The sequence below is a fragment of the Flavobacterium endophyticum genome (assembly GCF_003634455.1).
Taxonomy (GTDB): Bacteria; Bacteroidota; Bacteroidia; order Flavobacteriales; family Flavobacteriaceae; genus Flavobacterium; species Flavobacterium endophyticum.
The window spans coordinates 173,015-230,685 of record NZ_RBLC01000004.1; the positions used below are offsets into that span (position 1 = coordinate 173,015).

The 57,671-nt window shown below is 38.2% G+C and carries 51 protein-coding genes (2 of these 51 running past the window's edge); 27 read left to right on the top strand and 24 right to left on the bottom strand.

Going from position 1 to position 57,671, the window contains the following annotated elements:
- On the bottom strand, positions 1-3,351 hold the 5' portion of the coding sequence (locus tag CLV94_RS13860) for a T9SS type A sorting domain-containing protein (protein WP_121377094.1). 996 nt of this gene lie to the left of the window's left edge; only the first 3,351 of its 4,347 coding nucleotides appear in the window; its start codon is at positions 3,349-3,351; its stop codon lies off the left edge, out of view.
- 438 nt (positions 3,352-3,789) lie between these two features.
- Between CLV94_RS13860 and CLV94_RS13865 the strand changes: the two genes are divergently transcribed.
- On the top strand, positions 3,790-4,350 hold the full coding sequence (locus CLV94_RS13865) for a DUF6642 family protein (RefSeq protein ID WP_121377095.1): 561 nt from the start codon (positions 3,790-3,792) through the stop codon (positions 4,348-4,350).
- Positions 4,351-4,406: 56 nt separating this feature from the next.
- Here the strand turns inward: CLV94_RS13865 and CLV94_RS13870 are convergent, their stop codons facing one another.
- Together CLV94_RS13870 and CLV94_RS13875 are read right to left on the bottom strand one after the other, a co-directional pair.
- Positions 4,407-5,849 carry a glycosyltransferase gene (locus CLV94_RS13870; RefSeq protein ID WP_121377096.1) on the bottom strand — a complete coding sequence of 481 codons (1,443 nt, stop codon included), beginning with the start codon at positions 5,847-5,849 and terminating at the stop codon, positions 4,407-4,409.
- A gap of 426 nt (positions 5,850-6,275) precedes the next feature.
- Complete coding sequence (locus CLV94_RS13875; protein WP_121377097.1) at positions 6,276-6,590, bottom strand: hypothetical protein; 315 nt, start codon at positions 6,588-6,590, stop codon at positions 6,276-6,278.
- 229 nt (positions 6,591-6,819) lie between these two features.
- On the opposite strand from CLV94_RS13875, the gene CLV94_RS13880 reads away from it, so the two are divergent.
- A complete protein-coding gene (locus CLV94_RS13880; protein ID WP_121377098.1) occupies positions 6,820-7,239 on the top strand; it encodes a hypothetical protein in 420 nt (139 codons plus the stop codon).
- A 161-nt stretch (positions 7,240-7,400) separates the two neighbouring features.
- Here CLV94_RS13880 and CLV94_RS13885 read toward each other — a convergent pair whose 3' ends face one another.
- Positions 7,401-9,377 (bottom strand): alpha-ketoacid dehydrogenase subunit alpha/beta, encoded by a 1,977-nt coding sequence (locus tag CLV94_RS13885; RefSeq protein WP_121377099.1) that lies wholly within the window; start codon positions 9,375-9,377, stop codon positions 7,401-7,403.
- Between the two features lie 192 nt (positions 9,378-9,569).
- Between CLV94_RS13885 and CLV94_RS13890 the strand changes: the two genes are divergently transcribed.
- The 9 genes from CLV94_RS13890 (at position 9,570) to CLV94_RS13930 (ending at position 15,895) form a co-directional block, all read left to right on the top strand.
- Entirely contained in the window at positions 9,570-10,520 is a 951-nt protein-coding gene (locus CLV94_RS13890) for an isopenicillin N synthase family dioxygenase (RefSeq protein WP_121377100.1), read from the top strand.
- Positions 10,521-10,651: 131 nt separating this feature from the next.
- Positions 10,652-11,041: a GxxExxY protein gene (locus CLV94_RS13895; protein ID WP_121377101.1), complete on the top strand. Its 390-nt coding sequence runs from the start codon at positions 10,652-10,654 to the stop codon at positions 11,039-11,041.
- Between the two features lie 52 nt (positions 11,042-11,093).
- Positions 11,094-11,426 (top strand): translation initiation factor, encoded by a 333-nt coding sequence (locus CLV94_RS13900; protein WP_121377102.1) that lies wholly within the window; start codon positions 11,094-11,096, stop codon positions 11,424-11,426.
- 67 nt (positions 11,427-11,493) lie between these two features.
- Positions 11,494-12,366 carry a nucleoside phosphorylase gene (locus CLV94_RS13905; protein ID WP_121377103.1) on the top strand — a complete coding sequence of 291 codons (873 nt, stop codon included), beginning with the start codon at positions 11,494-11,496 and terminating at the stop codon, positions 12,364-12,366.
- Positions 12,366-12,812: a DinB family protein gene (locus tag CLV94_RS13910; RefSeq protein ID WP_245982579.1), complete on the top strand. Its 447-nt coding sequence runs from the start codon at positions 12,366-12,368 to the stop codon at positions 12,810-12,812. The genes CLV94_RS13905 and CLV94_RS13910 overlap by 1 nt, the downstream gene beginning before the upstream one ends.
- Before the next feature lie 9 nt (positions 12,813-12,821).
- Positions 12,822-13,670 (top strand): substrate-binding domain-containing protein, encoded by an 849-nt coding sequence (locus tag CLV94_RS13915; protein WP_121377104.1) that lies wholly within the window; start codon positions 12,822-12,824, stop codon positions 13,668-13,670.
- A gap of 24 nt (positions 13,671-13,694) precedes the next feature.
- The gene (locus CLV94_RS13920) at positions 13,695-14,630 is read left to right on the top strand and encodes a transglutaminase domain-containing protein (protein WP_121377105.1); all 936 of its coding nucleotides are present in this window, start codon (positions 13,695-13,697) and stop codon (positions 14,628-14,630) included.
- Positions 14,631-14,738: 108 nt separating this feature from the next.
- The gene (locus CLV94_RS13925; protein ID WP_121377106.1) at positions 14,739-15,311 is read left to right on the top strand and encodes a DUF3575 domain-containing protein; all 573 of its coding nucleotides are present in this window, start codon (positions 14,739-14,741) and stop codon (positions 15,309-15,311) included.
- A gap of 11 nt (positions 15,312-15,322) precedes the next feature.
- Positions 15,323-15,895, top strand: coding sequence for a hypothetical protein (locus CLV94_RS13930; RefSeq protein WP_121377107.1), 573 nt, complete (start codon positions 15,323-15,325; stop codon positions 15,893-15,895).
- A 3-nt stretch (positions 15,896-15,898) separates the two neighbouring features.
- On the opposite strand, the gene CLV94_RS13935 is transcribed toward CLV94_RS13930, so the two are convergent.
- Positions 15,899-16,564 (bottom strand): uracil-DNA glycosylase, encoded by a 666-nt coding sequence (locus CLV94_RS13935; RefSeq protein WP_121377108.1) that lies wholly within the window; start codon positions 16,562-16,564, stop codon positions 15,899-15,901.
- A 147-nt stretch (positions 16,565-16,711) separates the two neighbouring features.
- Here CLV94_RS13935 and CLV94_RS13940 point away from each other — a divergent pair, with 147 nt between their 5' ends.
- A complete protein-coding gene (locus CLV94_RS13940; protein WP_121377109.1) occupies positions 16,712-18,883 on the top strand; it encodes an endonuclease MutS2 in 2,172 nt (723 codons plus the stop codon).
- Positions 18,884-18,888: 5 nt separating this feature from the next.
- Positions 18,889-19,302, top strand: coding sequence for a thiol-disulfide oxidoreductase DCC family protein (locus tag CLV94_RS13945; protein WP_121377110.1), 414 nt, complete (start codon positions 18,889-18,891; stop codon positions 19,300-19,302).
- A gap of 53 nt (positions 19,303-19,355) precedes the next feature.
- Here CLV94_RS13945 and CLV94_RS13950 read toward each other — a convergent pair whose 3' ends face one another.
- Positions 19,356-20,438: a T9SS type A sorting domain-containing protein gene (locus CLV94_RS13950; RefSeq protein WP_121377111.1), complete on the bottom strand. Its 1,083-nt coding sequence runs from the start codon at positions 20,436-20,438 to the stop codon at positions 19,356-19,358.
- A 109-nt stretch (positions 20,439-20,547) separates the two neighbouring features.
- Positions 20,548-21,603, bottom strand: coding sequence for a chorismate synthase (gene aroC / locus CLV94_RS13955; protein WP_121377112.1), 1,056 nt, complete (start codon positions 21,601-21,603; stop codon positions 20,548-20,550).
- Between the two features lie 138 nt (positions 21,604-21,741).
- Here aroC and CLV94_RS13960 point away from each other — a divergent pair, with 138 nt between their 5' ends.
- A complete protein-coding gene (locus tag CLV94_RS13960) occupies positions 21,742-22,566 on the top strand; it encodes a UDP-2,3-diacylglucosamine diphosphatase (RefSeq protein WP_121377113.1) in 825 nt (274 codons plus the stop codon).
- A gap of 141 nt (positions 22,567-22,707) precedes the next feature.
- The gene (locus CLV94_RS13965) at positions 22,708-23,196 is read left to right on the top strand and encodes a hypothetical protein (protein WP_121377114.1); all 489 of its coding nucleotides are present in this window, start codon (positions 22,708-22,710) and stop codon (positions 23,194-23,196) included.
- A gap of 51 nt (positions 23,197-23,247) precedes the next feature.
- On the opposite strand, the gene CLV94_RS13970 is transcribed toward CLV94_RS13965, so the two are convergent.
- From CLV94_RS13970 to CLV94_RS14020, 11 genes are all read right to left on the bottom strand, one after another.
- Positions 23,248-23,703, bottom strand: a complete 456-nt coding sequence (locus tag CLV94_RS13970) for a protease complex subunit PrcB family protein (protein ID WP_121377115.1) — start codon at positions 23,701-23,703, stop codon at positions 23,248-23,250.
- Position 23,704: 1 nt separating this feature from the next.
- Positions 23,705-24,835 (bottom strand): N-acetyl-alpha-D-glucosaminyl L-malate synthase BshA, encoded by a 1,131-nt coding sequence (bshA, locus tag CLV94_RS13975; protein ID WP_121377116.1) that lies wholly within the window; start codon positions 24,833-24,835, stop codon positions 23,705-23,707.
- A gap of 312 nt (positions 24,836-25,147) precedes the next feature.
- Complete coding sequence (locus CLV94_RS13980) at positions 25,148-25,603, bottom strand: DUF1801 domain-containing protein (RefSeq protein ID WP_121377117.1); 456 nt, start codon at positions 25,601-25,603, stop codon at positions 25,148-25,150.
- Between the two features lie 18 nt (positions 25,604-25,621).
- Entirely contained in the window at positions 25,622-28,531 is a 2,910-nt protein-coding gene (locus CLV94_RS13985; RefSeq protein WP_121377118.1) for a glycoside hydrolase family 3 N-terminal domain-containing protein, read from the bottom strand.
- A 17-nt stretch (positions 28,532-28,548) separates the two neighbouring features.
- Positions 28,549-29,031 (bottom strand): ABC transporter ATPase, encoded by a 483-nt coding sequence (locus CLV94_RS13990; protein ID WP_121377119.1) that lies wholly within the window; start codon positions 29,029-29,031, stop codon positions 28,549-28,551.
- A 2-nt stretch (positions 29,032-29,033) separates the two neighbouring features.
- Positions 29,034-29,645: a hypothetical protein gene (locus CLV94_RS13995; RefSeq protein ID WP_147406635.1), complete on the bottom strand. Its 612-nt coding sequence runs from the start codon at positions 29,643-29,645 to the stop codon at positions 29,034-29,036.
- Positions 29,646-29,665: 20 nt separating this feature from the next.
- Positions 29,666-30,457: a (Fe-S)-binding protein gene (locus CLV94_RS14000; protein ID WP_121377121.1), complete on the bottom strand. Its 792-nt coding sequence runs from the start codon at positions 30,455-30,457 to the stop codon at positions 29,666-29,668.
- A gap of 65 nt (positions 30,458-30,522) precedes the next feature.
- Entirely contained in the window at positions 30,523-30,969 is a 447-nt protein-coding gene (locus tag CLV94_RS14005; protein WP_121377122.1) for an LNS2 domain-containing protein, read from the bottom strand.
- 94 nt (positions 30,970-31,063) lie between these two features.
- Positions 31,064-32,392 carry a (Fe-S)-binding protein gene (locus CLV94_RS14010; RefSeq protein ID WP_121377123.1) on the bottom strand — a complete coding sequence of 443 codons (1,329 nt, stop codon included), beginning with the start codon at positions 32,390-32,392 and terminating at the stop codon, positions 31,064-31,066.
- 8 nt (positions 32,393-32,400) lie between these two features.
- The gene (locus CLV94_RS14015) at positions 32,401-33,360 is read right to left on the bottom strand and encodes an MlaD family protein (RefSeq protein WP_121377237.1); all 960 of its coding nucleotides are present in this window, start codon (positions 33,358-33,360) and stop codon (positions 32,401-32,403) included.
- Between the two features lie 56 nt (positions 33,361-33,416).
- Positions 33,417-34,616 (bottom strand): N-acetylmuramoyl-L-alanine amidase family protein, encoded by a 1,200-nt coding sequence (locus tag CLV94_RS14020; RefSeq protein ID WP_121377124.1) that lies wholly within the window; start codon positions 34,614-34,616, stop codon positions 33,417-33,419.
- 83 nt (positions 34,617-34,699) lie between these two features.
- Between CLV94_RS14020 and CLV94_RS14025 the strand changes: the two genes are divergently transcribed.
- Complete coding sequence (locus CLV94_RS14025; protein WP_121377125.1) at positions 34,700-37,444, top strand: putative LPS assembly protein LptD; 2,745 nt, start codon at positions 34,700-34,702, stop codon at positions 37,442-37,444.
- 11 nt (positions 37,445-37,455) lie between these two features.
- Entirely contained in the window at positions 37,456-37,836 is a 381-nt protein-coding gene (locus CLV94_RS14030; RefSeq protein WP_121377126.1) for a RidA family protein, read from the top strand.
- Positions 37,837-37,910: 74 nt separating this feature from the next.
- On the opposite strand, the gene CLV94_RS14035 is transcribed toward CLV94_RS14030, so the two are convergent.
- The 4 genes from CLV94_RS14035 to CLV94_RS14050 form a co-directional block, all read right to left on the bottom strand.
- Positions 37,911-38,759, bottom strand: a complete 849-nt coding sequence (locus CLV94_RS14035; protein WP_121377127.1) for an N-acetylglucosamine kinase — start codon at positions 38,757-38,759, stop codon at positions 37,911-37,913.
- Positions 38,760-38,973: 214 nt separating this feature from the next.
- Complete coding sequence (gene gap / locus CLV94_RS14040; protein ID WP_121377128.1) at positions 38,974-39,975, bottom strand: type I glyceraldehyde-3-phosphate dehydrogenase; 1,002 nt, start codon at positions 39,973-39,975, stop codon at positions 38,974-38,976.
- A 112-nt stretch (positions 39,976-40,087) separates the two neighbouring features.
- On the bottom strand, positions 40,088-41,074 hold the full coding sequence (pfkA, locus tag CLV94_RS14045) for a 6-phosphofructokinase (RefSeq protein WP_121377129.1): 987 nt from the start codon (positions 41,072-41,074) through the stop codon (positions 40,088-40,090).
- A gap of 169 nt (positions 41,075-41,243) precedes the next feature.
- Positions 41,244-45,674 (bottom strand): translocation/assembly module TamB domain-containing protein, encoded by a 4,431-nt coding sequence (locus tag CLV94_RS14050; RefSeq protein WP_121377130.1) that lies wholly within the window; start codon positions 45,672-45,674, stop codon positions 41,244-41,246.
- Positions 45,675-45,780: 106 nt separating this feature from the next.
- On the opposite strand from CLV94_RS14050, the gene tsaD reads away from it, so the two are divergent.
- From tsaD to CLV94_RS14080, 6 genes are all read left to right on the top strand, one after another.
- Positions 45,781-46,803 carry a tRNA (adenosine(37)-N6)-threonylcarbamoyltransferase complex transferase subunit TsaD gene (gene tsaD / locus CLV94_RS14055; RefSeq protein WP_121377131.1) on the top strand — a complete coding sequence of 341 codons (1,023 nt, stop codon included), beginning with the start codon at positions 45,781-45,783 and terminating at the stop codon, positions 46,801-46,803.
- Between the two features lie 2 nt (positions 46,804-46,805).
- Positions 46,806-47,513 carry a 16S rRNA (uracil(1498)-N(3))-methyltransferase gene (locus CLV94_RS14060; RefSeq protein WP_121377132.1) on the top strand — a complete coding sequence of 236 codons (708 nt, stop codon included), beginning with the start codon at positions 46,806-46,808 and terminating at the stop codon, positions 47,511-47,513.
- Between the two features lie 20 nt (positions 47,514-47,533).
- Complete coding sequence (locus CLV94_RS14065) at positions 47,534-48,175, top strand: DUF4159 domain-containing protein (protein WP_121377133.1); 642 nt, start codon at positions 47,534-47,536, stop codon at positions 48,173-48,175.
- Between the two features lie 89 nt (positions 48,176-48,264).
- Positions 48,265-49,356 (top strand): AI-2E family transporter, encoded by a 1,092-nt coding sequence (locus CLV94_RS14070; RefSeq protein WP_121377134.1) that lies wholly within the window; start codon positions 48,265-48,267, stop codon positions 49,354-49,356.
- 1 nt (position 49,357) lies between these two features.
- On the top strand, positions 49,358-50,542 hold the full coding sequence (locus tag CLV94_RS14075) for a class I SAM-dependent methyltransferase (protein ID WP_121377135.1): 1,185 nt from the start codon (positions 49,358-49,360) through the stop codon (positions 50,540-50,542).
- On the top strand, positions 50,542-51,111 hold the full coding sequence (locus CLV94_RS14080; protein WP_121377136.1) for a hypothetical protein: 570 nt from the start codon (positions 50,542-50,544) through the stop codon (positions 51,109-51,111). The genes CLV94_RS14075 and CLV94_RS14080 overlap by 1 nt, the downstream gene beginning before the upstream one ends.
- Here the strand turns inward: CLV94_RS14080 and ddpX are convergent.
- A complete protein-coding gene (ddpX, locus tag CLV94_RS14085; protein ID WP_121377238.1) occupies positions 51,108-51,809 on the bottom strand; it encodes a D-alanyl-D-alanine dipeptidase in 702 nt (233 codons plus the stop codon). The genes CLV94_RS14080 and ddpX overlap by 4 nt on opposite strands.
- Before the next feature lie 87 nt (positions 51,810-51,896).
- Between ddpX and CLV94_RS14090 the strand changes: the two genes are divergently transcribed.
- Positions 51,897-52,343, top strand: coding sequence for a hypothetical protein (locus CLV94_RS14090; protein ID WP_121377137.1), 447 nt, complete (start codon positions 51,897-51,899; stop codon positions 52,341-52,343).
- A gap of 66 nt (positions 52,344-52,409) precedes the next feature.
- On the opposite strand, the gene CLV94_RS14095 is transcribed toward CLV94_RS14090, so the two are convergent.
- Complete coding sequence (locus CLV94_RS14095) at positions 52,410-53,345, bottom strand: polysaccharide deacetylase family protein (protein ID WP_121377138.1); 936 nt, start codon at positions 53,343-53,345, stop codon at positions 52,410-52,412.
- Positions 53,346-53,497: 152 nt separating this feature from the next.
- Between CLV94_RS14095 and gcvT the strand changes: the two genes are divergently transcribed.
- The 3 genes in view from gcvT to CLV94_RS14110 are tightly spaced (at most 7 nt apart) and all read left to right on the top strand, a layout consistent with a single transcriptional unit that may run on beyond the window.
- Positions 53,498-54,580: a glycine cleavage system aminomethyltransferase GcvT gene (gene gcvT / locus CLV94_RS14100; RefSeq protein WP_121377139.1), complete on the top strand. Its 1,083-nt coding sequence runs from the start codon at positions 53,498-53,500 to the stop codon at positions 54,578-54,580.
- A 7-nt stretch (positions 54,581-54,587) separates the two neighbouring features.
- Positions 54,588-56,636: a S41 family peptidase gene (locus tag CLV94_RS14105; RefSeq protein WP_170148807.1), complete on the top strand. Its 2,049-nt coding sequence runs from the start codon at positions 54,588-54,590 to the stop codon at positions 56,634-56,636.
- A 7-nt stretch (positions 56,637-56,643) separates the two neighbouring features.
- Positions 56,644-57,671, top strand: partial view of an LIC11966 family surface protein gene (locus CLV94_RS14110; protein ID WP_121377141.1) — the 5' portion only. The gene runs 7 nt beyond the window's last position; the window shows 1,028 of its 1,035 coding nt (coding positions 1-1,028); its start codon is at positions 56,644-56,646; its stop codon lies beyond the right edge, outside the window.

Below are 57,671 nucleotides of genomic sequence, written 5' to 3' on the forward strand. Positions count from 1 at the left end.
AGCATCTACTGTACCGTTAGACAGAAGCCTAGCAATTCCTAGTTTTTGTACGCCATTATAATAGTAGAAGTCACCTCCTACCAAAATTTTTCCGTCTGTCTGAATAGCCGCTGCATGACCGATATTGTTAGAAAGACTTGGATGTCTTGCCGTGCCTACACCACCTACGTTAAAGCTGGTATCTACACCTCCATCAGGTAATAGTCTTGCTACACATGAAGTGCCTCCAAATATAGGATTGGCTGCGACAACAATAACTTTATTGTCAGATTGTATCGCCATTCCTCTTGCTTCTTGGTTTCCTGTATAGGTAAAAGCAGGGTCTAAAGTAAGATCGGTATTCAATCGGGCCATATTAATTTTCGACACGTTATTGTAGGTCGTAAAGTATCCTGAAATGATAATCTTGCCTGTAGACTGCAATCCGATATTATTAACCGAATTGTTAGCTCTTATGCCTGGCAACGTACTCGTACCATTCACCACGATAACAACTGTTGCCGTATCTGTTGCATTACAGTTTCCTGTGCCACTTAATGAATATGTCAAAGTATATGTACCTGATGGAGTATTAGCAGGAACATTAATCACTCCAGTACCGTCAATACTAGCTCCAGTAATAGAGATCGGATTCACCAAAGCAAAAGAAACATTTGATAAAGATGCCGGAATAGACAATACGCCATTATAGTTATCATTTGAATAGACGCTAGGAGTAAGTCCACCTGTGATGCCATTTACTGGTATGCTTGAGAAGTTGTCATTTACAGCGTCTACAGGAATCGTGTTCGTAGATGTTGTAGTTACGTTGATTGTGTCATACAATGTCGTAGGACAGCCGCTCGAATTGGTATACGTATACGCAATAGTGAAAGTGCCTACGCCTGTTACCGAAGGATTGAAAGAATAAATACCACCCGCTACTGATACGCCAGGACCAGAGAAAACTCCGTCTGTATCTACGTCAGACAGATAGATGCTCAAGTCATTCAGCCTTTGTGTGCTACAAACGGCAGTTGGAAGTTCAAATGTTGCACCGTTAGTAGGAATCAACACTACATTGTCTAGATAGTATCCTCTAAAGTGTTGCTGATAATCATCAGGACCTTGGTTATTGTTATTATAAGTACAACTTGTGTTATTTACTGCAGCAGTATTGGTTACAAGTCCTGCATTGTTTAGCAATCCTAAATATAAGTATTGTTCGCCTCCTGTAGTTGTAGTGAAGGTAAAGGTAATCGTATCCCAACCACCACTATTTCTTATTATAGAAGGGGAAGTCAGCAGATTAGCCGGATTCGGAATGCTTACATCCATATTAGAATTTATAGGCAACACAGCAGTATTGGACAAATAAGCCTGCAAATAGCCTGCATAGCCGCTCATTCCATCACATAGAGACACATCAAAGCTTAGCTGATAAGTAGTGTTGGCCGACAAAGGTGCTTTTAACATTGTATACAAATGCTCCTTGCCTCCGTGACGGCTAGTTCGTATTTGAGCATAACCGTTACCGATATTATTGTTTGCTGCTTGAAATCCAAATATGTTACAAGGAACACCAACCCAAGACGCAAAAGTAGTCGAGCCTGGCAATACAAGCCCATTAAAGTAAGATGGAGAATATTGCGCATTGGCATTTGGATAGCTCCACCCACAAGCTCTTATTATTTGGCTAATTTGAGTAGGCAATGTAGAATATTGCTCAAAATCACCATTCATTACCATATTGCAGGCAGTAGGTGTCGGACTGCATCCACCAGGATTTGGCGGCGGTATGATATAAACATATAAATAGGTAATATTACCTCGCTGTGTGCCATTTATCGGAACATAACGCAACAAATGCAAACCAGGAACTGCCGTCGTAAAGTTGACTGTCGTACCCGAAGTACCGGCTGTAGCAGAAAGCGTCGCTGCTCCAGTAATGTCTTGAAGACATTCAAATCCTGTAGCATTTACGTCATTAGACAAAAGTATGTTTCCTGATATAGCCACATTTGTACTAGTACCACCAGTTGTAGTGATTGCGCCTGAAAAAGTATAGGAGCCGTTTGCACTTACACCATCATTCAAACCTGCTACGATAATACCCCCGCAAACTGTTCCTCCATAATTGAAGAAACCGCCGCTTGTAGTACTCGAACCGTAAGTAGTCTTTACGCTATAGCCCATATCACACAAAGTCCTTCTCTCTTCTGCTTTCAGGTATCTTTTTGTAACACCTTTCGCGATGCTATTGCTTACTACGAAATATGTATCATTGCCATTAGGACTGGCACATGAAGGATATAACATGTCTTCAAAATGGCTCAAGCTACTTCCTAATTCAAAGCAAGTCGGCGTATAAACTGGCACGGTAGACGATCCTACGTATCTTATAGCATTGTTGCAAACCGTAGTGTTAAGCGAGCCTGTACCCAAATTGTCTGGCAATGTACAACCCGGACGCAATACTGTTGGCGATACGGCAGAGTTGAAATTTACGTTATACATAGAGCAACCTCCAATTGTCAACAAAGGCACATTGGCATTCGTTCTTAAAAAAGTATCGTATCTGCTGTAATAGCCCGCTCCTGTTATAGAAGCTCCATTCTGATTGATAAAGCTACCAAAACCTAAAGCATGTGTTACTTCGTGAAGTACTACAGTGTACAAATCATACAAGTTGCTAGGCGCATTGGTTGTTAAGTCAGTATGCCATTGAATATTGGCATCCGCAAAATTAAAAGCAATCTCCCCATGATACAGATTGACTGAACTGCCTAAATTGGTATAAGAATCTTGGCCAAGATGTATGGTCTTCCATATCTCGCCATCCAAGATACCTCCAGTGGTGATACTATTATTGCTAGGCGCGATGTAGTAAGAAGATGCAGAGCCTAAAACTCCTGCCGGAGCAGAGCCAGAAGCAATATCTTTCACCCAGATGTTTACTTTTTTTCCGCTAGCCGTCAGCGGGGAATTGATAAAATTGGAAAGGTCTTCAAAAACTTTGCAGACCACTGCCCTACGGGCGTTGTGAACTGGATCCGCTGTGTTTTCCATTCCACAGCCGTCTTCAAAGTATAAATTAAAGTAGGAAGTCGAAGAGCAGGTAATCTGTTGCGCTCTTTGCAACATCCTTCTTCCTGGAGTAATGATCATAATGTCCGAAAGAGAATACTCTTTACCATATCGGTCGTATACTTTTTCAAGTACGCCCTCTGGTGACAGTTTTGGATCAAATAATACAGGTTTCGGCTCGAACTCAATAGGAATGGTTCCCCGTTGAGAATAACCTGTAAAAAAGCTCATCAGCATCAAAAATGCTAATAAAAGCTGTTTTGTCATGTGTTTGTTTTTTTTCATACGATTGGATTTAGGGTAGCTAAGTTAACGAAAATTAACATTTATTAATATTTTTTTAATAAGAAAAAGAATACTTTTAAAAACCCTTTATTTACGTGGCTTCGCACATTGTTTTCTTATAATTTTGACTTTCAATTTGCGATAATTTAATTTTTTTAGCGTCAAAAAAATCTCAATACAAAGTACAAATAGATTTTATTTTTTAGATAAATAGCTTACTGTGTTACCCTTATACTAGTTTTATATACAATCGGTATTGATTAGTTTTTTGGAGAGTTTTAGTGTCGCAATTCGCGAATCCTATTTTAGTTTTCCTATATAAATAGGCTGCTGGCAGGTACGGAAAGTCAGTCGGAACATACTTGTAAAAACACGACATTAGTTTCTGATTCAAATAAAATCCTACCTTTGCCCTACTCCTTCAAAAACATAATTTCTATGGATTATGACAAATTTATCTTCTGCCTTGAAGCTGTTCCCGATATCGAGACAGAAACTACGACCGAGGTTTTTAAAAGCCTAGAAAAACTTGCATTACAGACAGGTATTGACAGCATCTATAAGACCTGCGATACGATTGAAGGACTGGAAGAAAGCTTAAACGTTTTGCTTTATGAAGACCATAATTTCAAGAATTATGAAATCATCTACCTGATCATGCCTGGTGAAGGAAATACGATCTGTCTGAACAATTATTATTACAGCCTCGAAGAGATAGCCGAAATCTTTGAAGGAAGAATGAAGGGCAAGATTCTGCATTTTGCTAATGCAAAGCCTTTGGATTTAAGTGAAGAAGAAGCGCAATATTTCTTAGATATTACGGGAGCTAAAGCCGTTTCGGGCTATGGAATCACATCCCGCAAGGCCACGAGCAGCCAGCTCGATAATGTTTTCTTCAGTCTGTGCCAAGATGAAGATGATGTAGTCGAAATTGTAGAAGCACTACATGAAAAATATTATGCAGCCTGCAAGGTGTTGGATTTTAGGCTGTATTATTAAACAGCAACAGCCGCTTTTACAAGCAGCTGTTTTGAACTTTTATTTGTTTTTTGAAATTAACGCGTCAGCCAACCTCTCCTGCCCGCCGTAGCTATCGCATAAGGCATAATCCAGAATAATCCGAAAGTATATAACAGACTGTAAGAATAGGCCCATAATGATTCCGAAAAATTATGACGTTTTGCATAGAAAAACACAGGGAAACTCGATAAGATCAGGATGCCCAAAAGCGTTGAGCTAAAAAACAGTACGGGGTGTATCAGTATAAAATACAACATGAATAACAGGAACGGATAGGCCATAGCAATAGTCAAGAACTGGTTGAGAAATAACAGCCTCGCTCCTACTTTAGAGCCTTTTCTAAAATTCGTGAAGACAAATTTCGACATCATCAGGTTTTCTCGTACGTTGCTTCTGCCCCATCGGATAAACATTTTTGACAAGCCACGGTATTTTTCTGGCACGTTTGTAAGCACGTAAGCATTTCTCTGGAACAGCACATGATGGCCTTGCTTTAAGATCATATTGGTCATGGCACGGTCTTCACCTATGTCTGAAGCTTGTCCCATAAACGTCTGGTTGATCCATTCTTCAAGGCAGGCAAATACGGCCGTGCTGCGGTAAGCCGCCAATGCGCCTGGCGTGCAAAGCACAGAGCCGACTCTGCTTTCTGCCGAACGTATAAATTCAAAGCTCATCACAAAGCTCACGTTGAGCATTTTCGGCAACATGGCTTTCTCATTGTTCAATACCTGAACATTTCCGGCCACCGCACCGCAGTTTTCATCCACTACAAACGGGCTGACCAAATTTCTAAGAGTATCGGTCTTTACGATAGAATCGCTATCAATCGTTACAAAAATTTCTCCTGTACCCATATTAAACCCGCGGTAAAGCGCATGTCGCTTTCCTTTGTTTTCGGGCTGCTGATAAATTGACAATCGGTCGCCCAATCTTTTTTTGGCTTCCTGCATCCAATACCAAGTATCATCCTTGCTTCCATCATCGATTGCTAACAACTGTAGTTTTTCTTGTGGATAATCGCTTTCAGCTATGCTCAGTAGCGTATCCCATACCAACTTGCCTTCATTATAAGCCGGAACGATTACAGTGCACGTCGGCAGTTCTTCATCGGTTACAGACTTGATTGGCTTGTAGCGAAAATAAAGGTAAATATTATAGAGCATAAAGCCCGCCTTGAACAATAGCAATACGCTGGCAAGAACCAAGAAAGGAAAGCCTATGACCGAATTTAGACGTTCGATATTGAATTCGTAAAATTCGGGCTGCAATTCATACGCCAGATAGGCACCTACCATCAGTAACACGAAAGTACCTGCTAGTACCATCATGTTTGCCTTTCTGGGATATCTCAAAAAAAGCATTTTTTCTAGGATCAGGCTGTTGATTTTAAAAATAAAGCTGGTCAATCCTTGTTCGTCGGCATGGATATCATTTTGGGGGTAAAATTTTGTAGAAGTAATTGTTTCACTTTTCATGCTATACTACTTAAATTAATAATGGGTTTGGTGGTGTGTCGTACGAAGGCTTTTTTTCTTCCTAATTTTCTGTTGAGGAAAACCGTAATGAAATGTAAGTAAGCACGTACAGCAACACGATTAGCAAGCCTCGTGCCATTTGGCTTATCCTTATAATTAGGGGCTTTAGAGCACTTGTCGTTTCCACAAAATGTAGATTTTTTTAATAGAGAACAACACAATTCCCCAATGCAATTGTGGATTTTTGGTATGATTTAGATTGAAGAAGTAACTGCTCAAACCTTCAATAACTATACTTTTTATGGACATTATTGTTTAGCAGACATAGCTTTTTCGAGTATAAAAAAAGCCACTCAAAAGAGTGGCCAGGGAAAATAGTCAGGAAATTTTTGAATAGGCTACTTGTAAAAAAGTGGTAGTGTTCGGTTAATTTTTACAGGGATATTGCAGTTTTATGTCTTGGATAATCAGTTCGGCGTTAGGTTTGTTTCCGGCAGGAATAAAAAAATAAGAATAGATGATGCCGTCTCCAAGATCGGTTTTCATAAACTCCATCATGTCTCTATGATAGGCAATATACACCAGGCTGTAGCGCTTGGGTAAAAACAGGGAGCAGGCGATGCATACCAAGTCGGTTACGGGTAATATTTCTAATCTGCTCGGCCTGAATTCCCAAGCTTTATACGTTTTGCTCAGCCCTTCTACTTTGCTTTTGGGATGCAGGAACTTACAAAAGTTCATGTTTTTTCAATATATGAGAAACGACCATCTTTTACTTTTTCAACAGCTAAATGTATTGTTTTTATTAAAATTCATGATGTCCCGGTGAGTAGAATTATTACTACATCTTTAAACAAACAGATTCGATTCAATTTTTCTTCTTTTCATTACAAAATACTTACCGCTTCTTTCACTTTCAACTGTAGTATTGTAACGGCTTCTAAATTTACGGGCTTTTAAAAACTTAATCATGAAAAAAATTACGCTTTCCTTCTTCCTCCTTATCCTTTTTGTTACCCAAATCGCAATGGCGCAAATGATCGAAACAGTCCATCCAATTCCTAAAGAATCTAAAGTGACATTTGGCTTTTTTGAAGGAACTGTTATCGCAGGCTATGTAGATAAAGGCGGTTTCTTGAATTTTACGGGACCAAACGTCAGCTTGACTTCCGGAAAATCAAAACTATTGCTAGGCATGCTTCCTTCGCTGCGCTTCAAGGAAGACAAATCACAAGTAAAAAATTCTTTTGTCATGCCTACGCTCGGAATGGGACTTACGTACAGCTATAAAAAACTAGCCCTACAGATACCTCTGTATTATAATGCCAAGACAAGTACGGCAGATGGAAAATGGAATGTGGGTATTGGCGTCGGAATAAAATTGAAATAAGTAAAAAAAGAAAGACATGAACAATTAGTTTGCATGGTTCGACGTCATGGAGCGCCAAGCCTTCTATAGAGCAGATTCAGTTGATTCAAAACCTTTTACCTAAAAAATAGACAACAAAAAGGTGTAGATTTCGCTACACCTTGTTTATTTATATCTAAAATCTAGTACGCCATCAGCTCTTTCAAAACATCTTCAAATCGGCTCTTTGCCAAGAATTGATCTTCGAGCGCTTTTGTAAACGGAATCGGCGAATCAAGGCTCGCTACACGTTTTACAGGACCGTCAAGATATTCGAAACAATGCTCCATAATCATGGCAGAAATGTCGCTGGCAACGCCGCCAAACATTGTATCTTCTTGCAATATGATTGCTTTTCCTGTCTTTTTTACAGAAGCAAAAATAGCTTCGGTATCGAGAGGCTGCAATGTTCTCAAATCTAATAAGTCTGCAGAGATTTCCGTATTTTTTGCCAAAGTCTCCAAAGCCCAATGCACGGCAGCTCCAAAGGCAATAATAGTTACGTCTTTTCCTTCTTTCAGCAATGATGCTTTTCCTAGCGGTAATGTATAATAATCTTTAGGAACGTCTTGGTATACGCTTCTGTACAATTGCTTGTGCTCAAAAAACAATACCGGATTCGGATCGTTGATCGACGTATTTAAAAGTCCTTTAGCATCATACGGGAAGGCTGGATAAACTACTTTCAAGCCAGGCGTTTTAGTGAACCAAGCTTCATTGGTCTGCGAGTGGAAAGGCCCGGCTTGAGTTCCGCCACCGCAAGGCATTCGTACTACGACATCAGCATTTTCGAGCCAGCGGTAGTGTGATTTTGCCAAAAGATTTACTATTGGATTGAAGCCTGTCGATACGAAATCGGCAAATTGCATCTCTACAATGGCCTTATGCCCGTTGATTGAAAGTCCCATTCCTGCAGAAACTACAGCACTTTCACAGATTGGCGTATTGATGACCCTTTCTTTTCCGAACTGCGCCACAAAGCCGTCGGTAATTTTAAAAGCACCGCCATATTCCGCAATATCCTGTCCCATGATCACTAGGTTTTCATGGCGTTCCATCGACTGCTTCAAACTGGTTGAAATAGCGTCGATCAGACGGATATTTACTTTTTTATCCGAAGGAGTAACTTCTTCAAAATCATAAGGTTTATACACATCATTTAACTCTCCTTCATAAGTAGCTTCAATTTCTGGCTCGGCCTGAACCATTGCCCAATTCTCATCAATTTCTTTCTTGATTTCGGCACGAATTTCTTCGTCAAGTTCAGAAGTAAGCACATCTGTTTCCGAAAGGTATTTTCTGTAATTGTCTACCGGATCTTTGATCGCCCATAAATCCATTAATTCCTGAGGTACATATTTAGTACCGCTGGCTTCTTCATGGCCGCGCATTCGGAACGTCTTGAACTCTAATAGCACAGGTCTTGGCTTTTCGATCATTGAAGCTTTAAGCTCTGAAAGCTTAGTAAAAACTTCCAGAATATTATTTCCATCGATAATATGCGACTCCATGCCGTAGCCGATTCCTTTATCAGCCAGGTTTTCACAACGGTACTGCTCGTTCGTAGGTGTCGATAGTCCGTAACCGTTGTTTTCGATTACAAACATTACTGGCAATTCCCAAACCGACGCAATATTCAGTGCTTCATGAAAATCGCCTTCACTGGTAGCGCCTTCGCCTGTGAAAACTGCTGTTACCTTTCCGTTTTTCTTTAATTTATTTGCCAAGGCGATTCCGTCGGCAACTCCCAATTGAGGGCCCAAATGCGAAATCATTCCTATAATCTTATATTCTTGTGTCCCGAAGTGGAACGAACGGTCGCGTCCTTTTGTAAAACCATTAGCTTTTCCTTGCCATTGCGAAAACAAGCGATACAATGGGATATCTCTTCCTGTAAAAACGCCAAGATTTCTGTGCATCGGAAGAATGTATTCGTCTTTATCTAAAACGGCAGTAACGCCGCAAGCGATTGCCTCCTGCCCGATTCCGGAAAACCACTTGGAAACTTTTCCTTGGCGGATCAAGATGAGCATCTTTTCCTCAATCAGTCGGGGCTTTAAAATTCTTTTATATAAGTCTAACAGTTGGTCGTTGGTCAGGTTTTTTCTGTCGAAATTCATAATAGTTACGAAAAGGTTTGCGTGTTTTTTTAAGTTGTCCAAAAGTATAAAAAAATAACAGCATAAACTCGTAATGTTACAGAATTTTCAATTGTTGATAACTTTTAAAATTAAATTCTCAAAATAATCTATACATTTGTGATAACAAGGCTTGACGCCTAGCAAAGTTATTAACATATATTTTTAAAGAGTATGCAAAATATTCCTAGTGTTGACTTGCGTGATTTCCTTTCGGATGACCCGAAACGTAAACAAAAATTTGTAAATGAAATCGGAAAAGCTTTTGAAGACATTGGCTTCGTGGCTTTAAAAGGTCATTTTTTAGATGACCAATTGGTAGATGAATTGTATGGCGAAATCAGAAATTTCTTCGCCCTGCCATTAGAAACCAAATATAGTTATGAAATTCCAGGAATTGGAGGACAGCGTGGTTATGTTTCCTTTGGAAAAGAACATGCAAAGGGAAGAAAAGAAGGTGACTTGAAAGAATTCTGGCACTTCGGACAGTATGTAGACAAAGATTCCAAATGGGCTAACGAATATCCAGACAATGTTGAAGTAAAAGAACTTCCTCGTTTTAATGTTGTGGGAAAAGAAGCTTACCAAATGCTTGAAAAAACAGGTATTTATGTACTAAGAGCTTTAGCCCTACATTTAGGATTGGATGAGTTCTATTTTGATAAATATGCAGAAGAAGGCAACTCCATCTTAAGACCTATCCATTACCCGCCAATTACACAAGAGCCTGAAAACGCGATTCGTGCTGCAGCTCATGGTGATATCAACCTGATTACCCTTCTTATGGGCGCTCAAGGACGTGGCCTTCAAGTTCAGAACCACAATGGCGAATGGATTGATGCTATTGCAGAACCAGACGAATTGGTGATTAACGTAGGCGATATGCTTTCAAGACATACGAATAATAAGCTGAAATCTACAATCCACCAAGTGGTCAACCCACCAAGAGAATTATGGGGAACTTCGAGATATTCTATTCCGTTTTTCATGCACCCAGTAAGCGACATGCGATTGGACTGTTTGGAAAACTGTATTGATGACCAAAATCCAAAACTATACGAAGACATTTCGGCTGGAGAATTCCTTCACGAACGTCTGGTTGATTTGGGATTAATCAAAAAATAAGTTTTACATTTATACTTTAATTAGAAAGACATTGAGTTTTGCTTGATGTCTTTTTGATTTTTTCAGAACGCAGATCTGGGCAAATCACGCCGATATCCGCTGATTATTAGCCACGTAAATTTAGAATAATTATGGAAACAGATGAATTGCTCCACAAAGAATTGACTGGAGCCATACTAAAATTATATTATGAAGTTTATAATGAACTGGGATATGGTTTTCTTGAAAGAGTTTATCAAAACGCTATGTTTTATGAGCTAAAAGCCAATGGTTATAAAGTCGAAGCACAAAAAAGAATTCCTGTCTACTATAAAGAAATCATGGTCGGAGATTATTTTGCCGACCTTATTGTAAACGACTGTGTGATTCTAGAATTAAAAGCCGTAGAGAGCTTGGCAAAAGAACATCATTATCAAATCATAAACTATCTAAGAGGAACAGATTGTGAAGTTGGATTAGTCTTGAATTTTGGAAAAAAAGCAGAATTTATGAGACGAGTCTACGAAAATTACCAAAAATAAAATCTGCGAATATCAGTGCGATCAGCACGTATCCGCGTCCAATTAAATGCATATGGACTTACAAGACCAACTAAAAAAACTATTCCCAGACCACGAACCGTCTGAAGAAATTGAAGAAACTGCCGCAGAACCCAAAGAACTCTGGGTACAGAACGAGCCGATGATTTGCAAATTTGAAAAGCGAAAAGGAAAACCTACTACCATAATCGAAGGTTATACCGGCGCGGACGAAGATTTCAAGATATTAGCCAAAGAGCTAAAAACCCGATTAAGTGTAGGCGGCACTTTTAAAGACGATTCCATTATTATTCAAGGCGATTACCGCGATAAGATTATGGCTATCCTTAAAGAAAAAGGCTTTAAGGTAAAACGTGTTGGCGGATAAGAACGACCTCAATTTACAAACAAAAAACTTAGTAACTCAGCAACTTTGCCTTAGCAACTTATAAAAAATGATACAATCCTCAGAATTAATATTAAACCCTGACGGCAGCGTCTACCACCTGAATCTAAAACCAGAACATATTGCCAACGATATCATCTTTGTAGGCGACCAAAACCGCGTCGAGAAAATAACGCAGTTTTTCGACAAGATCGAATTTTCTACACAAAAAAGAGAGTTTAAGACGCAGACCGGTATCTTCAAAGGAAAAAGAATCACCGTAATGTCAACAGGAATTGGTCCTGACAATATCGATATCGTAGTAAACGAGCTCGATGCTTTGGTCAATATCGACTTAGAAACCCGTCAGCCGAAAGAAGAACTGACATCGCTGAACATCATACGCATCGGAACTTCAGGATCATTACATAAGGATATTCCTGTAGACAGCTTTGTCATGTCTAAATTCGGACTCGGCCTAGACAATATGCTTCGCTCCTACCTAATCGACAGAATTTCGGAAGATGCTATAGAAGAGGCCTTTATTCACCATACAAATTGGGACATCCGAAAAGGAAAACCTTATGTGATACGATGCAGCGAAACACTGGAAAAACTGATTGAAAGCGATAAAATCTTTAAAGGAATTACCGCAACTGCCGGAGGATTTTACGGTCCCCAAGGACGCGTACTGCGCTTGGAAATCCAAGACCCTCAGCTAAACGGCAAGATGGATAATTTCAATTTCAACGATAACAGGATTACCAATCTTGAAATGGAAACAGCCGCTATCTACGGATTATCTGCCCTGCTCGGCCATAATGCTTTGTCATTAAACGCTATCATCGCCAACCGTGCAAGCGGTACTTTTAGCGAAGATCCTTATAAAGCTGTAGACGAACTGATTGCTTATACTTTAGACAAAATAGCACAAGGCTCCTGATGATGCAAGATGTAATTCGTAAATTCGAGAAATTGCTGGACCAAAATCTTGACTATATCAAGAAGGCAGACAAAGCAATTTTAGAATTCCAACCAGAAAATAAATGGTCTAAAAAAGAAATTTTGGGACATTTAGTTGATTCTGCTATCCATAATCTCATACGATTTACGGAAATACATTATGTTGCAAAGCCTTATGTTTACAGAACTTACAACCAGAACGACTTGGTTAAAATCAATCGTTATCAAGAAATCGATATTGAGGAATTAGCACAGTTATGGCTTTCGATCAACAAGCAGATTTTAAGAGTTTTTAAGTCTGCAAGTGAGGAAACACTGCAGTATGAAATCGAGCTCAACGACAAGTCAATCGTCAACTTAAGATTCTTGATGACCGATTATGTTGACCACCTAGAACACCATATCAACCAAATAAAAAGCAACTAGTTAAAAAAGATGAAAACACTAAAAATAGCAGGAGTACCAGAGCATTTCAATCTACCTTGGCACCTTTGTATCGAAAATGGAGAATTTGAAGCACAAGGTATTGATTTGCAATGGACTGATGTTCCGGAAGGAACCGGAAAGTTGTGCCAGATGCTACGCAATGGCGAAACCGATATTGCCGTAATCTTGACAGAAGGAATTATCAAAGATATTGTAGCTGGAAATCCAAGTAAGATTGTTCAGGTATACGTACAGTCGCCTCTTATCTGGGGCATCCATGTAGATGCTGCTTCTGACCATAAAAAGCTTTCTGACCTAAAAGACACCAAAGCTGCCATCAGCAGGATTGGTTCCGGATCTCAGCTTATGGCCTATGTCAATGCCCATAATCAAGGATGGAAAACAGAAAACCTGCAATTTGAAATCGTGAATACTATAGATGGTGCAGTTGAAGCATTATCAAGCGGCACAGCTGACTATTTTATGTGGGAACGTTTCATGACCAAACCCTTGGTTGACAAGGGCACATTCCGCAGAATAGCCGACTGTCCTACTCCGTGGCCTTGTTTTGTAATTGCCGTTCGAAATGAAATACTAGAAAATGATCCAGGTAGCATCGAAATATCGTTGGATGTAATCAACCAAACGACCGAAGAATTCAAGGATATTCCAAGCATCGACAAGACTTTATCTTCTCGATACAATCAGAAAATCGAAGACATCCGAGAATGGCTTTCGTTAACAGAATGGTCGCAAAAGCCCTTGGATAATAAAACGTTAAACAATGTCCAAAATCAGCTATTGGAACTTTCTCTTATTGATAAAAAAGGTACTTTTGCAGATATAGCAAAAATCTAATCGTAGATTGGCCTTTGGGTTGATATGGTAAAACAGAGTAACATAGACTTTCAAAAAATAAAGGAGAAGCTTCAGGTCAAAAAACCTTGGGACAGCGTCATTATTTTTGTGCTGAATATTTTGATTGCTATTCCAGTTTTTATTATCATCCACCAAAACATTATTGACCCGAACTGGTATTTCCACATCGATAGGATTTTGCTTTTTCTGGCCGTAGTAGTAGCTATTCAATTGGTGCTGAGATTGATGAAAACTATTATTATCCTTTGTATCGCCTTATACCTGATTGCCTTGATTTATGGTAGCTTGTTTGGTAACTATGGCTTCAACAGTGTTTTCGAAGACTATCGTTCTATGGTCTATAGTATGTCTGAAGACCCAAATCCACAGGACATCATTATTTCAAAATTATTGCCATTTCCGAATAAGTCAAAAATTCTAAACGCTATCGAATATGACAATCCGAAAGTGCGAAACTTTGCATTGCTGGCTACTACTAAATATTTCAGGAATGTAAAAGGCTATAGCGAATACCGACGTCAAATCCAGAGTTTTGCGGTTTTCAAGGAAATACAGAGTCGTTGGAATTATGTAAGTGATCCGAAGGGAAAAGAATATATTGCCCGCGCGACAGAATCCTTGATTCACTTTTCAGGTGATTGTGATGACCATGCGATTCTTATGGCAGCCTGTGTTCGTGCTGTAGGCGGTACGCCAAGGCTGATTCACACTGGAGGACATATCTATCCCGAAGTCTTAATCGGAAACAAAACGGCAGACTTAGAAGCAATCAACTATTTAATCAAAGAAGTGCTTTTCAAGCAAGAAAGCAAGGGCAAGGAAATTCATTATCATATTGACGAACGCGGCCAGATTTGGCTCAACCTTGATTATACTGCGACCTATCCCGGCGGACCGTTTATGTCTGAAGAAATTCTTGGTGCTTTGACTTTGAATTAATCCATACCAATATAATTAAGGGAATTTGGTAAATTTATTTTATGTACTGTCTGCTCAAAATCAGGCAATCTTTTTTCTATATTTACAGACAGTTTCAAAAACACGACTATGAAAAAGTGGCTCTTCATTGCATTAATCGCCTTCCAGTTTTCAAATGCTCAAGACGGTTCCAATATCCTTGCTTCCAAACAAAACGAAGTCAAGTTTGATGTGCTGTCTGCTATCGCATTTTCTAAAATTCATATCAGCTATGAGCGCTTCTTGAATGAAGATTTTTCTGTCGGTATTAGCGGCGGATTCCAAGACAGCAAGAATGCGAAGGAAGATTTCGATAAAGGTTATGATCGTACGCTGCCGAAATACGAGATCAATCCTTTTGTAAGATATTCTTTGTCACAAAGCCAAAAAAGCTTCTATTTTGCAGAACTATTTGTCTCAGCAAATGGAGGGAAGTATAGAGAATTACAGCGTTTTGTAGACGAAGCTGGCAACGGTTATTATGACACTTTTGAAGATAATTATACAGATGTAGCCATTGGCGGTGCTGTAGGATATAAGCTGTACATCCAAGAAAAGTTCGGGCTTGAATTGTTTCTGGGAATGGGAAAAAATCTTTTCAATACCGACAAAAGTCCTGAAGTAGTACCGCGCGTCGGCTTAAACTTTGGCTACCGATTTTAATAAAAAATACTATGAAAAATATAAAGAACTTATTACTCGCAATTATCGGACTCGCACTGTTTGCAGGCTGCGGTGATGATGACGAATTTTACAATTCCAAATACCTTTCTTTACCAAATCTGATAGCGATAGAACACCAAAACAGTTTTGCTGTCGGCGATGTGCTTTGGGTAAATACGAATTTCTCAAGATACCAACCAGAGCCCAACCAGACGACCCCGTTAGACCTTTTTAGGACGACTGGCGGTGCTTCCTTCAGTTTCGTGTATGGATTGGAGAAAAAGACAGGAACTGACACGTGGACGCAGCTTGATATCCAAAATATAATAGAAGATGAAGGGGATGCTGTAGTCAATTATTTTGTGATTGCTGAAAGTATTTATGATCCTGCTTCGCAAAATTATAAGTTTAGAGCCGGAATTCCGCTAACACAGGCTGGCGAGTATCGATTGGTTTTTGGATTTACAGAAGTATCGCAATTAGAACTGTCATCAAACAACAGCACGTCTGAAGACACTTTTCTGACGATACAGACAACAGCCAATAACGTATCGGGAGGCTATTATAATTTTACCGTACAATAGCATCTACCACTCGATTTCCTTTTTGCCTAACGACTTCAAGTAATCATTAGCCTTGCTAAAATGCTTGTTGCCAAACCACAGTCCTCTGTTGGCGCTCAAAGGCGAAGGATGTCCCGAGGTAAGAATCAAATGTTTAGAAGTGTCGATCAGAGCTCTCTTGTTTTGGGCAAAACCACCCCAGAGCAAAAAGATAACCTTCTCCTTTTCACTTGAGACTTTCTGAATCACGGCATCGGTAAAGGTTTCCCAGCCTTTCTTTTGATGGCTTCCTGCTTCTCCTTTTCGGACAGTCAATGTTGCGTTTAAAAGCAGTACGCCTTGATCAGCCCAGCGTTCCAAATTGCCCGTTTTTGGCAGAGGCTTTCCTAAATCGCTTTCGATTTCCCTAAAAATGTTATACAAAGAAGGAGGAAAAGGAATTCCGTCGTTCACAGAAAAACAAAGACCATTGGCTTGGTTTGGACCATGATAAGGATCTTGCCCGATAATTACGACCTTAACATCGTCAAAATGGCAATGATCAAAGGCAGCAAATATCTCGCTTCCTTTAGGATAACAAGTATGTTGGGCATACTCTGATTTCACGAAGTCAATAAGTTGATGGAAATAAGGCTTTTCAAATTCTCCAGCCAAAACAGCTTTCCAAGAAGGATGTATCTTTACTTGCATATAACGCGGGTTTGGTTACAAATTTCGGAAAGTTTAGCAGAAAACAAACTAAAAATATAATTCATTTCACACAAAAGGCAAAAACTTTGTAAGTCCCGATGGCTTTGTTTTTTGTACTTTTGTATATAAAATTCGCTTAAAGATAAAATGACCAGCATAACAGACAAGACATTACAAGATTTAGAATTTAACACCGTCCTGCAAGCCATTTCAGAAATCTGCAATACAGATATCGGAAAGGAAAAAGCATTACAGATCACGCCTTTTCGAAACAAAAAGGACTTGATGGATGCCTTGCATCAGACCTCAGAATATGTTTCCTCATTCACGAATAATAATGCGATTCCGAACCACGGATTCGAAACCATCAGCAATGAAATAAAATTTCTTGCCATAGAAGACAGCTTTTTAGAAGTTGGCAGCTTTCGAAAGATTGCGGCAATTTCAGATACCGTAAACGTATTATTGCTTTTCCTCAAGAAATTCAGCGATTATTATCCTACACTGAGCGAAAAAGCCGCCACAGTAGAGTTAACCAAATTTATCTCCCAAAAAATTGACGAGATCGTAGACAAATATGGTGAAATCAAGGATAACGCATCACCCGCCTTGGTCGATATCCGCAGAAACATGAACATGGTTCGCGGCAAGATAAACCAAAGCTTCGGTATGGCATTGAGCCAATATAACGGACTTGGCTATTTGGATGACATTAAGGAAAGTATCGTAGAAAATCGCAGAGTACTCGCTGTTTTAGCGATGTACAGGCGAAAAGTAAAAGGTACAATTCTTGGAAATTCAAAGACAGGAAGCATTACGTATATCGAACCAGAAGCCACGTTGAGATTTTCAAGAGAGCTGAACAATTTGGAATACGAAGAAAAAGAAGAAATCACAAGAATCTTAAAACAGCTGACGAATGATATCCGTCCGTTTTTAGAATTATTGAAGACCTACCAAGAATTCCTAAGCGATATTGACGTAGTAGCTGGAAAGGCCAAATACGCAAACAGAATCAACGGAATCTTGCCAAATATTACTGAAGAGAAACGACTTTATTTTAGAGAAGCCTTCCATCCTATCCTTTATCTGAACAACAAAAAGAAGAACGAAGTCACTTTTCCGCAGACCATCGAACTGACCAACGAAAGCAGAATAATTGTCATTTCGGGTCCAAATGCCGGAGGAAAAACAATTTCGCTAAAGACCGTCGGATTATTACAGCTGATGTTGCAAAGCGGTATGCTGATTCCTGTTCATGAACGAAGCGAAACGTTCTTGTTTGACCGAATCCTGACCGATATTGGAGACAATCAGTCCATTGAAAATCACTTGAGTACCTACAGCTACCGATTGAAGAACATGAACTATTTTCTCAAAAAGTGCAATGCGAAGACCTTGTTTCTTATTGATGAATTTGGTACGGGTTCTGATCCAGAATTAGGAGGTGCTTTGGCTGAAACTTTTCTAGAAGAATTTTATCACAGAGAAGCTTTTGGAATCATAACTACGCATTATTCCAACTTAAAGATTTTAGCCAACGAATTGCCTTACGCTTCCAATGCTAATATGCTGTTCGATGAAAAATCATTGGAACCAATGTATAAACTGATTCTCGGTCAAGCCGGAAGTTCTTTTACTTTTGAAGTAGCGCAAAAAAATGGCATTCCGTACGGATTAATAAATCGTGCCAAGAAAAAGATCGAAGGCGGCAAAGTACGTTTCGACAAGACAATTGCTACGCTCCAAAAAGAACGTTCTAAACTAGAGAAAACGTCGCAAAATCTGAAAGAAGAAGAAACCAGAGCTCGTGAAGAAAGCAAGAAGATGGAAAACATCAATTCAAAAATCCAAGATAAGCTAGAACGCTATCAGGAATTATATGATGCCAACCAGCGCTTGATCTACATGGGACAAAAACTGGATGATATTTCTGAAAAGTACTTCAACAATAAGAACAAGAAAGATCTTATCGGGGAATTCTTGAAAATGGTTGAGATAGAAAATTCCAAAAGGAAAAAAGTAACGGTGAAGGAAAAAAAGGCCAAGGAGATAATCCAAAAGCAAATCATTCAAGAAGTAGCCGTAAAAGTGGAAGAAATCCGAGAAGAGAAGAAAGAAAAGAAAATCAAAGCCATCAAGCAGGAAGCCAATAAGCCTAAGCCTGTCTTAAAGCTGGGTGACCGCGTTAGGATGGTCGACGGAAAAGCGATAGGAACGATTGATAAGATCGAAAAGAACAAAGTTACGGTCAATTATGGCATATTTACCTCAAAAGTAGATTTAGAAACATTGGAATTAGTAGAAGCTAAGAAATAAGGGCTATGACAAACTTACCACAAGATAAAAAGATAATCCTGTTTGACGGAGTCTGCAATCTCTGCGATTCTTCCATACAGTTTATTATCAAGCATGACAAGAAAGACCTTTTCCGTTTCGTGGCGCTGCAGTCAGAAATAGGTATGGAAATAATTAAACATATTGGTGTGGATACTTCTAAAATAGATTCGATTCTGTTGTATGAGCCAGGCAAAGCCTATTATTATAAAGCTGAAGCTGCTTTAAAGATTGCAAAAGAATTAGGCGGAATTTATACAGCTATTAGTTGGTTTGGTATTCTTCCTAAGTTTCTGACCAATTCTGTGTATGATTATATCGCTAAAAACCGATATAAGTGGTATGGAAAAAAAGACGCCTGCATGATACCTACGCCAGAATTAAAAGCTAAATTCTTATAATAAAAAAAGCCAAACTGTAAAGTTTGGCTTTTTGATTTTATCTAAACAATAAATTAGTTTTTGATAATTTTTTTAGTTGTAGACCCTTGATCAGAGTTGATGTTCATCATGTAAACACCAGCAGACAAATCAGAAATATTAACTTGAGCAGAAGAATCTCCGTTCAATTCTACAGTTTTAACTGTACGTCCGTTCAAATCTGTAATGCTTACTGAATTCAAAGAAGAGTTCAAATCGCTAGAAATATTTACTAAACCATTAGATGGATTAGGATATACAGAGAATTTTGAAGTAGCTGAGAAATCATCATTAGATAATAATGTATCAGTATTTGATGCTCTTGAAATATAGTTGTCAAAAACGAAAGTAGTAGGAATCGTATTTCCAGTACCCGCGATTACAATAAAATCCAATTCTCCTGCATCCGCTCCAGTAGTTGTAGTTGGGAAAGTATCATTTCCAGTGAAAGCCGCAGCAATTCCAGGGCCTTTCCAGATTACTTCACCAGTACCTTTATTAAAGCTAAATCCAAGTCTTACCCATGTGTTTTCAGGTAAAGTTACTTGAGGCTCAGTTGTAGACGGACCAAGACCAAAACTATATGTTCCTGTACCAGGAGTTGATGTCCAAGTCGTAAAGCCTTGTACAACGTTTGTGTAAACTACAGAAGAAATAGTAGCTCTTTTTGTAATTCCAATACCAGCTAATACTCTTGGAGTTTCTTCATCGCTATATACATAAACACGGAATGAATTTGCACTCGTGTTATTTGCACCAGTGTAATAGTCAAATTCAACTTCGATTATATCATTTCCAGCAGTTCTAGTAGCCCAAACAGTTTCTAAACCACCTTTCCATAAGAATCTATTTCCTGTAGCCGCATTAGAACCAACAATTTGCATTGTGTTTCCGTGTGTAGCATCTCCAGCAACTACTTGATAGTTACTATTGTTAGAGTTTGTTCCTCCAGCAGCGTTGCCAGTGTAAAAACCTCCTTGCCCTGGAGTAGCTCCTGTCAAATCAGTACCAATATTTCCTATTGTCAAAGCATTGAAATTCTCTGCTTGTAACTGCTGAGCATTAAGGCTAAAAAATGAGCCAAACAAAAGGCCCGCAAAAAGTAATTGTTTTTTCATATTTCTTAAATTAATGATTTGGTGACGAAATTAACAATAAAAACACACAAGCATACAATTTTTATTGTTAAAATTGTATGCTTGATATTGTTAAAAGAATATTTTTTGATTAAATTGTATTAAATAGATAATAATCTGCTATAACTAATGCTGCCATCGCTTCTACTATAGGAACAGCTCTAGGAACTACGCACGGATCATGCCTCCCTTTTCCTTGCATTTCCACTATATTTCCTTGTGCGTCTAACATTTCTTGCTTTTGCATAATTGTGGCCACTGGCTTGAATGCAACCCTAAAGTAAATGTCCATCCCATTGCTTATTCCTCCTTGTATACCTCCCGAAAGATTGGATTGTGTAGTTCCATCTGGATTGTAAAGATCATTGTGCTCACTTCCTCTCATTTTTGCGCCACAAAATCCGCTCCCATACTCAAAACCTTTTACGGCATTGATAGACAGCATAGCCTTTCCGAGTTCCGCATGTAGTTTGTCAAAAACAGGCTCGCCCAAACCAATCGGAACGTTTTGAATGACGCATGTTACAGTGCCTCCTACAGTATCCCCTTCTTTCCTAATTTCTCTGATGTAATCTTCCATCTTTTTCGCAGTAGCTTCATCTGGACAACGAACGGGATTACTTTCTGTTTTAGAAAAATCCAACGCTTGGTAAGGCTTGTCAATAAAAATATCTCCTACAGACGAAACAAAAGCATTGATTTTGATATCTGGAATAACTTGTTTTGCAATCGCGCCTGCCACTACTCTGCTTGCCGTTTCTCTTGCTGAGCTTCTTCCCCCACCTCTGTAATCTCTGATTCCGTATTTTTTTTCATACACATAATCGGCATGACTGGGTCTGTAATTGTCTTTTATATGAGAGTAATCGTCTGATTTCTGATTTGTATTGGGTATGATGAAACCTATCGGAGTTCCTGTAGTCTTTCCTTCAAAAATCCCAGAGAGAAACTGTACTTCGTCGTCTTCTCTTCGTTGCGTTACTATAGCCGATTGTCCAGGCTTCCTGCGTGACATCTCAAATTGGATGGCTTCAAAATCTAGAGCAATTCCTGGCGGGCATCCATCAATTATGCCACCTAAGGCTTCGCCGTGCGATTCTCCGAAAGTCGTTACTCTAAATAAATTTCCAAAACTATTTCCTGCCATTTTTACTTTATTTTACAACAAATGTAGGGATTCTCACGGAGATTTAAACTTAATTAAATCATCACTATATGTTAACATTCTGGTAAGTATCTATTCATAGATGTTTTATTTATTTGCTAAACTTTAAAGCACAATACGTTGAAAAAAAGAATTGTTGATTTAGTAGTAATCTCAGATGTTCATCTGGGCACTTTTGGCTGCCATGCGAAAGAACTTCATAATTATCTTTGCACAATAAAGCCTAAAACATTAATCTTAAACGGCGACATAATCGATATCTGGCAGTTCCGAAAATCTTATTTCCCGAAATCGCATTTAAAAGTAATCCGAAAAATTTTAGACTTCGCATCAAAAGGCACGCAAGTATATTATATCACTGGAAATCACGACGAGATGTTACGAAAGTTCAGTGATTCTAAAGTCGGTAATTTTTCGATTATTGACAAGCTTGTCCTTGATTTAGACGGACAAAAAGGATGGTTTTTTCATGGCGATATTTTTGACTCTTCTGTACAACATGCCAAATGGATTGCTAAACTTGGAGGCATCGGTTATGATTATCTTATTCTTCTTAATCGTTTCTTTAATTGGTGCTTAAAAAAAATGGGGAAAGAGCCTTACTCTTTTTCTAAAAAAATAAAATCTGGTGTAAAGTCTGCTGTAAAATTTATCTCAGATTTTGAGACGGCTGCTATAGATCTGGCTATTGAAAATAAATATGATTATGTAATCTGTGGCCATATTCATGAGCCAAAAATTTTAAACCAGACTAATAAAAAAGGCAAGACCGTCTATCTGAATTCTGGCGACTGGGTCGAAAACTTAACAGCATTGGAATATAACAAGAAGCGCTGGAAACTTTACAGGCATTCCGAAAATGTAGAAATTGTTGAAGAAGACTATCTCGAAATGGAAACGAAATTAAGTGAAAAACTGATTTCTGGCTTCATTTTTTCAAAATAAGGCAGAAAAAAGGCATTCTATTTTTGTTTGGTTATCAGTATTTTACAAAAAAAATCATTTTTTTCTTGTTATAAAATTCACAATTTAACGTTTTTTGGCAATATTATTGCTACCTTGTATTAAACTCTAAATTAAAATTTTATGAAAAAACTGTTTTTATCGGCTTTTATGCTGGCTGGGATGGCATTTAGCGCACAGGCACAAGAAATTTCAAAGAACGCATTAGGTTTGCGTCTTGGTGACAATGATGGTTTTGGTGGTGAGATTTCTTATCAAAGAGGTTTATCTAGCAACAACCGTCTGGAAGTAGATTTAGGCTGGAGAGATAGCAATCACGTTGATGCTATTAAATTAACTGGGGTTTACCAATGGGTATGGAATATCGAAGGTGGTTTCAACTGGTATGCCGGCGTTGGTGGAGGTCTTGGTACTTGGAGCTACGATTATCGAGGAGCTGACGATAGCGGTACATTCTTCTTTGCTGCTGGTGACATTGGTATCGAATATAAATTCGACATTCCTTTGATGCTTTCTTTAGACTTCAGACCTGAACTTTATTTCAATCATGATGATTTCAGAGATGATAGCTTTGGACCAGATATCGCTTTAGGTATCCGATATACATTCTAAAAATACCTTTATTTATAAAAAGAAACATCCCGAATTATCGGGATGTTTTTTTTATTGAAAGATAATTTCCTTGGTCGAATTAATCTTGACTATCGTATAAGGACTCGTGAAAGACATGGTGACAATATCGCCAGAACCGGGCTTGGTTTCTTCTACAGCTACATATATCTTCCCTCCTTTTTCAGAAACATTTTTTACTTTGATGGCATAGCCACCCGAACTTTTTTCTCCCATAAACAAGGCAACAATTCTTTCTTTTGAAAAATCGACTTTCGGAACCTGAGGATCATTGACAGCTTCATATAATTTTACCAACGAAGCATTATCTTTTATAATTTCATAGGACTTCTCTGTTTTACCCTGATAAGCTGATTCGCTTAAAATCTGGTACAAAGCTGTAGAGGGATTTTTTTTACCATCAGCTGCAGGTTTTTGGTCAGTTGTCTTTTTTGTGCTGTCACAAGAAAAAAGCAGGACAATAAACGGCACTAGAATTAATTTTTTCATATCATTTGTTTTTTAATGCCTTTTCGTAAATGGCTTCATACAAAGGCATGATGTTTAAAATATCAAACTGTTTTGCCACATTCAAGGCATTCTGCTTAAATTTACTCAATTCTTCGTCACTTTCCAAAATTGACAGGGCATTTTTTGCCATATCGTCTATATCTCCCACATTGCTTAAATAACCTGAAACTCCGTTAAAGTTAACCTCTGGGAGTCCGCCAGAATTACTTGAAATGACAGGAACGCTACAGGCCATTGCTTCTAAAGCAGCAAGACCGAAGCTTTCTGTTTCTGAAGGAAGCAAGAATAAATCGGTATAGCAAAGAATCTTATCGATATCATTGCTGTTTCCAAAAAAGATAACTTTATCGCTAATTCCGAGTTGCTCGCATAGCATTTCTGCTTTTTCTTTTTCTGGACCTTCTCCTACCATCATCAGCTTGGCTGGAATTTTTTTCTGGATCTCGTTAAAGACTTTTACCACATCAGGAATTCTTTTTATTTCTCTAAAATTACTGATATGGGTTACAATTCGTTCGTCTTTGGAAGCCATCAATGCTCTTTGGCAAGGCGCATTTTCGTCTAATCTGTTCTTGTTGATTTCAATGAAATTTGGAATCACTTCAATCTCTTTCTTGATATCAAAAAGCTTATACGTTTCATCTTTGAGACTTTGAGATACAGATGTCACTATATCTGATTTATTGATGCTGAAAGTTACTGCCGGTTTGTAAAAAGGATGGTTTCCTACCAACGTAATATCTGTTCCGTGTAGTGTCGTGACCATTGGGATTTTGATTCCTTCATGTTTCAACATCTGTTTGGCCATATATCCTGCATAAGCATGAGGAATGGCGTAATGTACATGGAGCAGCTCAATCTTATGGAGTTTGACCATATCGACAAGCTTACTGGAAAGAGCTAATTCATAAGGCTGGAAATGAAACAGCGGATATTCAGGAACATTAACTTCGTGATAATGGATATTCGGATTTAAAAGGGCCAGCCTCACAGGTTGGCTATACGTAATAAAGTGTATTTCATGTCCCCTTCTGGCAAGTTCAAGGCCTAATTCTGTGGCTACTACACCGCTACCTCCAAAAGTCGGGTAACATACAATTGCAATTTTCATAATTAATCCTAAAATGAATAACGAAAGTACTCAAAAAAGTAAGGCAAAACTGAATTTCCCATAAAATTAACGATTATACAATCTTTGAAAAAGCCAAGTTATTTTTATAAAAATATAGCCTTAAATTAGGATAAAGTTTCCGTTAAATTCATGATTTTCACCAAATGACACGCAACCTAAAACAACTTATTGTATCCTAATAAAGTATATCTAGCTGATAGAAATTAGAATATGATTTTTAAAAGCAAGGTTTTGTTTTAGTTTTAATAAAAAAGCCAATCACAGTCTTCATGGATTGGCTTTTTTCATTTTTTATTTACTAAATGCACTCTCATACATCTCGATCCATTTTTCCGGAGTGATTTTTCCGAGCAATTCAGCAATCAACTCATACGGAATCTGATCCATTTTTTTGAAACGGATACAGCTTTTGCCCATGTCAAGCTTTTGTTTCGAATGTTTAGGATATTCGGCAACAAACCAATTGAGCAATTCTGGATCAGCATAGATTCCCATGTGATATAAAGCTATAAAGTTTTTTTGGGAAGCCAGACTCAAGAAAGGCAGTGGCATTTCTGGATTGCAATGATACCCATTAGGATAAATTGAAAACGGAACGTTGTAACAAAGCATGCCATAGTTCATACTTTCTTCAAATCCTTTTGGAAGTTTTTCAAGAATACTATTTCGAAGTTTTCCGATAGCTTCTTTCCTATCATCAGGAAGGCTGTCTAAATATTCTTGTGGATTTTTGGCTGTTGACTGCATCTTCTAAAAAATTAAAATTTAATTCTCTATCGCATCATAAATTACTTTCTGGATATTTTCACGCACATTTTCTTTCGACAACGTATTAGGAGCGTTGGAGTCCGGATAGGTTCTGTTTGAAAGGAAAATATACACCAATTCATTTTCTGGATCAGCCCAAGCCATCGTACCTGTAAATCCGGTATGTCCGAAGCTTGATTTCGAAGCACAGCCACATGTCGGACCTGTAGTTCCAGGTAATTGTTGTTTGTCAAAACCTAGTCCTCTCCTATTTCCTTCTTTGCAATAATAGCAGGTATTGAAGGCATCAAAAGTAGTTGGAGTGAAAAACTGCACGCCGCCATAGTTTCCTTTTTGAAGATACATCTGCATTATTTTGGCGAGATCCATTGAGTTTGAAAAAATTCCGGCATGACCACCGACACCGTCCTGCATGGCCGCAGCCATATCATGCACATAACCTTGAATCGTCTGGTATCTGAAATAATTATCTACTTCTGTAGGTGGAATGATACTCATGTCAAATTTCCTCAAAGGATTATAAGTCGTATTATTGGCGCCAAGTTTTTTATAAAAATTTTCTTCAGAGAGCACATCTAGCTTTTTCCCAGTTTCTTTTTCAAGATATTCTTTTAGGATTATAAATGTGAAATCGCTGTATTTGTATTCTTTTTTAGGCAAGAGCTTACTCTCGGCTATTTTCTTTATGATCGTATCTTCGTAATCGTTTCTCAAGAATAAATTTTCTGCTACTTGCATTGAAAATTCAGGAGTCAATGTATTCTTATAATATTTTTCGCTTGGTTTTTTGTCAGCATTCAGAGTAGCTTGATAAAACGGAATCCAAGCTTGCAGTCTGGCATAATGCGATAGCAATTCCTTAAACGTGATGTTCTTTTTATCGGTATCTGCAAACACAGGAAGCATCGTCCCCAATTTTGTCTCTAAAGTGATTTTTTTCTGGTCGTATAATTGCATGACATCAGGCAGAGTAGAAACCATTTTTGTTAAAGAAGCCACGTCATATAAATCTGAATTTTTAACTTTCACTTCGTTTTTATAATCGTGATATCCGTATGATTTCTGGTAGACAACTTTTCCTTTTCTGGCTACTAAAACTTGTATTCCAGGTGTCATCTGCCTTTCGATCGCATTATTAGCAATACGGTCGATTTTTTCCAATGCTTTTGAATTCATCCCTACATTTTCAGCAATTGTAAATCCAAGTCGGTTGAGTTTTTTTGTTTTTAAGCCATCATTCACCTTAAAGTTAGTCCCGATAGAAACCGGAAGCTTTCCTTTTGATTCGATAGCACCAAAAATAAGCTGCGCGGAAACGTTCTGCGCCACATCACTGTTTTGGTAGGAAACAACTAAGCCTTCTATATCAGTGAAAGAATTAATCGGCAAAAGCGAATATGGCTTCGTGAAAATATCTAAAATGACCTTATTGTTTTTAGATATCTCTTGTATCTTGACAAGCTCATCTACCGTAAAATCGTGCTTTTTCCAAGCACCATCTGCCTTATGATATCCGATTATAACTGTGGTATAATTTTTCAGCTCATTCATCAAAAGATGCAAGCTGTCATTAGAAACTTCTGTCACTTCAGTATACTGCTTCAGCGTGCTTAGGAAAGAAGAATTGGTATCGTCTCCTAATTTTACGTAAGCTATCTTTTCGTTTTCAACATCCTTGATCGGAAGGATTTCGTTTTCGTTTTTTAATACCGTAACTGCGTTTTCATACAATTGATATTGCAATGCCTGTGCTTCCGCATTATTTAAATCATCATATAAATATGGAATTTCGATTGGTTTATAATTGTTCAGTCCTGCCATATATTTATATCGCAATATCTTTTTTACGGAATACTCCAATCTTTTTTCAGAAATAACCGTATCCTGAATAGCAACACAGATTTTTTCCAAAGCCAACGGAACATTTTCAGCAAAAAGCAAAATATCGTTTCCTGCTAAAAAGGCTTCCAAATCGATATCTCCCGGCTGTTTGAAATTCGTTGCTCCTTTCATGTTCAAGGCATCAGTAAAAATAAGTCCTTTGAAATGAAGCTCGTTTTGAAGCACGTTGGTAACTACATTATAGGAAAGCGATGTCGGATAATTTTCTCTCGGTTCCAAGCTAGGAACGTTCAAATGCGCTACCATAACGCTCGCCAATCCTTCCCTGAACAATCTCTTGTAGGGATAGAACTCAACATCATTAATTCTTTGTTTTGAAAAGTTAACCATCGGAAGCGTATGGTGCGAATCGGTTTCTGTATCACCATGTCCTGGGAAATGTTTTCCTGTCGCAAAAACGCCTTGATTTTGAATACCTTTCATCAAGGCAAGTGCTCTCTCAGTAACGTTCATCTTGTCTTCGCCAAAAGAACGGTTTCCGATAATTGGGTTTTTGGGATTGGTATTGATGTCTAGAACAGGTGCAAAATTAAACTGTATTCCCATCCTTCTGCTTTGCAATCCGTATTTTTCGCCTACCTTTTCAATCAGCTTCATGTCTTGGATCGCACCAAGCGTCATGTTCCAAGGATAACGTATCACAGAATCCAAACGCATTGCTAGTCCCCATTCGGCATCAATTCCGACAAAAAGCGGCACTTTCGATTTGGACTGGAAACGGTTGGTAAGTTTTGCTTGGCGTACTGGTCCGCCTTGGAAGAAAATCACGCCACCAATGTGCTGTTCTCTTATGAGTTTGTCAATAGCATTCGTGTGTACGCTATCTTTATTGGAATAGGCTGCCACCATAAAAAGCTGCCCTATTCTTTCCTGCATCGTCATTTTATTATAGATGCTGTCGACCCAGATTATTTCTTTGGTTCTGTCTAAATTTAATTTAGGTTCATGGAGCTGTGAAAATGCAATCTGACTGAAGAACAGTAAGGCAATAATAAAATATCTCATTCAAAAAAAGTTTGTTTTTAGAAAAAACGGCTATGCCAGCTTTCATGTGCTGGAACTTCCCAATATTCATGCCATTCCCCTACAGTATTAACGAGATTATTAAAAACAATTGTATTTGCAGAAACTGCTTTTTCTTTAGCCATTTTTTTAAATTCGACCAAAGGTTTGTGTGCAATGTGTTCGCCAAGCTTGAACGTGACGTTCATCTTATCCAGCAAATCAACATTGTATTTTTTTTCTAATTCTTGTATGAATTGTACTGAACTATCAATAGAACAGCCTGTTGCTGATTGAACTTCTTGGTTCACAGCCAATATGATGAATCGATTGTAACGCAACTGATAAGAAGCTTCTAGGCCCGTTCCGTGAGCCGCCCAGCCTTCAACAAAAGCTTTTACGTCTGATTCAATTTCAGCCATCTCATCATCTGAAAATTTTCTGTTTGATTGGTAAATCCAGATTCGTGATTCGTCTGGCAAATTTTCAAAAGGAATGTACATAATTATATTTTTTTTATGCCTTGGATTACTTTGTAATATCTGAAATCCTTGGCTTTTACGTCGTAAAATTCTTGTTCCCAGTAATCCACAGAAACTTTATCATTTTTCTTTAATTTATTTTCGATCAGAAGATTGGAGTCTTCAAAAAATGTCAGCATCAACATCGTATGGTTTCTTCCTGAATTATCCTTGATTATTACTGTAAGGAATTGCTCAGGCTTTATTTCTACGATACGTCCTTCGACAGTCGAATGTTCTTGTTCTACCTCTGTAGAATCTATCTCAGACATGCCCATTTCTGCGAGCGACATCAATACATCCGGACAAATTCCGGCCATTTTCATTCCTACATCGCCTCCGAGTTTTTCCATAGCACCGTTAGCTTCCATTACATTTCCGTATTTTGCAGTCACTTCTTTCTCGTGATTTGAAAAGCTTGAGATAATGCACAATCCCAATTCCATCTGCATTTTTTGCGAATCGGCTCCTTTAAGCGTTTCTTTTTTACCGCCTGCACAAGAGCAAACTTCTTTAGCCATTATATCAAGGATATCCTGACTTTGGGCATTACAGAAAAATAATGCAAATGCAAATACGAGTAGTGATTTCTTCATAGTGTAATTGGGTTTATGACTTACAGATCTTTAGCGTTTGCGATCAATTCCGCTATATCCATAACTTTAACTTCGGCTTCTTTTTCTTTATTTTTGACACCATCCGTAAGCATCGTATTGCAGAACGGACAACCAGCAGCGATAATCTGCGGAGCGGTTTCAAGAGCATCTTCGGTTCGTTCGATATTGACTTCTTTATTTCCTGGCTCGGCATCTTTAAACATCTGGGCGCCTCCTGCTCCGCAGCACAAGCCATTGGCTTTGGAACGTTTCATTTCGACAAGCTCAACATCAAGCTTCTCGATCAATTCGCGTGGTGCTTCATAGATTTTGTTGGCTCTTCCAAGATAGCAAGGATCGTGAAACGTAATTCTTTTTCCTTTGAACTGCCCACCCTCAATCGTCAGCCTTCCTTCATCCAAAAGAGATTTCAAAAATTGCGTATGATGAACCACTTCGTAAGTTCCTCCTAATTCAGGGTATTCGTTTTTCAACGTATTAAAGCAGTGCGGACAAGCCGTCACTATCTTTTTAGCTTCGTAAGCGTTCAAAACTTCGATATTCATCATGGCCTGCATCTGAAACAGAAATTCGTTTCCGGCTCTTTTAGCAGGATCACCTGTACAGCTTTCTTCTGTTCCTAGAACTGCAAAGGAAACTTCAGCCCTGTTTAGTATCCTAACAAAAGCTTTGGTAATTTTTTTTGCTCTATCGTCAAAGCTTCCGGCACAGCCTACCCAGAAAAGAACTTCTGGCTGTTTTCCTTGAGCTAACATTTCGGCCATTGTAGGCACTGATAAAACTTCTGACATATATTTTATTGTTAGATTGTTAGATTGGCAGGCGTTAAATTCGCCTAAAAATCAAATAACCAAATTTATTCGTGTTGTCCGTCATCAAAAACTTGAATGGTCACTTCTTTGTCCACCAAGTCTGTAAATTTTCCTCTATAGCGAGTAGCTTTAACCAAATGATTGTCTATCCAATGGTAGTTTCCGCCACGAGGTTTTCCCATTACCATTCCGTGGTACTTGAAGCCGTGTGTTTTTAGCCATTGCTCCGTCACTTCGCGATGTGCTTCGGTTCTTGACGTAAAAAAGAAAATAATATGACCTTCGTCATACCATCTGTTTAATGTAGCAAGCGCATCAGGATACACTTCAGCGGTTAGCATTCTTTCGGGTTGTTCGTTTGGAATATCGTCGCAGATGGTTCCGTCAATATCAATAAGGTAGTTTTTAATTCCTTCAGGCAATATTGGGCTGATTTGCTCTCCGTCTTGAGTAGCTGCTACTAAGTTTTTATCGATATCTTCAGTCTTCATATTATTCTAAATTCTAGTTTGATGTATTGCCTGCAAGCTGCAAGGGCGGAAGTCTTATTGTTTTTCAAGAAGACCAATTCAGAAATGCCTTCTCTTAGTTTTCGTTTTTCCAGTTCAATCGGTCTTGCTGACTGTATTGCCATGGCGCTCCGTTGTTCTCTACGTTTGTCATCATCGCATTCAACGACATCGGCGCAGCACTTTGTTCCATGACCAAGTAACGTCTCATGTCCATAATAATTGAAAGCGGACTGATATTTACCGGACATTCTTCAACGCAGGCGTTACAGCTTGTACAAGCCCATAGCTCTTCTGGAGTAATATAATCGTTTAGTAAAGTCTTATTATCTGGAACAAAAACTCCTTTATTGGCGTCGATATTTCTTCCTACTTCTTCCATCCTGTCACGCGTATCCATCATGATTTTTCTAGGCGACAGTTTCTTACCTGTAATGTTTGCAGGGCATGAAGATGTGCAACGACCGCATTCCGTGCACGTATAGGCATTAAGCAATTGAACCCAGTTCAAATCTTGTACATCGCTGGCTCCAAATTTTGTAGGAGCTGCACCAGCATCAGCGGGCGGTGCTGCAAATGGATCGGCATTAGGATCCATCATCAGCTTTACTTCTTTTGTTACCGATTCAAGGTTGTTGAATTTCCCAAGAGGATTTAGGTCTGCAAAATAGGTATTTGGAAAAGCCAAAAGAATGTGCAAGTGTTTTGAGAAGTACAGGTAGTTCATGAAAATCAAGATTCCTGTAATATGCGTCCACCAAAAAACTCGCTCCAGAATGATAAGCGTGCCTGTTTCCATACCGCTGAATATCGGTGCTATAAATTGGCTTATCGGGAAAGCTCCTGCTTTTATAAAATGTGGCGCTCCTTTTTCTTGTAAAGCCAAGTCAGATGCATTCATCAACAAGAAAAGAGCCATCAAGGCTATTTCAAAATAAAGGATATAATTGGCATCGCCTTTTGGCCATCCTTTCAAATCATTATGAACAAATCTCTTAAGCTTGATAATGTTTCTTCGTATCAAAAACGTAATGACCGCAAATAGAACCAATATGGCCAATATCTCAAAAGAACCGATCAATACATCGTATGCAGTACCCATAAAAGCAAAGACACGGTGCGTACCAAAAAGTCCGTCGATAATGATTTCTAATAGTTCTATGTTGATGATTACGAATCCAATATAGACAATAATATGAAGTATCCCTGCAATAGGACGTTTTACCATTTTAGATTGGCCCAAAGCTATTCGGACCATGTTGGCCCAGCGTTCGCTTTTATTGTCAGAACGATCTACATCCTGACCTAATTTGATATTGCGAACAAGCTTTTTTACGTTTGATATGAAATATCCAAAACCAAGACCCAGTAAAACTGCAAATAATATATTATCTATATAGCCCATGAGCTTTCTTAATTTTTAATAGTATCTTTTACCTTTTTAGGCTCTACATAAGGTGTTGCTTTTTTTCCAAAAACAGAAAAATGCACATAACGCTTAGGATTGTTTTTCAAGTCGGCTAGCAACTGTTTCAATTCCAATGACGCGCCTTCAAGATTTTTATACATTCCTTCGTCTTTAAGCAGTTTTCCTAAAGAACCTTTTCCAGCTTGCACATCGTTGATAATATTGTCAACATTCGCCAATGATTTTTCTAGTTTTTTCACGGCTTGGCCTAAGTTAGCCTGTGCCAAAGAATCAGATAGCTTCGAAAAGTTTGCCGACGTATGGTCTAAATTAGCAAACGTACCATCAATTTTTGTCTTGTTATCCGCAATTAATGAATTGATTCCTTTGGCCGCTTGGCTGAATTCTTTCATTGTTGAAGCTAATTCCGCAATAGAAGCTTGTAAATTTTCTTGTGTCTTTTTATCAAATATGTTGTTGATGCTTACCAGCAAGCTGTCAGCCGACACAACCGTTTTCTCTACTTTTGTCTGAAGCGGTGAAAGCTTGTCGCCTAAAGACGAAAGCATTCCCGGTTTTATGTTTGTAGATAACGTCTGTCCGTCTTCTGCTTCTGAAGGATCTTTGAAATTTGGAATGATGGCAATATTTTTTCCGCCAATAAAACTTGGTTCATAAATCGTAGCAATACTAGATTTCGATATCGGGAAATCGGTCTTCACTTGGATTTCTACAAGAAGTTTTCCGTTATCGCTTAACGTGATACTATTCACCTTGCCCACGGCAAGACCGTTGATTGTTACAGGAGCTGAAGGAGCCAGTCCTTCTACTTCGTCGTATACGGCGTAAAATGTCTTATAATCGTTAAAAAGATCTCTTCCTTTTAAAAAACTATATCCCCAAATAAATAATAATATTGAGGAAATTACTAAAATGGCTGTTTTGACTTCTCTTGATATTTTCAAAGCTTTGGTGTTTTTAAACAAATTTAAATTAAATATTTCAAATGCATTCCAAAAAGCTACTTTAATGCTTCTTGTATACTGATTTTTTTGCCATTTTTAAAGGCAATAAGGTAGGATGAAGTAAATCCTTTTGCTTTGGCATCTTGTACCAGCTGTTTTGCTTTCTCATAATCGCTGGTTTCGCCATACATGTATTTGTAAAGATTTCCTTCCGAAATCATAGAAATATTTTCTAATCCTTTAAAGTTGCTCGGAACTAAGTCCAGTTTGGTACCGCTTGCCGATATCTGCACTTTGAAAATAACTCCTTTAGAATCATTTTTTGTTTCTGTGCTAACCGTCGGAGTTTTTACCTCTGGTTTCTTTGTGTCTGGAACTTTCGCCACTGGAGCTTTAGCGCTGTCTTTCTTAACAGGCGTAACAACTTCTTTCGGTCTTTCAACTCTCAAAGCTTCTTTGTCAATCTTGTTTTCTACAGACGTACCTCCGTAATATTCTTTTTTATAGCCCATGATGGCATCTGCTATCGCTTTTGCAATTTCGTTTTGTCCTTCTTCCGAATTCAAATACTGCCCTTCTGTCTTATTAGATAAAAAGCCCATCTCAATCAAGATGCTTGGCATTGAGGTCTTGTGCAATACCATGAATGGCGCTTGCTTAACGCCTCGGCTTTTACGGCTCAACTGCTGGGTAAAATTATCTTGTATCTTACTAGCTACAGCAATACTGTGGTCTAAGTGTTCTTCTTGGATGAGCGTAATCCCGATCAAAGATTCTGGTGATTTCGGGTCATAACCTGCGTATTTTACCTTATAGTCTGCTTCAAGCGTGATTACTTCGTTCTCATTTTTGGCGACTTCAAGATTCGATTTTACCTTAGTAAGACCCATAACATACGTCTCGGTACCAAACGCTTCAGAGTTTGGATTGGAATTGCAATGCACCGAAACAAACAAATCGGCATTCGCTCTGTTAGCAATATTGGCACGTTCTACCAGTTCAATAAATACATCTGTACTTCTAGTGAAAACTACGTCTACATTAGGTTGCTTATCCAGCAGCCTGCCTACTTTTAAGACAACTGCCAACGCTATGTTCTTTTCAACAAAATTATTCTTTACGGCTCCAAAATCTTTTGCACCATGACCAGCATCAAGAACTACTTTAAATTTTTCACCGGATTGACCAAAAGCGGCAAAAGATACAATACAGGCTAATAAGGCGAACGAACGTTTGAATTTCTTATGGATGTACATATTTCGCTAAAGTTAATTTTAATAAAAATGCTATGGTTATAATTTTGATATTTCCTTATTTTTGATGAAAAATATATGTAAGTTTGGCACGTCAAAAATTAAGCCATATTTTTACAAAAATAGTATTTAAACCTTTGCGCACAAACTTATTTCATATCGTTTTATCAGCAATTTTCCTAACATTAGGAAGTGCAGAAGCATATTCACAAGAAGGGAAAAACAAAACCACGACAATACCCGCTGAAAAACAGCCTTCTACAAAAAAAGACTCTACAAAAGTCAGCCTTTCCGAAATTATCAAACCAGCCGATTCTACTGCCCAAGATACGCTAAAACCGAAGAAAACCTTTCTAGAAAGTAAAGTAAAACGCAAGGCGGTAGATTATGAAAAAATGGACCAGAAGAAAAAACTTCTTACTCTTTATAATCAGGCAGAACTTTATTACCAAGATTTTGAGCTCAAGGCAGGAATTATCGTCATGGACTATGAAAAGAATGAAGTTTATGCCGGAAGGATTAAAGATTCGCTCGGAAATTACACGCAACGTCCTGTTTTTAAGCAAGGAAGTAATGTTATCGAGCCTGATTCGATTCGCTTTAACACGGTAACGAAAAAAGCTTTGGTATGGAATTCAAGGTCTACTCAAGGTGAATTGAATATCAAGGGAGAGATTACGAAAAAAGAAAACGATTCTGTTTATTTCATCAAAAACGCAAGAATCACCACCTCAAAAAATATTGACGATCCTGAATATTATTTTTTAGCTCGAAAATTAAAGCTCGTACCCGGCAAAAAAGTCGTTGTGGGATTGACCAACATGGTTATTGCGGACGTACCGACTCCTCTGGGAATCCCTTTTGCTTTTTTTCCGATGTCAAACAAAGGAACTTCAGGATTGATACTTCCCTCTCCCAACGACTCGAATAGACAGGGATTTTCATTACAAAACGGAGGAATCTATCTCGCGCTCTCAGACAATTATGATTTAGCCGTCATGGGCGACTACTATACGAACGGAAGTTATGCGATGCGTTTTGAGTCAAGCTATGCCAAACGATATAAGTTTCGCGGCAATTTGAACGTACGGTTTGAAAACCAGATCGAGAGCGAACGAGGCTTTCCGGATTATGCCAAGACGACGCAGTACAACATCCAGTGGTCGCATACACAAGATCCTAAGTCCAATCCAAATTCAAGATTCTCTGCTTCTGTCAACTTGGGAAGCAGTAAATACTACCAGCAATCTTTAAATCAGTCTAACGTTGGTTCTGCCTTGAATAATACGCTGAGTTCTTCTGTTTCCTTTTCAAAGACTTTTAATACGGTGCCGCAGGTGAACATGTCGATTACGGCTACCCACTCCCAAAATACGCAGACTGAAACCATCAACATGACCCTTCCTACATTTCAAGGAAGCGTTGACAGGATTTTTCCTTTTGCTTCAGAAGACGAAATCAAAAAAGGTTTTATAAAAAACATCAACTTTCAATACAACCTAAACGCCCAAAACCAGATTACGACTAAGGATTCGTTGTTTTTCAAGCCCCAGATGTTTAGAGATGCTAGAGTCGGTTTCCAGCACTCTATTCCGATCAGTACCAACTTCAAGATTTTCAAGTATTTCAGCGTTTCTGCGGGAGGAAATTACAACGAAGTATGGTATATGAAAACCATCGAAAAACGCTTCAATGAAGCAACGCAAAAAGTCGATAATGTCGATATCAGAGGATTTGATGCTTTCAGAACCTATAACTTCTCTTCCAGCATCGGTACGACAATCTACGGTACGTTCAATTTTGGAGAGAAAAAGAAGATACAGGCCATTCGCCACGTCATGAGACCGTCTGTTTCTTATAGCTATACGCCTAGCTTTGCTAAATATTACGATACTTACGATCCCGACGGAAGCGGCACAATGCTAAAAGAATATACCCGTTTTGAAGGCGGAATTTACGGAGCTCCAGGCAAAGGTGTTTCGAATAACATCGGATTCAGCTTGAGCAATACTTTTGAAGCGAAGGTGACTGACAAAGACAGTACTAAGACTGAGCCTAAAAAAGTAATGTTGCTTAACAATTTGAACTTCTCGACTTCTTACGACATGACAGCAGATTCGCTTAAACTAGCTCCTTTGAGAGTAAGTGGTGGAACAACATTGCTTGAAGATAAAATGAATGTCAACTTTGCAGCAACGCTTGATCCTTATGCGCTGGATAATGCCAACAGAAGAATCGACATGTTCAACATTGACAACGGAGGAAGTTTATTCCGTTTATCAAGCGCCAACATCACGATTAATTATTCTTTCTCTAGCAAAGATGGTACCGATGAAAACGACCGTTCTGATCCTTTGAAAAACCAAGGCTTGAGAAATGGAGGTCGCGAAGATGATTTGTTCGGAACCGCAAGGGATTTAGGCGACAGCAGGCAGAGCCAGTTTAATGATGAAGATACCGAAAAGGCCGAAAAAAGAACGACTTTTTATAAGGCCCTGCTCCCGTGGGACCTGCGCCTCGCCTACTCGCTGACCTATAGCAATTCGACCCGACAGAACGAAATAACCAACAACTCTCTGATGGTTTCCGGAAATATTGACCTGACGCCGAGATGGAAAGTCGGGATTTCTACAGGATATGATTTCGTACAGGATGGGGTCACGTTCACCCAGCTTCGTTTTGAAAGAGACCTGTTAAGCTGGAGGATGGATTTCAACTGGATTCCGATTGGAGATTATACTTCTTGGGGATTCTTTATCGGAATCAAGTCGTCTGTATTGAGCGATATCAAATGGGACAAGAGAAAACAACCGGATAAAAGACTTCGTTAATTCAATCGTATATGAAAAAAATAATTTTTACAGAAAAAGCTCCAGCTCCAATAGGGCCATACAACCAAGCTGTATCTTTCGGAAATATGCTTTTTACGTCTGGGCAGATTGCTATCAATCCTGAAACAGGCGACTTGGTACTCGACGACATCGAGACAGAAACCAAACAAGTAATGGAGAACATGAAAGCCGTTCTTGAAGAAGCTGGAATGACCTTTGAAAACGTAATAAAAACTTCTATTTTTATTATGGATATGAACAATTTTGCAAAAATAAATACTGTTTACGGAAGCTATTTTGATGAAAAGACAGCGCCTGCCAGAGAAACTGTGCAGGTAGCCGGATTACCAAAAGGCGTGAATGTCGAGATTTCGATGATAGCGATGAAATAAATAGCGCTGGTTTAAAATAACAAAAAGGCTCAATAATTATTGAGCCTTTTTTAATGTCGGTATAAAACCAAAATTTAGTTTATCCTGTGGTATTCTATCAGTCCGTCAATCGGTCTTCTTAAAACATTTCCTATTTTCAAGCCGTTCTTTTCCAAGACAAGCTTCAATTCATCTTTCAGATAGAAAGCGATGGAGCCTACAAAATGAATCGGAACTTCATGGCAATCTTCAAACTGCGTAATATAGTTGTCTACAAAAGTCTGCATGGCCTCAAAAACCAATTGCTGGATAAATTCCTCATCCTTGTGTTGGATCAGGAATTTCGCAAAGGTTGCCAGATAAGCGTTCGGATTGGCCTGCTTATAAAGATGGTTCTTGATTACGTCGGCATCCAAATCATATTCTTTTTCAAAAAGAGAAGCGAGTTTTTTGGGCATCTTGCCAAAATAATAAGCGCGAATCAAGTCTCTTCCAAAGCGGTTACCGCTGCAATCGTCCATGGCAATATAGCCAAGCGACTGTACTTTTTGGTGTAGTTCTTCTCCGTCAAAATAGCTGCAGTTCGAACCTGTACCTAAGATGGAGATGATTGATCTTTCGTTGGTCGGATTGGTCGCATATGCTGCCGCATACGTATCTTCTTTAACAGATACTTCTGCGTTTGGGAAAAACTCCCTGAAAGTCTCAGAAAGCGAATTTTTCATTCTGTCAGTTCCGCATCCTGCTCCATAGAAAAAAAGATGCGTGACTGCTTTTCTATTGTGATAGATATCGAAACGGTCTTCCAAACGCTCGATAACTTCTTTTTTGTCTAAAACTTCAGGATTCAATCCTAAAGATTGCGTGGTGAACAACTTGTTTCCATTATCATCTAATGCAATCCAATCTGCTTTTGTTGAGCCACTGTCTACTAATAATTTCATTTATGGTCGTTAGTTAATTTCGTATTATGGGCAGCAATAAGAACACCTTTCTTTCTTATTTCTGGTTCCGAATTTTAAACAAATCTTGCGCTATAAGCGGTTCGATTCTGAAACTAAAATACGGAAAAAATAGTTGGCATAAATCGGTGTTGATTTGTTGCCGAAAAAATAAAAAAGTCCCGCCAAATTAATGACGGGACAATTCAATTATTAATTACAGTTGCGCGATATGTACAGATAGGTCAATCAATTTGCTTGAGTATCCGTATTCGTTGTCGTACCAAGAAACAATTTTAAAGAAAGTTGAGTTTAGTCCGATTCCAGCCTTAGCATCAACGATAGAAGTGCGAGAATCAGAGATAAAATCTTGAGAAACCACATCATCTTCAGTATATCCGATAATGTTTTTATAGTCTGTTTCAGAAGCATTTTTCAATACTTTCATTATCTCTTCGTAAGTAGTTTCTTTTTGAAGTTTTACAGTCAAATCCACAACAGAAACGTCTGCGTTTGGAACACGCATCGACATACCTGTTAATTTTCCGTTCAATTCTGGGATTACTTTTCCTACTGCTTTTGCAGCACCTGTTGAAGCTGGAATAATATTTAAAAGGGCAGCTCTTCCGCCACGGAAATCTTTGCGAGAAGGTCCGTCAACTGTCAATTGCGTTGCAGTCGTAGCGTGGATAGTTGTCATCAAGCCTTCAACGATTCCGAAGTTGTCATTGATAACTTTTGCCAATGGTGCCAAACAGTTGGTCGTACAAGATGCATTTGATACAATCGTGTCAGATGCTGTTGCTTTGGTATGGTTCACGCCCATCACGAACATTGGAGCATCTGCCGAAGGAGCTGAAATTACTACTTTTTTAGCACCTCCTTTGATGTGGGCATTGGCTGTTTCAAGAGTCGTGAAGATTCCTGTACATTCTGCTACAACGTCCACTCCTACTTCGTCCCATTTTAAGGTCGATGGGTCTTTTTCTGCTGTAACACGGATTTGTCTGTCGTTTACGAAAAGCTTTCCGTCTTTTACTTCTACTTTTCCTGCAAAACGGCCGTGTACTGAATCATATTTTAAAAGGTAAGCCAAATGCTCAACATCTAATAAATCGTTGATGGCTACTACTTCTACATTATCTCTATTGAAGGTTTCTCTAAAAACGATTCTACCAATTCTACCGAAACCGTTTATTCCTAATTTTACTTTTGACATTTTTTTGCTTGCTTAGGGCTTCAAGCTTGCGCTTTTAGCCGATTATGTAATTTGTTTATTTTGCTTGTTTGAAAAGAAATACACTGCCAGATGTATTTCAAAGAAGGGAATATTATGTTGTCATGATGTCTGACACTCTCAATAATTCTCTGTCGATTTGCGAATGTCCTTTGATAGCTTGTTCCAAAGGAGTCAGCTCGATCTTGTCGTTTAGTAGCCCGACCATATAGTTGCTTTTTCCATCCAAGATAGATTCTACAGCTTTTACGCCCAGACGGCTTGCCAAGACACGGTCGAAACAAGAAGGAGCCCCGCCACGCTGCATGTGTCCTAATACAGAAACACGTACATCGTATTCTGGCATATTTTCTTCCACGTAGTCTTTTAGCTCGAAAACATTCTTGCCGATCTTATCGCCTTCTGCGATGACTACAATACTTGAAGATTTTCCTGATAATTTACTTTTGCGAAGTGATTCCAATAGCCTTTCTAATCCTAAATCCTCTTCAGGAATAAGGATTTCTTCTGCTCCTGCACCGATACCTGCATTCAAGGCAATATGCCCAGCATCACGCCCCATAACCTCTACAAAGAACAGTCGGTTGTGCGAACTCGCCGTATCTCTAATCTTATCGATTACTTCTACGACCGTATTCAAAGCCGTATCATAGCCTAATGTATGAGTAGTTCCGAATATATCGTTATCGATAGTTCCAGGAATTCCGATGACAGGGAAACCGTATTCTTTATTAAAAACAAGGCCACCAGTAAAACTTCCGTCACCGCCGATAACCACCAAGGCTTCCACTCCAGCATCAACTAAGTTGGCATGGGCTTTCTTTCTGCCCTCTTCGGTCATGAACTCTTTCGAGCGGGCTGACTTTAAGATCGTTCCTCCTTTGTTAATGATATTGTTTACGCTACGAGGTCCCATTTCCTTAAAATCGCCTTCAATCATTCCTTGGTATCCTCTGTAAATCCCGACGCATTCAATATTATGATAGGCGCAGGTTCTGACTACAGAACGGATTGCGGCATTCATTCCAGGGGAATCTCCTCCAGAAGTCAGCACGCCGATTTTTTTTATTGTTTTTGACATTTATTTGCTATTAATAATGTAAAATTAGCAAACATATATTACTTTAAAGGTAGGGTTTTTAATAATTTAGGAAACAATTAGAATTTCAATCGATTTCGTTGATAAGTTTTTATTTCCGTCTCTTAGAAGTTGATAATTTTTGTAAATTAAAGGGAAAATTGGAGCATGTTTATTCCGATTCTGGAACTTTTTGTTGTTCCGTTTTTGGGTTTTCGGTCTTTTTTCTTCTGTCCTGAGTCCATTGAATAAAGTCTGGCGATAGGTCAGAATCAGGAACATGATCGGCAGCATTTTCTTTTTCTTCTTTAGTCTTGATATTGAAAATCTTATACCACAGTTCTTTTAAGGTATCAAAATCGACTTCATAGGAAACCCCAAGCCCTTGCGTATAGCCGATGCCTTCTCCTATATAGTTAATGTCATTTTCACGATTGAATACCCTCAAGTTTAAAGTTCCGTCTTCGTTTACTCTATATTTTACTTCGACGTTACCTACGATAACCGACTGGTTTACGCCACCAACAGGAACACCGACTTTTCCATCTATGGAGATTCGTTCGTTGATTTGCGTAGAAATAGCAATGCCAAATTGGCTGCTGGTTTCGGCAGTCGGCGTCCTATCCGCCATTTGGTAATCTAAAGCCACGATAAACTTACCGTCTTCGTCTTGGAAAAGGTCATTGAACAATCCGCTCGCTCTTTCGAACAAGCTTCCATAAACTGCGCTTCCTGCATTTTCAGAACTTAAGAAATTACCCGTACCCAAAAGCGAAAGCGCTTGGTTGACACGCGTATCTTTATCGTCAAGCTTTACTTGCAATTCCGATTTCAATACCGAGCTTACCGTTGGGAAATTAATCGTAAAATCGGGCTCAGGATTCATCAAGTTACCTGTAAGTCCGATTACGACTTCCACTGGTACTTTTCTGTTGAACGAAGCATTATCTTGCAAAACGGCTGGGTTTGCCTGCGTCTTATAAATTGCGTCGATATTCAGACGGGCACGAAGCGGATCTCCGTCCCAAGAAATAGAACTTCCTTTCTTCACCAAGAATTTTTTATCAATGATACCACCGTATTTGAAGTTGTATTCTCCTTCCCTCACTTGATAATCGCCCCACATATTGAATTTTCCGAGCGTACTAATTTCCAGCCTCATGGTTCCATCACCTTTGCCTTTCAGCGCATGTCCAGTATTTCTGTCGATGATAATTTCTATTTCTGCTTCAGGCGTAATCTTTAAGTCAAACTGCAGCTCAAGACCCGAATTATTCACGACCTGCTCGACTATTCCATTTTCTTGATTGTATTTTTCTTTCGGACTCAAGAACTTTATGAAAGTATTATTGCCCACACCCGATGCGCTATTGATCGGGATTTTGATTGCAGTCCCTTGTTTGGATTCTGCATCAACCGTAATCAACAATCCGTTTGTAGGGCCTTTTATAGAAGCTGTTCCGGCAATAAAGGCCGTACCGAAATACATGGCATCGTCTGAATCTTTCGTATCCAAAGCCAATAACCTATCCGACTTTATGTTGAGATCTAGCACCCATTTTTTGAAATTTTGGTGTTTGATGCTTCCCGTCAGATAACCTTTTGTATTGTATTTGGTGTCGGTCATCCTGGCATCGTTAAAACGAAATTGGTTTTCCGTCAGGTCAACGATCGAACGTTCGTCAAACTCATAGTCGACGTTAAGGTATGGCACTTTCAGTCCGACTTCGTCTAAGAATAGCCTTCCATTAATCTGTGGATCTTTTAAGGTTCCTGCAAAATTGGCATTCCCTGAAGCAAATCCTCGAATCCTTGAAATAACATTTCCGCCTAGCGGACTCAATGCTCCAAGGTTAAATCTGTTGAACTTAAAATCAAGGTCAAAAAGCGTCTGCTTATTCAATATGCCGATATCCCCTGTAATAATAAAGTTTTCTACGTCGTTGTTTTGCAATACTGAGTTGACGCTAAAACGGTTCAGGTTTTCATTTCCTTGTATCTTTACAGACAGGTCACCCAAGGCGATCTCATTGACATGCAGGCTGTCGATAGTGATTGTTGATGTAGGCTGGTAGACTGTCTTATTTTGCCTAAAGTCGATTTCTCCATTCAGGTTTCCTTCTACCCGAAGGCTGTCCATCGAAGGCAATAACTTGCCTAAACTGACATCATTAAAGCTCAGCTTGATATCTTTATAGGTACTATCTCGCATAATACCTTCTAGTTCAATTCGCTGGTTGTTGTGCGTCATCAAGATGTTTTCGATAGAGAAATTTTTAAACTTCTTATCAAATACAATCTTGTTGTCGTTCGCATCATTTTCGTTCAAGAACCACATATAGTCCTTGATATTTACTTCCGACTTTTTGATACCGACAACGTTGTTATTCTTTTCATCAATCGTATGGTAGACGTTCAGATTAAAAAAGTCCTTGCTTTCTTTGCCTCCTTTAAACTCTGTTCTAAAAAAGAGCGTGTCTTCCAACTTTACGTTAATAGTACTGAAATTCGAAATCTTGTATCGTTTGGTCTTGATACTGTCCATTTCGATATACGCATTGTAAAGCGGATTCTGATTGTCAATTTCCAACGAAACTTTGTCAAAATAATTCCCATAGGCTTCAATCTCTGGCGAATCAAAATTCATCTTGAACTCATTAGAGTCGGAGGTCATTTTTCCAGAAACGACCGTATTGGTTCCTATCGAGACATCAGGAAGAAAAACCTCTACAAGTTTATTGTATATCGAAAGATTAAAATCTAAAAACTGCCCTGGCTTGACTTTATTGGGCTTATAGTTGGTATATAAACTACCGATTGCATTTTCTATAATTTTCGGGACCTGTCTGAATTCGTATTTTCCGACAATCTGCCCTTTGATAATATCAGGCGAGTTGATCGAAATAGTACGCACCCTATTTTCGTCAAAGCGTGATTGTATTGTAAAATCATCAAAGAAATAAATGTCTTTTTGGTTTTGGTAAGACGTCTGGGAAATAGCAATATCACCGTACATATTGTCGATGCTATTTCCTGTAACCTGCATCATGATATCTCCCTTGAAAAGCGAAATAGAGTCTCTTTTGACCAACTGCAGCTTGTTTAAATCGGCATAATCGATTAAAGCATGGAAATCATAACGATTTTCTCTTTTGCTCAAATCTACCAAGCCTTTGAAATCCATTTTAAGATTTTCATCATTTACGAGTACCGTTCCTTGAAATAAAGGATTTTTAAAAGTTCCATCGATTTCAATATTCTTGTAGTTGTATTTTTTGAAATTTAGGCTATAGACGGTACCGCTTACTTTTGTATCCAAGAATTTTCGCGTGAATCCTTTTCCTTCTACTTCTAAATCCAGCGTAACAGCGCCAAAATCTTTCTGTCTTAAAAATCTTCCGATATTAAATTTTTCGAAATTTATATTCCCTTTATACGAAGCATTGTCAATATTATCAATGTCAAAAAGCTGCAAGTCTGCCGCAAGCTCCCCAATGGCAGTTGTCAGATAGATATCCGCTTTTACGTCCGTTTTGGTAACTTCTGCATTTCCTGTAATATCAAAATCACCTAAATATTCCAACGAAGAAGGAAGTTTTTCACCAAGAATTCTTGGTAAAATGCCTTTCAGGTTAGCATAATCAGAGGACAGTCGCTTAAAATCTCCTCGGATAAGAAAAGCATTCTTGTCAGGATTAAAAAGATTCTTGAAGTTGATATCTCCTACAATTCGAGAATGATTGTCTACCACCAATTTCAGGTTACGGGTATAGAAATCATTCATGCTCCCGCTTAAGATCGTAGAAAAATTAAACTTTTTGTTTTTGCCGAACTCATTGTAGAAATGGTTCAAGTCATTTGTGGAAATCGAAGCCGAATCCACATCTACATCAAAATGCACTTTATTCACAAAGTCGGCAAGCCCGCCTTCTTTATAAGTCAGTACGACATTGCCTTTCAAGTTGGATTCCTTTGTAAAAAGGTTAAGTTCTTTCAACAAGATGCTTTCTTTCGAGTAGCTGAATTTTCCTGTCAGATCTTTGACAAACAGCCCTCTATGGTCTTGGAATGCTAGTTTTTTTATTTCTGTGGTAATGTCGCTTCCGTAAATCTTGAACTTGCGCACACTGGCGTCCATCTTCGTAAAATCGACGCTTGTTTTAGTGACAGCATTTTCATTCGTTACCTTAAAATGGCTCTTGGTCAGATAGATATTATCAGCATTCAGCTGGAAAGGTTTCGGAGATTTCTTTCCTGTTTCAAATAATTTTACAAAAACATTGATGTTGGATTCCTTTTCGCCTTTATAATTCTTAAGATTAAAGAAGAGCTTGTCTGCATAAATATCTCCAAAAATCAAATCCCCAGATTTTAGTTTCTTGAAGCTTAAGATATTGGTCTTTATGGAATTTGCATAAATCAGCGTATCTTTGTGATGGTCCCTAATGAGTACCGTTTTCAGCTTTACACCGCCGAAAATCGAAACAGCAACCTGATCAACGTTAATATCTGTTCCGTAATCTTCGTTTAAAGTTTCGGTAACGTAATGTGCAATTTTAGTCTGTACAAAAGGGAGCGAAAGCGCAATACCGAGTAGCAGCAAAAGTAGGATTATACCCAGTAAGGTACGAAATACTATTTTTTTAAATTTTTTGATACTCTTAATTGTTTTATTTTTGTCAAATATAATTCAAAATCCGTGCCCTTTTATGGGAAATAACTCTCTTTTTATATTGGCCATCGAAAGTTCTTGCGATGATACTGCAGCCGCCGTCCTGCAAGACAACAAAGTCTTGTCGAATGTTGTTGCAAATCAGAGCATTCACGGCGAATATGGCGGTGTCGTTCCCGAGCTTGCTTCGAGAGCCCATCAGCAAAATATCGTTCCTGTTATCGAGATGGCCATTCGTAAAGCAAATATCGATAAAAATCAATTAAATGCAATAGCTTTTACGCAAGGTCCTGGGCTCATGGGATCGTTGTTGGTAGGCAGTTCTTTTGCCAAATCATTGTCTTTGGCTTTAAAGATTCCATTGATTGCGGTCAACCATATGCATGCTCATATCTTGGCCCATTTTATTGAAGAAGAAGGCTATGACAAACCTGAGTTTCCTTTCTTGGCTTTGACCATCAGCGGCGGACATACACAGATCGTTAAAGTAAACAACTTTTTTGATATGGAAATTATCGGAGAAACTACTGATGATGCTGTTGGCGAAGCTTTTGACAAGAGTGCTAAAATATTGGGGCTTCCCTATCCTGGAGGGCCTTTGGTTGACAAATATGCGAAGCTAGGAAATCCGAAAGCTTTTCCGTTCACGAAACCAAAAGTACCTGGACTTGATTTCAGTTTCAGCGGACTGAAAACGGCTGTCTTATATTTCATTCAGAAAAATGTAAAGGAAAATCCGAATTTTATAGATGAAAATCTAAATGATATCTGCGCTTCTATACAATATACGATTATCCAGATTTTGATGGACAAATTGAAACTTGCAGTCGCACAAACCGGAATAAAACAGATCGCCATCGGTGGCGGCGTTTCGGCTAATTCTGGAATCCGACAAACGCTGAAAGAAGCAGAAAAAAAATACGGATGGAAAACATTTATTCCTAAATTCGAATATACAACCGATAACGCAGCCATGATTGGAATTGTCGGATATCAAAAATACCTTTCTTCAAAATTTGAAGACAACTCAGTGGTTTCTAAAGCACGAATTGATTTTTAAGTATGCAATTATTCTATAACCCCACGATTACCCAAAACGGCGAAATCTTTTCTTTTGATAAAGAAGAAAGTAAACATATAATTAAAGTATTACGTAAAAAAGAAGGTGATAATTTATACGTAACCAATGGTTTAGGATATTTATTCAAAACAGAAATTACACTGGCTTCTGATTCAAAATGTTTGGTAAAAATTGTTTGTTCAGAAAAAAGCGAACCTTCAAAATACTACCTGCATCTGGCCGTAGCGCCGACTAAAATGAACGATCGTTTCGAGTGGTTTTTAGAGAAAGCGACCGAAATCGGGATCAGCGAAATCACGCCAATTATCTGCGATCATTCCGAAAGAAAAGTCATCAAGACCGATCGTTTTGACAAAATTATATTGTCGGCGATGAAACAATCTTTGCATTATTACCTTCCAAAATTGAATGAACCTATTTTGTTTAAAGATTTTATAAAACAGCAAAAAAGTGAAGGCTTGAACTTGATTGCGCATTGTGAGGAAACCGACAAAAAATCATTGAAGAAAGTTGTAAAACCAAATAAAGATGTAACGATTTTGATTGGTCCAGAAGGTGATTTTTCTGAAAAGGAAATCAAGCTAGCGCTCGAAAACAAGTATATTCCCGTAACTTTAGGAAATACACGATTAAGAACTGAAACCGCAGCAGTTGTTGCCTGCCATAGCGTTGTTTTTATAAACGAATAATTTGGCCGAAGCCTAAACGTATGAAAAAAATATATTTCGCTTTCCTTTTGTGTCTCTCGCTTGGAGCTAATGCCCAAGAAATTGCCTTATTAAAATACAATGGCGGTGGTGACTGGTACGGAAATCCGACATCATTGCCCAATTTGATCAAGTTCTGCAACCAGAACATCAATACTCGAATTGCTTCAAAACCAGCTACTGTCGAGCCTGGAAGCCCTGACCTACTTTCCTATCCTTTTGTCCACATGACAGGACATGGAAACGTCGTTTTTAGCGATTCTGAAATGATAAACCTTAGAAACTATCTGACTTCGGGAGGTTTTCTACACATTGACGACAACTACGGAATGGACGAATACATCCGAAAAGAATTAAAAAAAGTTTTTCCAAACAATAATCTTGTTGAAATTCCTGCAAACCATCCTATATTCCAAAAACCGTATTCTTTTCCTTCTGGAATTCCAAAAATTCATGAGCACGACAATAAAAGACCGCAGGCTTTCGGAATCTTTATCGAAAACAGGCTAGCGCTTCTTTACACCTATGAAACCGATTTAGGCGATGGCTGGGAAGATGCCGAAGTCCATAACGACCCAAAAGAAGTCAGGGAAAAAGCTTTAAAAATGGGCGCCAATATCATCTATTATATTTTTAATAATTAGAACGATTCCCTCAAAACAATTATTATAAGCTTTTAAATTAGGACAACTCCGTTTTTTTTAACTACATTAGACTTACAAAAAAGAAAAATATGGTGACTTCAAAAACTATCGGAAACGGAATATTACGAGCCTTAGCCATTACTGCCGGGATTTTACTTTTATTATTTCTTTTGTATAAAATACAGTCCGTCATTCTTTTTCTATTCATATCGCTAATCGTCAGTATGATAGGAAATCCGATTGTGAAATTTTTAGAGAAAAGGCTGAAATTCAATCATATTGTAGCAGTTGTCGTGACGCTCCTATTCTTCATTTTGCTTTTGGCAGGTTTTATCATGATGTTCGTTCCGTTGATTATTTCACAAGGAGAAAATCTTTCGCTTTTGGATACCGCCAAATTGGAAGCCGATCTGACAAATTTGACTGAACAATTAAACAATTACTTTTCAAGCCATAATATCGATATTGAAAATATGGTCAAGGAGTCGAATTTAGCTTCGAAACTAAACTTAAATTTTATTCCGAACTTTCTTAACTCCCTGATTTCCATACTTGGAAATATTGGAGTTGCCATCGGTTCCATAATCTTTATTACTTTCTTCTTCTTAAAAGACCGAAAGTTATTTACGGTAAATGCCAAAAAGATTTTGCCGAACGAACATGAAGATAAGATTTTGAATTCTTTCAGAAAGATAAACCATCTGCTAAGCCGTTATTTTATTGGCTTAATCGGACAGGTAACCATTTTATTTATCTGTTATTTGATTGTCTTGCTCATATTCGGAGTAGAAAATGCTTTCATCATCGCTTTTATTACTGCTTTGCTGAATATCATTCCTTATATCGGACCGCTGATCGCAACGATATTGGTAGCCGTACTGACGATGCTCGGTCATATGGATCCGGAATCTCAAGGCGAAATGCTTTCGACCACATTATATGTCTTGATTGGGTATTCTGTAGCGCAGATAATTGATAACAACATCACCACGCCATTGATATTTTCAAACAGCGTCAATTCTCATCCTTTGGAAATCTTTATCGTAATTCTTGCCAGCGGCTTTATATTTGGCGTACTAGGAATGATTGTAGCTGTACCGCTCTATACGATTGCTAAAGTGGTTGCCAAAGAGTTTTTCCCTAATAATCCTGTTGTCAAAATATTAACCCGAGGCATTTAGTTTGATTCCAGAAATTTTAAAATCCGAAGTTCAAGATTTTATAGAAGCCAATATTCGAAAAGATATTTCAAAATTGGCTTTTCAAAAAAATCCATTTCCTTCTATTGACTATGCTTTACTGCTCAACCAAATTGCTGCAAAAAGCAAATCAGAGCATAAGCTTCCTACGTGGTTTAACTCCAAAGGAATTGTTTATCCTCCAAAAATATCAGTAGAACAGACTTCTTCTGAAGATACCGCATTTTATAAATCAAAAATTGTCTCAGGAGAAAGCCTTATCGATTTGACAGGTGGTTTTGGCGTTGATGCCTATTACTTCTCAAAAAAAATGAAATCGGTCGTGCATTGCGAAATGAATACTGACTTATCAGAAATCGCAAAGCATAACTTTAAAGTTCTTCAAGCTAGAAATATTGAGTGTTTTGCTGGTGACAGCTACGAAATCTTGCAAAAGCTGGACAGAAAATTTGATTGGATTTATATTGATCCATCCCGAAGAAGCGATGTAAAAGGCAAAGTGTTTCTTTTAAAAGACTGTCTGCCTAATGTTCCCGAACTGCAAGAATTTTATTTCAACTATGCTGAAAACTTATTGATAAAAACAGCACCCATCCTAGACCTCGCGGCCGGACTCTCAGAACTCTCCAATGTAAGAGCAATCCATATTGTTGCTGTCGAGAACGAAGTCAAGGAACTGCTTTGGGAAATTTCAAAAAACCACCAAGGAAAGGCAGCAGTCAAAACCGTGAATCTTACCAAAGAGAAAACAGAAAAACTGGATTTTACCTTTGACGAAAATGAACATGCACAATATGGCTTTCCTAAAAAATACCTTTACGAGCCGAACAGTGCTATCATGAAATCTGGATTTTTTGATGCCGTCGGCAATAAATTCAATTTAGACAAGCTTCATGCCCATTCGCATCTTTATACTTCGGATGAGTTAGTGGACTTTCCGGGAAGAATTTTTCAGATTGAAGAAAAGATAGGCTACACCAAGGGAGAAATGAAAAAATTTCTATCTAACAAAAAGGCCAATATAACAACCCGCAATTTTCCTGAAACTGTAGAGCATATCAGAAAAAAATGGAAAATAAATGATGGAGGAAACCTGTATTGTTTTTTTACTACAGATATGAATAATGACAAAATAGTATTACTTTGCACCAAAATAAAAACAGAATAATGAAACGATTGCTTTTAATTGCTTTTTTAATGCTCCAGATGGGTCTTTATGCCCAAAAACCATGTGAATACAGTTCTAATTTTACAGATTCTATTGGCAGCTATAAGGAAACAGTACAAAAGATAGTGCACGAAAAAAACTTTGCAGGAACTTCAAGTTATATTTTCTTTTCGTTGATTAATGCCAGCGATATTCCTTTGCTTAATTTTCAATCTATCCAAAAAAGCAAAGACTTTATCAAGGCCAATTGTTTTGATAAAAATTCAAAAATTTACCTTCAGTTGACCAATGGAAAGATTATTACGTTATTGATTTCCGACGAAGGTAATTGTGGTTCTATGGTTCGCGATGAAGCGCAAAGCGCAAATATCCGAATCTCATCAGGTTCTTTTCTTTTTATGAAAAATACGATGGAAGAATTGGAAAAATCTCCCGTTTCGTTGATTCGCGTAAAATATGCGACAGAAACTATCGATTATGTGATGAAGAAAGAATTGGTATCTGAATTAAACGGTGAGAAATCGTATCCAGAAAATTTCTTTATCGACAACCTCAAATGCTTAAATTAATTCTTGCAGTCCCAAACAAAATTTGATATCGGCAGCGTTGAAGCATTCGTCAAGTTATAATGCCACCATTCCGAAGCAAAAGACTTGAAACCGTTTCTTAACATAATGTCTTTCAGCAACTTTCTGTTTGCCAAAACTTCGGCTGAAAGATTTTTATAATCATGCGCCGCTTCTGGGCCAAAATGGTCGAATTTTGTTCCCATATCCAGCTCATTGCCGCTATAATCCGTTAAAGTAATATCTACAGCACCTCCTCTATTGTGAATGGAACCTTTTTCAGGATCTGCCACATAGGTAGCATTTGGAGTTATCGCCCACATCTTTTTTTGTACATCCAACGGACGATAACAGTCGTATATCTTGATCTTGTAGCCTAGCTTTACAAATGCCTGATTCGCTTTAACTAACGCCTTTACAGTCTTGAATCGAAGGTAGCATTCCGGACAGTCATACACTTTTGTTTTCAAAAAATTATCTTCGGTCGCATATTTCATGTCGTAAAAGAAATCCTTTCCATACTCTTTCAGGCTCACAAAAGAAGTATCGCTTATATTCATCTTGGCCGCTTCTAAAAGTGCCGCATTTTCTTCGATATATTTCCGATTGCTCGATAGCAGCGCATCGCTGTAGACAACTTCTTGCGGATTTTTACAAGACGAAATAAAAATTAGGCACGCTATTAGCAGTAGAGATCTCATAACTGTAGAAAAGTTTAATTGCAATACAAATCTATTCATTTGTATTAATTAATTTACTAATTTTAAATCAAATTAAAAACACAAAGTATGAAAAAATTAATTGTTTTAGGAATTGCTTTGTTATTTTCCGGCTACATCAGCGCACAGGAAACAACAACACAAAAGAAGGCAAAAGCTGAAGTAGCCCAAGCAAAAGCAGATAGTAAAAAAGCAGCCGACAAGGCTGAAGCCAAAGCTAAAAAAGCTGAAGAAACGGCCAAGAAAGATGTCGCTAAAGCGAAAGAAAAAGCGGCCACATCAAAAACAGAAGCTAAAACGGATGCTGCTAAGGCAAAAGCTGAAGCAAAAGTAGAAACGGCAAAAGCCAAAGAAAAAGCTACTACTGCTAAAATGGAAACTAAAAAATCTGCAGCAGAAGTAAAAGATAAGGCGTCTGGCGAGTTTTACAACGGCAAAAAAGTATATACCGGACCTAAAGGCGGCAAGTATTACATTAACAAAAACGGAAATAAAACGTATATCGATCAGAAATAATCTTAGTTGATTCAGTAAATCCCGATTGTTTGACAATCGGGATTTTTTTATGACTGCCCTTTACTTTTATTGCTTAAGTAACGTAGGATACAATTTTTCTATTTCCTCATTGTTCGGCTCTTTCTTCATCACGCGGCTAATTTCTCCTTGAGATGTCATCCATCTGTAGAACCAAGAGATTCCCCACTTTTTTTGGTAATTGTTTTTTTGCTGGTAGACTTTATCTTTTAAGGCTTCATCTAGGCTGATAAACGTATATTTTTTAGCTTTCAACAGCCTTATAATTTTAGGCAGATAATCCGCATTTAAAGAATTATCATGACACAAATAAATCTGGCTTATCTGACGATGAAATTGCAGTTCAGATTGTGCTTCGAAAAAATCAAAAATCTCTATTGTCTTGCTAACATACTTCTCTCCTATTATCTTGGCATTTGCCTTGTCGCCTTTAGCAAGATAATACTCATAAGCAATATCAAAGGCCCAGTCTGTGCTTTCAACGGTGAAAGGAGTTATCTGGTACCCTTTTTTGTCTAAATAATTTTCTATTTCCTTACGCTGTAACAAATCTTTACCCAAATCATTAAACGGAAATCGGAAATGCTTTAGGGGCTTTCCGAGCTTTTTTGCCAGTTCTCTGGTAATCGATTCTCCTTTGTCACTATCACTCGTAAAAGCATCAAAACCCACATCGGAGTATCTGGGATGGCTAAAAGTATGATTGCCGAGCGTGATATACTTCCTTTTCGCCCAATCATTGAGCAATTGGAAATTTTTTGAAACTGAATCCGTTGCATAAATCTTTCCTTCGTTGATAAAGATAGCAACCGGCAGCTGCATTGAATCTAGCTTTTTCAGAAGCTTTGCCTTGAATAGATCCTGCTGAAACTTTTTTGTATTAGGAACGTCATCTATGGTAATGGCTATCTGTTTCTGCGCCTGAGCGAAAACTGATTGGAAAAGAAAAACAGCCAGCAGAATTGTCTTTATATTTAGTCTCATGATTACTTTTTAGATTATTGCCAAATATAACAAAACCATAATTCGGCTGTAGTAAAACAAGCTATAATATTCCTAAAAAATCACTCCCTTTCACCTTTGAAACTGCAAAAAAAACAATAAATTAGCAACTTTAATTTTTATAATCAACACAAATGAAAAATACTGCGTTAACGCACATTCACGAGAGTTTGGGAGCTAAGATGGTTCCATTTGCCGGATACAATATGCCTGTTCAATATGAAGGAGTAAATGCAGAACACGAAACCGTTCGTAACGGAGTCGGTGTCTTTGACGTTTCACACATGGGAGAATTCCTGATTTCAGGTCCGAATGCCTTGGCATTAATCCAAAAAGTGACTTCAAATGATGCTTCTACGCTGACTATCGGTAAAGCGCAATATTCTTGCTTACCAAACGAAAATGGCGGTATCGTAGACGATTTGATTGTTTATAAAATGAAGGAAGACCAATACCTTTTGGTAGTAAACGCTTCGAATATTGAAAAAGACTGGAACTGGATTTCTACAAAAAATAATGTCGGAGCCGAGATGAGAAACATCTCTGACGACTATTCGTTACTTGCTATTCAAGGCCCTAAAGCCGTAGAAGCGATGCAATCACTAACATCTGTTGACTTAGCAGCCATTAAATACTATCACTTTGAAGTTGCCGATTTTGCTGGAATTTCTGATGTGATCATCTCTGCAACTGGTTATACGGGTTCTGGAGGTTTTGAAATCTACGCGAAGAACACAGACATCGAACAAATTTGGAATAAAGTTTTTGAAGCTGGCAAAGCTTACGGAATCAAGCCAATTGGTTTGGCCGCAAGAGACACGCTTCGTTTAGAAATGGGTTTCTGCCTTTACGGAAACGATATCAACGACACGACATCACCATTGGAAGCTGGTTTAGGATGGATTACAAAATTCACCAAAGAATTTACCAATTCTGAAAACCTACTTAAGCAAAAAGAAGCTGGAGTATTGAGAAAATTAGTCGGTTTTGAATTGACCGAAAGAGGAATTCCTCGCCATGATTATGAAATCGTTGACAAAGACGGAAACATTATCGGTGTTGTGACTTCTGGAACAATGGCACCATCTTTGAATAAGGGAATTGGGCTGGGCTATGTTACGACAGAATTTTCTGGAGCTGATAGCGAAATTTTTATCCGCATCAGAAAAAATGATATTCCCGCAAAAGTCGTTAAATTGCCTTTCTATAAAAAATAAAAAAAACATGAACAAAATCTGGCTGTTTTTACTGTTTGTTGCTTGTGTGTCTTATTCGCAAGACAGTGGTAAATCCTGCAATGTTTTGATAAAAATAAATACGCTCATACAAAACGAGCACTTTAATCCTAAACCGGTAGACGACAGCCTATCGGTTTATGTTTTTGAAGCCTTGATGAATGATTTAGACACCGACAAGAATATTTTCTTGAAATCGGAATACGATTATCTCTCAAAACACAAATTCAAGTTCGATAATTATATTGCTGCTAATGACTGTTCTTTTTTTGAAGATTTTGCAAAAACATATAAGACCGCATTAGAACGAAGCAAATCGGCAATTGAAAAACTGCAGAAAGAAAAACTAAGTTATACTACAAATGATACTGTACGCTTTACAAAAAAAGATTTCCCTTTTTATGTAAAGGCAGAAGATGTCAGTAAAGTATACGCCAAAAGATTGCGATTCGACATTCTAGAAGATATTGCCAAAGCCAGCAAAAATTACGATTCGCTGAAACAAAACTTCGCAAGTCTAGAAAAAATCTCAAAGCAAAAAATATTTGAGACAGCGCTCTGCAAGATCAACAACCGAATCGATTCAAAAGACGGTATCGAAAAAAACATACGCAATAGTTTTTATACTATTTTCTGCTCTTATTTCGATCCGCATACCTCCTATTTTTCATACGATACAAAATCATCTTTCCTTTCAGAACTTTCTACTGACAATCTTTCGCTCGGGATGTATGTCAGCCTAAACGAAAATGACGAATTAGTTGTTCAAGAAATTGTGCCAGGCGGTCCAGCGGCACGCACCGAAATTATCGAAAAAGGCGATCAGGTCATCAAAGTTTCACCTAAAAAAGGAGAAGATTTTTTGGTATCCTGCAGCTCCCTAGAAACCATCGGAAGTATTATTTTTTCTGATACGCACAAGGAAATTACGCTTTCATTGAGAAAGAAAAACGGAAGTTTGTACGACGTCACTTTACAGAAAAAAATCATGAAAGCAGACGATCATGCGGCTTACAGCTATATCGTTTCAAAAAATGATACGCGCATAGGCTATATCAATATCCCTAGCTTTTATACTGATTTCGACAAAAATACCGTCCAGGGCATTTCTGACGATGTTGCTAAAGAAATATTGAAATTGAAAAAAGACAACATCCAAGGACTGATACTTGACCTGCAAGACAATGGTGGCGGTTCTATGGAAGAAGCTATAAAGCTTTCTGGAATGTTTATCGATGCCGGTCCGGTTTCTATCTTAGTTAATAATAAAAAGGAACAGAAAGTAATCAAAGACTTTAATAGGGGCTCAATTTATAACGGGCCTGTCATTGTTTTGGTAAACGGAAATTCTGCTTCGGCCAGCGAGTTTTTTGCCGCAGCTATGCAAGATTATAATCGCGCCATCATTGCTGGTTCAACTACTTTAGGCAAGGCCACCATGCAACAGATTCTTCCGATTGAAGAAGGTAATGAACAAGATTTCGTGAAGCTGACCATCGAGAAATTTTATAGAATCACCGGAAAAAGCCACCAGTTAACAGGAGTCGTTCCCGATATCGCAATCCCGACTTTATATGACGGAATAATTTCAAGAGAAAAAAGCTATAAGACTGCATTAAAAAATGATGCCATTGCTTCAAAAGCTAAATTTACGCCTTATTCTAGAAGTGATTTTGAAAATCTGCTTGTAGCAAGCAAAAAAAGAATCGGCACTAATGGCTATTTCAATCAAGTAAAAGCGGTCAATGAAAAAGTAAATTCGATATACAATTCGCAAAAAGCGCCAATCGTATTGAACTTTGAAAGCGTTTTCAATGATGTGCATAGTATTGATTCGGTTTTTGACTCCGTGAAAAAACTTATAGAAACACCAATTGATTTTGAGATTTCAAACACATCGTATGAAAATGAAATTTTAAAATTTGATGAATTTCAGAAGAATATTAGTGAGTACCGAATCAAAGACTTAAAAACGAATGCTTATGTCTTGGAAGGCATTAACATAATTGCCGATTACTACGCTTCACAAAAAGATTAAGTATTTTATGAAGAAAATTTTCCTCACCATTGTTGCCCTGTTTAGTTTAATTGTAGCTGAAGCTCAGGATTTCAAGACTCCTATTGACTATCTGAATTTTATCGGAAAAGAAACGGATGCCATTTCAAGGAATACCTGGAATTATACCAAAGCTGTAGCGCATAGCAAAAGCGCAAGAAGAATTGACGCTACTCGAAAAACACTGGTGAAATCCATACAAAATGCCACAAAGAAAATTACGAATCTTAAAGAAGGCTATAAAGGCGATACAGAATACCGTGACCAGCTCCTTGCCTATTTAGCCATCTCAGAAAAATACATCAATGACGACTACGGCAAAATTATCGACATGCAAGAAGTCGCCGAGCAATCCTATGATTTTATGGAAGCTTATATCATGGCCCGTGATCTGGTGAATGAAAAAATTAATGAAGAAGTCGAAAAATTAAATGCCAACCAGAAACTCTTTGGAAAAAAATATAACATTCAAATTACCGAAGACAATTCTGTTCTTGGAAAAAAGATGAAGATTTCGAATGCAGTTTTCAAATACCATACTGAAATGTATCTTATTTTTTTTAAGGTAAATGTGACCGACATCAATTTGATGAAGTCAATAGAAAAAAAGGATTTGAATGCCATACAGCAAAATGCTTCTTCTTTAGAACTCTATGCCAATGAAGGCCTAAAAAATCTTGAAGCAACAACTCCATTTAATAAGGATGCTAGCCTAATCGCCTCTACCAAAAAAGCGTTGGAATTTTACAAAAAAGAAGCGTTAGAACTGACACCGAAAGTAATTTCATTCCTGATGCTGAACCAACAAGCCGAAGACACCAAAGAATCTTTGGAGAAAAAACTTGAGAAGAACAGGACAAAGCAAGAAATCGACAATTTTAATAACCTAATCAAAGAAGTAAACCAAGAAGCGCAAGCTTATAATAAGCTGAATGCCAAATTTTATCAAGAAAAAGTCGCCGTAAATACAAATTGGGAACAGGCCGGCGAACAATTTATTTCAAAACATGTCCCGAA

Coding starts and splice junctions, on each gene's coding strand:
- CLV94_RS13865 (WP_121377095.1), top strand. CDS start 3,790: ATGGATTATGACAAATTTATCTTCTGCCTTGAAGCTGTTCCCGATATC.
- CLV94_RS13870 (WP_121377096.1), bottom strand. CDS start 5,849: ATGAAAAGTGAAACAATTACTTCTACAAAATTTTACCCCCAAAATGAT.
- CLV94_RS13875 (WP_121377097.1), bottom strand. CDS start 6,590: ATGAACTTTTGTAAGTTCCTGCATCCCAAAAGCAAAGTAGAAGGGCTG.
- CLV94_RS13880 (WP_121377098.1), top strand. CDS start 6,820: ATGAAAAAAATTACGCTTTCCTTCTTCCTCCTTATCCTTTTTGTTACC.
- CLV94_RS13885 (WP_121377099.1), bottom strand. CDS start 9,377: ATGAATTTCGACAGAAAAAACCTGACCAACGACCAACTGTTAGACTTA.
- CLV94_RS13890 (WP_121377100.1), top strand. CDS start 9,570: ATGCAAAATATTCCTAGTGTTGACTTGCGTGATTTCCTTTCGGATGAC.
- CLV94_RS13895 (WP_121377101.1), top strand. CDS start 10,652: ATGGAAACAGATGAATTGCTCCACAAAGAATTGACTGGAGCCATACTA.
- CLV94_RS13900 (WP_121377102.1), top strand. CDS start 11,094: ATGGACTTACAAGACCAACTAAAAAAACTATTCCCAGACCACGAACCG.
- CLV94_RS13905 (WP_121377103.1), top strand. CDS start 11,494: ATGATACAATCCTCAGAATTAATATTAAACCCTGACGGCAGCGTCTAC.
- CLV94_RS13910 (WP_245982579.1), top strand. CDS start 12,366: ATGATGCAAGATGTAATTCGTAAATTCGAGAAATTGCTGGACCAAAAT.
- CLV94_RS13915 (WP_121377104.1), top strand. CDS start 12,822: ATGAAAACACTAAAAATAGCAGGAGTACCAGAGCATTTCAATCTACCT.
- CLV94_RS13920 (WP_121377105.1), top strand. CDS start 13,695: ATGGTAAAACAGAGTAACATAGACTTTCAAAAAATAAAGGAGAAGCTT.
- CLV94_RS13925 (WP_121377106.1), top strand. CDS start 14,739: ATGAAAAAGTGGCTCTTCATTGCATTAATCGCCTTCCAGTTTTCAAAT.
- CLV94_RS13930 (WP_121377107.1), top strand. CDS start 15,323: ATGAAAAATATAAAGAACTTATTACTCGCAATTATCGGACTCGCACTG.
- CLV94_RS13935 (WP_121377108.1), bottom strand. CDS start 16,564: ATGCAAGTAAAGATACATCCTTCTTGGAAAGCTGTTTTGGCTGGAGAA.
- CLV94_RS13940 (WP_121377109.1), top strand. CDS start 16,712: ATGACCAGCATAACAGACAAGACATTACAAGATTTAGAATTTAACACC.
- CLV94_RS13945 (WP_121377110.1), top strand. CDS start 18,889: ATGACAAACTTACCACAAGATAAAAAGATAATCCTGTTTGACGGAGTC.
- CLV94_RS13950 (WP_121377111.1), bottom strand. CDS start 20,438: ATGAAAAAACAATTACTTTTTGCGGGCCTTTTGTTTGGCTCATTTTTT.
- aroC (WP_121377112.1), bottom strand. CDS start 21,603: ATGGCAGGAAATAGTTTTGGAAATTTATTTAGAGTAACGACTTTCGGA.
- CLV94_RS13965 (WP_121377114.1), top strand. CDS start 22,708: ATGAAAAAACTGTTTTTATCGGCTTTTATGCTGGCTGGGATGGCATTT.
- CLV94_RS13970 (WP_121377115.1), bottom strand. CDS start 23,703: ATGAAAAAATTAATTCTAGTGCCGTTTATTGTCCTGCTTTTTTCTTGT.
- bshA (WP_121377116.1), bottom strand. CDS start 24,835: ATGAAAATTGCAATTGTATGTTACCCGACTTTTGGAGGTAGCGGTGTA.
- CLV94_RS13980 (WP_121377117.1), bottom strand. CDS start 25,603: ATGCAGTCAACAGCCAAAAATCCACAAGAATATTTAGACAGCCTTCCT.
- CLV94_RS13985 (WP_121377118.1), bottom strand. CDS start 28,531: ATGAGATATTTTATTATTGCCTTACTGTTCTTCAGTCAGATTGCATTT.
- CLV94_RS13990 (WP_121377119.1), bottom strand. CDS start 29,031: ATGTACATTCCTTTTGAAAATTTGCCAGACGAATCACGAATCTGGATT.
- CLV94_RS13995 (WP_147406635.1), bottom strand. CDS start 29,645: ATGAAGAAATCACTACTCGTATTTGCATTTGCATTATTTTTCTGTAAT.
- CLV94_RS14000 (WP_121377121.1), bottom strand. CDS start 30,457: ATGTCAGAAGTTTTATCAGTGCCTACAATGGCCGAAATGTTAGCTCAA.
- CLV94_RS14005 (WP_121377122.1), bottom strand. CDS start 30,969: ATGAAGACTGAAGATATCGATAAAAACTTAGTAGCAGCTACTCAAGAC.
- CLV94_RS14010 (WP_121377123.1), bottom strand. CDS start 32,392: ATGGGCTATATAGATAATATATTATTTGCAGTTTTACTGGGTCTTGGT.
- CLV94_RS14020 (WP_121377124.1), bottom strand. CDS start 34,616: ATGTACATCCATAAGAAATTCAAACGTTCGTTCGCCTTATTAGCCTGT.
- CLV94_RS14030 (WP_121377126.1), top strand. CDS start 37,456: ATGAAAAAAATAATTTTTACAGAAAAAGCTCCAGCTCCAATAGGGCCA.
- CLV94_RS14035 (WP_121377127.1), bottom strand. CDS start 38,759: ATGAAATTATTAGTAGACAGTGGCTCAACAAAAGCAGATTGGATTGCA.
- gap (WP_121377128.1), bottom strand. CDS start 39,975: ATGTCAAAAGTAAAATTAGGAATAAACGGTTTCGGTAGAATTGGTAGA.
- pfkA (WP_121377129.1), bottom strand. CDS start 41,074: ATGTCAAAAACAATAAAAAAAATCGGCGTGCTGACTTCTGGAGGAGAT.
- tsaD (WP_121377131.1), top strand. CDS start 45,781: ATGGGAAATAACTCTCTTTTTATATTGGCCATCGAAAGTTCTTGCGAT.
- CLV94_RS14060 (WP_121377132.1), top strand. CDS start 46,806: ATGCAATTATTCTATAACCCCACGATTACCCAAAACGGCGAAATCTTT.
- CLV94_RS14065 (WP_121377133.1), top strand. CDS start 47,534: ATGAAAAAAATATATTTCGCTTTCCTTTTGTGTCTCTCGCTTGGAGCT.
- CLV94_RS14070 (WP_121377134.1), top strand. CDS start 48,265: ATGGTGACTTCAAAAACTATCGGAAACGGAATATTACGAGCCTTAGCC.
- CLV94_RS14080 (WP_121377136.1), top strand. CDS start 50,542: ATGAAACGATTGCTTTTAATTGCTTTTTTAATGCTCCAGATGGGTCTT.
- ddpX (WP_121377238.1), bottom strand. CDS start 51,809: ATGAGATCTCTACTGCTAATAGCGTGCCTAATTTTTATTTCGTCTTGT.
- CLV94_RS14090 (WP_121377137.1), top strand. CDS start 51,897: ATGAAAAAATTAATTGTTTTAGGAATTGCTTTGTTATTTTCCGGCTAC.
- CLV94_RS14095 (WP_121377138.1), bottom strand. CDS start 53,345: ATGAGACTAAATATAAAGACAATTCTGCTGGCTGTTTTTCTTTTCCAA.
- gcvT (WP_121377139.1), top strand. CDS start 53,498: ATGAAAAATACTGCGTTAACGCACATTCACGAGAGTTTGGGAGCTAAG.
- CLV94_RS14105 (WP_170148807.1), top strand. CDS start 54,588: ATGAACAAAATCTGGCTGTTTTTACTGTTTGTTGCTTGTGTGTCTTAT.